The 57,671-nt window shown below is 71.4% G+C and carries 47 protein-coding genes (1 of these 47 running past the window's edge); 16 read left to right on the forward strand and 31 right to left on the reverse strand.

Going from position 1 to position 57,671, the window contains the following annotated elements; all coding sequences use genetic code 11:
- Nucleotides 1-370: 370 nt before the first annotated feature.
- A complete protein-coding gene (gene lepB, locus AB0H83_RS30320) occupies nt 371-934 on the forward strand; it encodes a signal peptidase I (protein WP_360100628.1) in 564 nt (187 codons plus the stop codon).
- Nucleotides 935-1,033: 99 nt separating this feature from the next.
- Here lepB and AB0H83_RS30325 read toward each other — a convergent pair whose 3' ends face one another.
- The 14 genes from AB0H83_RS30325 to AB0H83_RS30390 form a co-directional block, all read right to left on the reverse strand.
- On the reverse strand, nt 1,034-2,533 hold the full coding sequence (locus tag AB0H83_RS30325) for an FAD-binding protein (protein ID WP_360100903.1): 1,500 nt from the start codon (nt 2,531-2,533) through the stop codon (nt 1,034-1,036).
- Between the two features lie 121 nt (nt 2,534-2,654).
- Nucleotides 2,655-3,236, reverse strand: coding sequence for a hypothetical protein (locus tag AB0H83_RS30330; RefSeq protein ID WP_360100631.1), 582 nt, complete (start codon nt 3,234-3,236; stop codon nt 2,655-2,657).
- A 121-nt stretch (nt 3,237-3,357) separates the two neighbouring features.
- Complete coding sequence (locus AB0H83_RS30335; protein WP_360100634.1) at nt 3,358-5,052, reverse strand: carbon-nitrogen hydrolase family protein; 1,695 nt, start codon at nt 5,050-5,052, stop codon at nt 3,358-3,360.
- Nucleotides 5,053-5,134: 82 nt separating this feature from the next.
- Nucleotides 5,135-6,559 (reverse strand): FAD-dependent oxidoreductase, encoded by a 1,425-nt coding sequence (locus AB0H83_RS30340; protein WP_360100637.1) that lies wholly within the window; start codon nt 6,557-6,559, stop codon nt 5,135-5,137.
- A 209-nt stretch (nt 6,560-6,768) separates the two neighbouring features.
- Nucleotides 6,769-8,331: an ABC transporter substrate-binding protein gene (locus tag AB0H83_RS30345; RefSeq protein WP_360100640.1), complete on the reverse strand. Its 1,563-nt coding sequence runs from the start codon at nt 8,329-8,331 to the stop codon at nt 6,769-6,771.
- A gap of 236 nt (nt 8,332-8,567) precedes the next feature.
- Nucleotides 8,568-9,278 (reverse strand): SDR family oxidoreductase, encoded by a 711-nt coding sequence (locus AB0H83_RS30350; protein ID WP_360100643.1) that lies wholly within the window; start codon nt 9,276-9,278, stop codon nt 8,568-8,570.
- A gap of 28 nt (nt 9,279-9,306) precedes the next feature.
- Nucleotides 9,307-10,101, reverse strand: coding sequence for an SDR family oxidoreductase (locus AB0H83_RS30355; protein ID WP_360100646.1), 795 nt, complete (start codon nt 10,099-10,101; stop codon nt 9,307-9,309).
- A gap of 116 nt (nt 10,102-10,217) precedes the next feature.
- Complete coding sequence (locus tag AB0H83_RS30360; RefSeq protein ID WP_360100649.1) at nt 10,218-10,610, reverse strand: hypothetical protein; 393 nt, start codon at nt 10,608-10,610, stop codon at nt 10,218-10,220.
- A gap of 14 nt (nt 10,611-10,624) precedes the next feature.
- Nucleotides 10,625-11,683 carry a class I SAM-dependent methyltransferase gene (locus tag AB0H83_RS30365; RefSeq protein ID WP_360100652.1) on the reverse strand — a complete coding sequence of 353 codons (1,059 nt, stop codon included), beginning with the start codon at nt 11,681-11,683 and terminating at the stop codon, nt 10,625-10,627.
- A 125-nt stretch (nt 11,684-11,808) separates the two neighbouring features.
- On the reverse strand, nt 11,809-12,513 hold the full coding sequence (locus AB0H83_RS30370; protein ID WP_360100655.1) for an isochorismatase family protein: 705 nt from the start codon (nt 12,511-12,513) through the stop codon (nt 11,809-11,811).
- Nucleotides 12,510-13,925, reverse strand: a complete 1,416-nt coding sequence (locus AB0H83_RS30375; RefSeq protein ID WP_360100658.1) for an amidohydrolase family protein — start codon at nt 13,923-13,925, stop codon at nt 12,510-12,512. The genes AB0H83_RS30370 and AB0H83_RS30375 overlap by 4 nt, the downstream gene beginning before the upstream one ends.
- On the reverse strand, nt 13,922-14,797 hold the full coding sequence (locus tag AB0H83_RS30380; RefSeq protein ID WP_360100661.1) for an isocitrate lyase/phosphoenolpyruvate mutase family protein: 876 nt from the start codon (nt 14,795-14,797) through the stop codon (nt 13,922-13,924). The genes AB0H83_RS30375 and AB0H83_RS30380 overlap by 4 nt, the downstream gene beginning before the upstream one ends.
- Nucleotides 14,798-14,825: 28 nt before the next feature.
- Complete coding sequence (locus tag AB0H83_RS30385; protein ID WP_360100664.1) at nt 14,826-15,569, reverse strand: GntR family transcriptional regulator; 744 nt, start codon at nt 15,567-15,569, stop codon at nt 14,826-14,828.
- Nucleotides 15,570-15,716: 147 nt separating this feature from the next.
- Complete coding sequence (locus AB0H83_RS30390) at nt 15,717-16,628, reverse strand: isocitrate lyase/phosphoenolpyruvate mutase family protein (RefSeq protein WP_360100667.1); 912 nt, start codon at nt 16,626-16,628, stop codon at nt 15,717-15,719.
- A gap of 87 nt (nt 16,629-16,715) precedes the next feature.
- Between AB0H83_RS30390 and AB0H83_RS30395 the strand changes: the two genes are divergently transcribed.
- The gene (locus tag AB0H83_RS30395; RefSeq protein ID WP_360100670.1) at nt 16,716-17,462 is read left to right on the forward strand and encodes an IclR family transcriptional regulator C-terminal domain-containing protein; all 747 of its coding nucleotides are present in this window, start codon (nt 16,716-16,718) and stop codon (nt 17,460-17,462) included.
- Nucleotides 17,463-17,501: 39 nt separating this feature from the next.
- Here the strand turns inward: AB0H83_RS30395 and AB0H83_RS30400 are convergent, their stop codons facing one another.
- From AB0H83_RS30400 to AB0H83_RS30415, 4 genes are all read right to left on the reverse strand, one after another.
- Complete coding sequence (locus AB0H83_RS30400; RefSeq protein WP_360100673.1) at nt 17,502-18,131, reverse strand: isochorismatase family protein; 630 nt, start codon at nt 18,129-18,131, stop codon at nt 17,502-17,504.
- On the reverse strand, nt 18,128-18,439 hold the full coding sequence (locus tag AB0H83_RS30405; protein ID WP_360100676.1) for a Dabb family protein: 312 nt from the start codon (nt 18,437-18,439) through the stop codon (nt 18,128-18,130). Before AB0H83_RS30405 ends, AB0H83_RS30400 begins: the two co-directional genes overlap by 4 nt.
- An 11-nt stretch (nt 18,440-18,450) precedes the next feature.
- Complete coding sequence (locus tag AB0H83_RS30410) at nt 18,451-19,113, reverse strand: arylmalonate decarboxylase (RefSeq protein WP_360100678.1); 663 nt, start codon at nt 19,111-19,113, stop codon at nt 18,451-18,453.
- 80 nt (nt 19,114-19,193) lie between these two features.
- A complete protein-coding gene (locus AB0H83_RS30415; protein WP_360100681.1) occupies nt 19,194-21,080 on the reverse strand; it encodes an NAD(P)/FAD-dependent oxidoreductase in 1,887 nt (628 codons plus the stop codon).
- Between the two features lie 599 nt (nt 21,081-21,679).
- Here AB0H83_RS30415 and AB0H83_RS30420 point away from each other — a divergent pair.
- From AB0H83_RS30420 to AB0H83_RS30445, 6 genes are all read left to right on the forward strand, one after another.
- Nucleotides 21,680-22,642: an ABC transporter permease gene (locus tag AB0H83_RS30420; RefSeq protein WP_360100684.1), complete on the forward strand. Its 963-nt coding sequence runs from the start codon at nt 21,680-21,682 to the stop codon at nt 22,640-22,642.
- Nucleotides 22,639-23,607: an ABC transporter permease gene (locus tag AB0H83_RS30425; RefSeq protein WP_360100687.1), complete on the forward strand. Its 969-nt coding sequence runs from the start codon at nt 22,639-22,641 to the stop codon at nt 23,605-23,607. The genes AB0H83_RS30420 and AB0H83_RS30425 overlap by 4 nt, the downstream gene beginning before the upstream one ends.
- A 7-nt stretch (nt 23,608-23,614) precedes the next feature.
- A complete protein-coding gene (locus tag AB0H83_RS30430; RefSeq protein WP_360100690.1) occupies nt 23,615-24,433 on the forward strand; it encodes an ABC transporter ATP-binding protein in 819 nt (272 codons plus the stop codon).
- 65 nt (nt 24,434-24,498) lie between these two features.
- Nucleotides 24,499-25,389: an ATP-binding cassette domain-containing protein gene (locus AB0H83_RS30435; RefSeq protein WP_360100693.1), complete on the forward strand. Its 891-nt coding sequence runs from the start codon at nt 24,499-24,501 to the stop codon at nt 25,387-25,389.
- Entirely contained in the window at nt 25,383-26,879 is a 1,497-nt protein-coding gene (locus AB0H83_RS30440; RefSeq protein ID WP_360100696.1) for an aldehyde dehydrogenase family protein, read from the forward strand. Before AB0H83_RS30435 ends, AB0H83_RS30440 begins: the two co-directional genes overlap by 7 nt.
- A 170-nt stretch (nt 26,880-27,049) precedes the next feature.
- Complete coding sequence (locus tag AB0H83_RS30445) at nt 27,050-27,733, forward strand: GntR family transcriptional regulator (RefSeq protein WP_360100699.1); 684 nt, start codon at nt 27,050-27,052, stop codon at nt 27,731-27,733.
- A 26-nt stretch (nt 27,734-27,759) separates the two neighbouring features.
- Here the strand turns inward: AB0H83_RS30445 and AB0H83_RS30450 are convergent, their stop codons facing one another.
- From AB0H83_RS30450 to AB0H83_RS30460, 3 genes are read right to left on the reverse strand one after another with little or no spacing between them, the layout of a single operon-like run.
- Nucleotides 27,760-28,371: a hypothetical protein gene (locus tag AB0H83_RS30450; protein ID WP_360100702.1), complete on the reverse strand. Its 612-nt coding sequence runs from the start codon at nt 28,369-28,371 to the stop codon at nt 27,760-27,762.
- On the reverse strand, nt 28,368-29,132 hold the full coding sequence (locus tag AB0H83_RS30455; RefSeq protein ID WP_360100705.1) for a hypothetical protein: 765 nt from the start codon (nt 29,130-29,132) through the stop codon (nt 28,368-28,370). Before AB0H83_RS30455 ends, AB0H83_RS30450 begins: the two co-directional genes overlap by 4 nt.
- Entirely contained in the window at nt 29,126-29,839 is a 714-nt protein-coding gene (locus AB0H83_RS30460; RefSeq protein WP_360100708.1) for an ATP-binding cassette domain-containing protein, read from the reverse strand. The genes AB0H83_RS30455 and AB0H83_RS30460 overlap by 7 nt, the downstream gene beginning before the upstream one ends.
- A gap of 112 nt (nt 29,840-29,951) precedes the next feature.
- Between AB0H83_RS30460 and AB0H83_RS30465 the strand changes: the two genes are divergently transcribed.
- The 6 genes from AB0H83_RS30465 (at nt 29,952) to AB0H83_RS30490 (ending at nt 40,314) form a co-directional block, all read left to right on the forward strand.
- Nucleotides 29,952-30,800 carry a histidine kinase gene (locus AB0H83_RS30465; protein ID WP_360100711.1) on the forward strand — a complete coding sequence of 283 codons (849 nt, stop codon included), beginning with the start codon at nt 29,952-29,954 and terminating at the stop codon, nt 30,798-30,800.
- Nucleotides 30,801-30,817: 17 nt separating this feature from the next.
- A complete protein-coding gene (locus AB0H83_RS30470) occupies nt 30,818-31,474 on the forward strand; it encodes a response regulator transcription factor (RefSeq protein WP_360100906.1) in 657 nt (218 codons plus the stop codon).
- A 65-nt stretch (nt 31,475-31,539) separates the two neighbouring features.
- Nucleotides 31,540-32,766: a sugar efflux transporter gene (locus AB0H83_RS30475; RefSeq protein ID WP_360100714.1), complete on the forward strand. Its 1,227-nt coding sequence runs from the start codon at nt 31,540-31,542 to the stop codon at nt 32,764-32,766.
- Between the two features lie 264 nt (nt 32,767-33,030).
- Entirely contained in the window at nt 33,031-38,310 is a 5,280-nt protein-coding gene (locus AB0H83_RS30480) for a trypsin-like peptidase domain-containing protein (RefSeq protein ID WP_360100717.1), read from the forward strand.
- A gap of 68 nt (nt 38,311-38,378) precedes the next feature.
- Nucleotides 38,379-39,086 carry a GPP34 family phosphoprotein gene (locus tag AB0H83_RS30485; protein WP_360100720.1) on the forward strand — a complete coding sequence of 236 codons (708 nt, stop codon included), beginning with the start codon at nt 38,379-38,381 and terminating at the stop codon, nt 39,084-39,086.
- Nucleotides 39,087-39,141: 55 nt separating this feature from the next.
- Nucleotides 39,142-40,314 (forward strand): winged helix DNA-binding domain-containing protein, encoded by a 1,173-nt coding sequence (locus tag AB0H83_RS30490; protein ID WP_360100723.1) that lies wholly within the window; start codon nt 39,142-39,144, stop codon nt 40,312-40,314.
- 129 nt (nt 40,315-40,443) lie between these two features.
- On the opposite strand, the gene AB0H83_RS30495 is transcribed toward AB0H83_RS30490, so the two are convergent.
- The 5 genes from AB0H83_RS30495 to AB0H83_RS30515 all read right to left on the reverse strand — a co-directional run bounded on the left by AB0H83_RS30495 (nt 40,444) and on the right by AB0H83_RS30515 (nt 49,098).
- On the reverse strand, nt 40,444-41,334 hold the full coding sequence (locus AB0H83_RS30495; protein WP_360100726.1) for an alpha/beta hydrolase: 891 nt from the start codon (nt 41,332-41,334) through the stop codon (nt 40,444-40,446).
- A gap of 91 nt (nt 41,335-41,425) precedes the next feature.
- Complete coding sequence (gene fxsT / locus AB0H83_RS30500; protein ID WP_360100909.1) at nt 41,426-45,325, reverse strand: FxSxx-COOH system tetratricopeptide repeat protein; 3,900 nt, start codon at nt 45,323-45,325, stop codon at nt 41,426-41,428.
- Nucleotides 45,318-46,532, reverse strand: coding sequence for a TIR-like protein FxsC (locus AB0H83_RS30505; RefSeq protein ID WP_360100729.1), 1,215 nt, complete (start codon nt 46,530-46,532; stop codon nt 45,318-45,320). Before AB0H83_RS30505 ends, fxsT begins: the two co-directional genes overlap by 8 nt.
- A gap of 178 nt (nt 46,533-46,710) precedes the next feature.
- Nucleotides 46,711-47,727, reverse strand: coding sequence for a phytanoyl-CoA dioxygenase family protein (locus tag AB0H83_RS30510; protein ID WP_360100732.1), 1,017 nt, complete (start codon nt 47,725-47,727; stop codon nt 46,711-46,713).
- A gap of 90 nt (nt 47,728-47,817) precedes the next feature.
- Entirely contained in the window at nt 47,818-49,098 is a 1,281-nt protein-coding gene (locus tag AB0H83_RS30515) for an MFS transporter (protein ID WP_360100735.1), read from the reverse strand.
- Between the two features lie 189 nt (nt 49,099-49,287).
- Here AB0H83_RS30515 and AB0H83_RS30520 point away from each other — a divergent pair, with 189 nt between their 5' ends.
- Nucleotides 49,288-50,604 carry a hypothetical protein gene (locus AB0H83_RS30520; protein WP_360100738.1) on the forward strand — a complete coding sequence of 439 codons (1,317 nt, stop codon included), beginning with the start codon at nt 49,288-49,290 and terminating at the stop codon, nt 50,602-50,604.
- A gap of 20 nt (nt 50,605-50,624) precedes the next feature.
- Entirely contained in the window at nt 50,625-51,887 is a 1,263-nt protein-coding gene (locus AB0H83_RS30525; RefSeq protein WP_360100741.1) for an ATP-grasp domain-containing protein, read from the forward strand.
- On the opposite strand, the gene AB0H83_RS30530 is transcribed toward AB0H83_RS30525, so the two are convergent.
- From AB0H83_RS30530 to AB0H83_RS30550, 5 genes are all read right to left on the reverse strand, one after another.
- Nucleotides 51,871-53,286, reverse strand: coding sequence for an iron-containing redox enzyme family protein (locus AB0H83_RS30530; RefSeq protein ID WP_360100744.1), 1,416 nt, complete (start codon nt 53,284-53,286; stop codon nt 51,871-51,873). The two genes, AB0H83_RS30525 and AB0H83_RS30530, sit on opposite strands and share 17 nt — an antisense overlap.
- Complete coding sequence (locus tag AB0H83_RS30535) at nt 53,283-54,458, reverse strand: 50S ribosomal protein L11 methyltransferase (RefSeq protein WP_360100747.1); 1,176 nt, start codon at nt 54,456-54,458, stop codon at nt 53,283-53,285. Before AB0H83_RS30535 ends, AB0H83_RS30530 begins: the two co-directional genes overlap by 4 nt.
- A gap of 89 nt (nt 54,459-54,547) precedes the next feature.
- A complete protein-coding gene (locus tag AB0H83_RS30540; protein ID WP_360100750.1) occupies nt 54,548-54,931 on the reverse strand; it encodes a Rieske 2Fe-2S domain-containing protein in 384 nt (127 codons plus the stop codon).
- Complete coding sequence (locus AB0H83_RS30545; protein WP_360100753.1) at nt 54,928-56,355, reverse strand: iron-containing redox enzyme family protein; 1,428 nt, start codon at nt 56,353-56,355, stop codon at nt 54,928-54,930. Before AB0H83_RS30545 ends, AB0H83_RS30540 begins: the two co-directional genes overlap by 4 nt.
- A gap of 101 nt (nt 56,356-56,456) precedes the next feature.
- On the reverse strand, nt 56,457-57,671 hold the 3' portion of the coding sequence (locus tag AB0H83_RS30550) for a hypothetical protein (protein WP_360100756.1). It continues 387 nt past the right edge of the window; the window shows 1,215 of its 1,602 coding nt (coding positions 388-1,602); the start codon falls outside the window, past its right edge — the gene reads right to left on this strand; it ends in the stop codon at nt 56,457-56,459.

A 57,671-nucleotide genomic window follows, 5' to 3' on the forward strand; every position in this document is an offset into this window, starting at 1 on the left:
CTGCAGCCCGGCGTCGAGGGCGACGTAGACGGGCGCCTGCGGGTAGGCGGTGGTGACGGCGTGGGCGCGGGCCAGGCTGTGCACGGCGGCGTCGACCGACGTGGTTGATCGAAGTCGCGTTCCGGTCGCCTGGGCGACCACGACGCGACTTCGATCAACCATGCAAGATCACAAGCGAGGCGGTCGCGGCTGGCGACCCGCGGCGCGCCGTCCCGGCGCCGGGCGATGATCCACCGGCGAGCGGCCGGACGCCTTCGTGCCCGCGGGGCGAATTTCCGGCGCAGCACACTGGATGATCTTCTCGCATCGACGTTGTACGCTGCGACACGTGGCGGTGACGGGGAGCACGGGGCGCGGCAGGCCGCGCTGGATGGCCAATCTGGTTCTGTTCGCCGTGGTGGCGGTGGCGGCGCTCGTCGTGCGCACGTACGTGGTGCAGACGTTCTACATCCCGTCGGGGTCGATGGAGCAGACGCTGCTCATCGACGACCAGGTCATCGTCAACAAGGCGGTGTACCGGTTCCGCGACCCGGCCCGCGGCGAGATCGTAGTGTTCCGGCCGCCGGGCGCATGGTCGGCCGGCGACGAGGACTTCATCAAGCGGGTCATCGGCGTCGGCGGCGACCGGGTGCAGTGCTGCGACGACCGGCACCGGGTCACCGTCAACGGGGTCGCGCTGGACGAGGACTACCTGTACCCGGGTGACGTGCCGTCCGTGTCGCCGTTCGACGTGACCGTCCCGGCCGGGCGGCTGTTCATGATGGGCGACCACCGCAGCGCCTCCGCCGACTCCCGGGCGCACCTGAACGCCGCCGGCGGCACGGTGCCCGTGGACCGGGTCGTCGGCCGCGCGTTCGTCATGTCCTGGCCCGTGTCCCGCTGGCGGTCGTTCGGCGTCCCGGCGACGTTCGCCGCGGTTCCCGACGCGCACTGAGACGCCCGGACCGGCCACCTCCAGCGCGCCGGGACGGACACCTGGGGGCAGGAGGCCGGTGCTGTGCCCGGCCCCCTGCCGCCGACGTCGCCGCTTTGTCTACTGCGGGGTCTCGGCCACCGCGTTGCGACCTGCGATGCGACCGAAGGCGATGCACTCGCTGAGGAAGCCGCCGTTCTGGTAGATGTTGGCGAAGAGCGAGCCCATCTCGCCTGCCTCGTACAGGCGGGGGATCGGACGACCGTTGGTGTCCACGACCTGGGAGTGCACATCCCGGCGTGCTCCGCCGGTGTGCGCCACGACGCCCGGCACCAGCGCGATGGCGTAGAACGGCGCCTCGACGATGGGAGCCATCCGGTCCGGCGCGCGGCCGAACTCGGTGTCGTTGCCGGTGCGGGCCGCTTCGTTGTAGCGGTCGACGGTGTCCTGAAGCACGTCGGGGTCCTTGCCGATGATCTCCGCGAGCTCCTTGATGGAATCAGCCTTCTTGATCCATCCGGCGGCGATCTCCTTGCTGTTGTCCTCGCTCCACGCGTAGCCCTCGACGACGATGTTCCAGCTCTTCCACATCGCCGTCAGCGGCTGGGCGAGGCGGGTCGTCTCGTCGAAGATCATGTGCGCGGGCAGCACCTGGTGGGTCGGCACGTCCATCCACTTCCCGTGCCGGCGCATCCGGTAGTGGGTGAGCGCGTAGATCGGGCCCTCGTCGTAGTAGCGCTTGCCGTCGGCGGCGACGTCGATCCAGCTCATGCCCTCCATGAACTGCTGGCGGAAGAACGCGGCCTTGAACTCCGGAACCTTGATGGCCGGCTGGAGGCCACCGGTCTGGGTGAAGTTCCGCATGTGCCACATGTCGGCGCCGGCCTTCATCAGCATCTTGATGCCATCACCGGTGTTCTCGGGGTTCCCGAGCGCGTAGATCTCCTCAGCGCCCCAGTAGTCGCGCTGCATCTGGAGGTTGCCCTCGAAGCTGCCGGTGGTCATGACGACCGCGCGACGGGCCTTGATCGCCAACCGCTTCCCGTCGCGCTCCACGATGATCCCGAAGACCTCGCCGGAGTCGGGGTCCTGCACCAGGTCCACGGCGCGCGTGTCGAACGCGAGGCGGATGCGCGGACGCTTCTCGACGTTGATGCGGAAGGCGTTCCACACACCGGACGGGTTCGGCAGGATGGTGCTGTTGTAGCTCACAGCCTCCCGGGCACCGGGAAGCTCCTCGAACTCCACGGTGACGTGCTTGGGGTCGGCGCCCGGCCGGGCACTGTGCCGCGCGTAGGTCATCCCGGCCTCTTGGGCCTTGGCCTCGATCCAGGGCTCCTGCGTGCTCATGGCCTCGGCCCAGACGCGGAGCAGGTCCTCGGGCACCGGGTTCGGTTCATTGAGCGCCCGCTGGTACTTGATGGTCGCCTCGACGTCGTGGGGGCACCACAGCGTCTGGCCCGAAGCGCGGCTGCTGCCTCCGGCGTACCTCTCCGGGTTCTTCTCCAGGATGAGGATGTCGGCGTCGGGATCGACGTCGTGCGCCTCGATCGCCGTCACCGCGCCCGCCAAGCCGTAGCCGGCGATCAGGACGTCGGTTTCGTCGTCCCAAGCGGTCACACTGCTCAAACTTGCCACCGTAAGCCTCCTGCTGAATGTTGGTCTGCATGACCGGTGCTGATGTCGGTTTGTGGTGCGCGTGTGCTGGATGCTGGTTCCCTACGCAGACCCCGGGGCAGCCTCAACACGGGGAGGCCGCCTTGCCGGTGGGGAAGACCTCATGCAGGGAGTCGAGTTCGTACACGATGTCCCGGTCATGCTGGTGCCCTCTGACGTAGATCTTGTCCTCGGTGGCGCTCCACACGTCGATCACGCCGTCGACGCGCGTCGACCATCGGAAGTGGTCACAGTCGAACGTGCCCGCGGGGACGGTCACCGTCTGTCTGCCGAGGTGTTCCAAGGTGGTGTGGCTGACGTCGCCGAGTCCGACGGTGCCGCCGTTCCAGCTCAGCGAGTGGGTCAGAATCGGCAGTGGGGTGACGCCGGCCTCGCCTCCGTGCTGCCCGAACTTCCACGGGTTCGAGGCCACAGCGTGGAAGCCGAAGGTCATTCGCTCCGTGAGCTCCTGCTCGCCGTGGCTCACCCGGCCGCCGCCGTCGAAGAAGTAGGACTGGACCCGGGTGCCCTCGACCCGGCGGATCAGCGAGCCCAGCAGGACGTTGTCGCGGATCAGCCGCACGTACCCCTCGACCGGTGCCCAGGTCTCGTCAACGGTCTGGCTGACGTCCCGCACGAGTGACGCGTCCGGCGACTTGGTGATCACACGGAGGGTCCTCGTCCGGTCGGGGTTCACCGTGACGGTGAACCATTCGTACGGCTGAGGCTCCGCCGCGGAACCGGGTCCGCGCATGGACAGAGCACCTGTCAGTAGTCGAAACATCCGGCTACTTCGTGCCGGTCTCGGCAGGTGCGGCGGCGACCAGCGCGCCGTACAACCCAGGCTGTCGATCCGCGAGCAGATCGGTACGACGCATGAGCAGCTTGTCCCGGGAGGCACGCAGATCGATCGTCGCGACGACGCCGGCACCCGTACCCGGCGCATCGCGACGCTCCGGCATGTTGACCTCGCCGGTCACCGGAAAGCGGTAGTCGACCGGAACGGACAGAATCGTGCTCGGCTCGGCGCAGGCCGAGTCGGCGCGAGCCGCCGCCACGACAGCCACATGATTCTCGGCGGAGCGTTCGGGCGCCACCAGACGGCTCTCCCAGGCATGCCGCCACGAGGTCGGGCACGCGATCAGGTCGGCGCCCATCAGGGTCAGCACGCGGGCACTCTCCGGGAAGGCAAGGTCATAGCCGACCAGCAGCCCGACCCGCCCGAAAGGAAGATCGACGATGACGAAGCCGTCGCCCGGATCTGCCCATCCGCGGTCATCGGGATGCACGTGGACCTGGCGGTACCAGGTGGGCTCCTGGTCGGGACCGATCAGCACCGCGCAGTTGCCGAGCCGGCCCGTGTCGCCGTGGCCGGGAAGTCCAGCGACGACATGGCAACCGCGCGAGCGGGCGAGCGCGCTCAACTCGCCGACGACCTGCTCCGCGAAGGCCATGGCCGCGTCCGGTCGGGACTCCCGCAGGGCGGCGGGGTCCCAGGCGAACAACTCGGGGAGCACGACCAGGTCCGCGTCGGTTGTCTCACAGAACTCGAGCGCGGCCTGGAGCGCGTCCGCACCGCTGAGTCCGGATGCGATGCCGGCTGCCGCGACGACGACCTCCCCGGCCTGCGTCACGCGTCCCTTGAGCAATGGAGCCAGTGCGGAGTCGTCGGCGGTGAGCACCCCGTAGCACTCGGGACGCCGGTCGGCGAGCAAGCCGTCGGGCCGTGCTGCCGTCACGTCGATCGAGGTGATCACCATGTCGTCTTCAAACGGTTTGGCCCGGACCAGGCTGACGCCGTCGGGACCGACAATCTGGCTCTCTCCGCCGCCGATCAATTTGCTCTTGTCGATCCCGTTCTTGGCGGTGAGCGCATCGAGATCGCCGGGATCCACCAGCGGCCCGGATCGATTGGCCGAGACGATGTAGACCCCGTTCTCCGCGGCCCGCACCGGAATGTGGGTGTGGGCCTCGTCGATTCCGTTGGAGGACAGGGAGTTCAAGATGATGTCGGCGCCCTTCACGGCGAGCACTCGAGGAGTCTCGGGGATCAACCCCTCCATGCACGACATCAGGCCGATCCGGCCGAGCTCGGTGTCAACGACCTGAGTTTCGAGGCCGCCGGGCTCGAAGTAGTCCCGCTCCGAGCCCATCAGGATCTGCTTCTGGCTGGTCAGCGCCACCTCGCCGGCCGAGGAGAGCAGGATGTTCTGATCGACGACACGTGGCCACGGGCCGCGGATCGTGGCATTGAACGAGACGTAGACGCCGCGTTCCCGGGCCTTGGCCTTGAGCGCGCCGACGAATGGTCCGTCCTCGCTGACGGCGCTCTGCCAGACGTGGTCGGGCGAGGTGTACAGCGCAGGGTGGTTGCAGAACTCCTGGAACACCACCAGGTCGGCTCCCGCGGCGGCCGCGGTGTCGATCAGCTCCAGCATCCGGGCCAGGTTCGCGTCGGTATTGTTGCCGCTCGTGAACTGCACCGCTGCAATCGTTACCCGAGGCATCTCGGTACTACTCCTTCTTCAATGGGGCTGAGTGCGCGGAGGGACGACGGACCAACCGCTACCGGACAGCCGCGGCGATGGTGCGCCCGACCTCGCGCCCGAGGGAGATGCAGGGGGTCACCAGCATGCCGCTGCACACGACGCTTCCGGTCATGGCGGCGGCACCGATCGCCTCGCCCACGGCGTACAGGCCTCGGATCGGGCTCCCCGAACCTGAGATGACACGCAGGCGGCCGTCCACCTCGACTCCGGCGAACGTGTCCAGCGCGATGCCGTGGATCTCGAGGGCGTAGAACGGCGGCTCCGCGACGGGAGCGGGCAGGAACCGCCTGGCGAACGCCGGGTCGTGCGACTGCGCGACGGCTTCGTTGTACTCCTTGACCGTCGTGGCCAGGCCATTGGGGTCGATCCCCGCCAGCCGCGCGACCTCCGACAGGCTGGGGGCCGCGAAGACACCCGGCGCACGGTTCGCTGCGGCGCGCAGCCCCTCGGCGCCCCAATCCCTGATGATCGGCGGCGCCTCCCGCACCGCCCGCTCGTCGAAGACGACGAAGAACGTCAGGTCCTCCAGGGCGTGCACCGCCTTCTGGCGTGCGGTGAGACTCGGGTGATCCTCGGAGAAGAACCGCCGACCTTCCCGGTTGACGTGGATCTCCCAGGGGGATCGCACCGAGGAGTTGAGGATCGGACGGGGATCAGCCCACCGGGACCATGCCGTGTCGTCCGATCCCAGCAGGCCTCCGACGGTGGGCAGGTAGTGTTCGCCGCCCACGGGCCGCACCCCCATCGGCGCGGTCAGGGTCAGGGCGTCGCCCATCGAGGTGGGCATCCCCACGCTGGTCAACGGCCGGCCGTGCTGTTTGCGGAACATCTCGTGGTTGCCGACGTAACCGCCGCAGGCCAGCACCACGTGGCTGGCGCTCACGAACCTGTCTTCGCCGTTCTCGTGGTACTCCACCCCGACCACGGCGTCGTCGGCGAACCGCAGTCGCGTCGCCGTCGCGTTGAGCCGGACCGTCAGCCCGCCGGCCGCGACCTGGTCGTCGACCAGGTTCCGGAAGACCTCGATGATGCTGAGCCCGCCGTTCAACGGGTGACACGTACGTGCGGTGGTGTATGTCTCGTGCCCCATCATGATGAAGGGGCTGCGCTCGGTGAACTCGAGCCCGTTGTCCTCCAGCCAGTCGATGGTGCTGGCTGCCAGCTCGACCGATGCGAAGAGCAGATCGTGCCGTGCGGTGTCCCCGGTGATTCGGACAACGTCCTCGAAGTGGGCCTGCGGTGTGTCTCCCAGCACCCCTCTGCTGATCTGACGCCGCGACCCGGCGCCGGACAGGTCGGCACCGCTCACCTCGAGCGTGCCGCCGATCTTGTCTGATCGTTCCAGCAGCAGCACCGTGGCGCCCGCCTTGGCCGCCTCGAGCGCGCACGGCACCCCTGCGGTACCGGCGCCGATCACGACCAGGTCAACGGCGTTCTTCACGCTTTCTTCTCCCAACTGCTCTCTCGGTGTTCCGGGTCGGAGCCCTGCCTGCTGGGGGCCGGGCAGGCAGGGAAGCGGGCGATCAGCCGGCCGAGCCCGACGCGGAGCGGTGTGATCGCCGGGGCGAGCGTCGACCTTCCCCCGACCGCCGGCGATCGCACGAGGACCGGCCGGTTGAGGCAGAGGCCGCGGCCTCTGCCTCAACCGGGTCACTTCACGTAGGCGAGCTCGTAGTAGTCACCGAAGGCGTTGATCTTGAACCCGTCGAGGTTCTTGGAGAGTCCGGTGAGGTCGAGGCCGATCGCGATCGGCATGTCCGGGATGTATTCAAGCTGACGCTTGCGCATGCGCTCGAGGACGTTGTCCAGGTCGTTGGTCTGCACCGCCTCGGTCGCCAGCTGGTCCAGCTCCTTGTCCGCGACGCCGTTGAGGTTGATGGCGGCGCCGATCCGGTACAGACCGAAGGTCGCGTCGAGTCCCGATTCGCCGGTGGAGGCGGTGTTCGCGTTGGCGTACAGGTCATAGTTGCCGTTGAACAGCCGGTCGAGTGCGGCCGCCTGGGCCAGGTCCTCGCGTTCGATCTTGAAGCCGATCGCCTCGAGCTGCTGCTGCACGGAGTCGACGACCGCGGCAACGGTCGCGTTGGTCGTCGGCACCACGATGTGCAGCTTCTTGCCGGCGACGCCGGCCTCGGTGACGAGCTTCTTCGCCTCCTCGATCTGCGGCTCCTTGCCCCACGCCTGGGCGTCCGGGTTGAAGAAGACCGCGCCTTCGCGCGCCGAGGGAAGCGTGGAGATCGGGTAGCCGTAGCCGCGCAGGGAGGTCTCGACGACCCGTCCGCGGTCGATGGCGATGGTGATCGCCTTCCGGACCCGCTGGTCGGTCATCATGCCGCCCTTCTGGTTCGGCCAGAACCAGAAGCGCGAGGCCACGAGATCGGAGTCTGAGCGGTAGATGTTGGCGAACTTCTCCACGGTGCTGACCGCGGCCGGGCTCACCTGGGGAAGGACCTGAACCTGGTCGGTCTTGAGTGCCGTCAGCCGGGAGTTCGCGTCCGGGAACGCCTTGACCACGACCTGGGGGATGTTCGGGACCCCCTTCTCGCGGAACGTGTCGTTGGCCTCCAGCACGATCTCCTGGCCGCGGACGAGCTTCGCGATCTTGTACGGTCCCGTGCCGATGAGCGTCGTGGCGTAGGTGTCGTTGGCCTTGTAGGCGACGGTCGAGGTGACCATGGAGACCCGGGTCAGCTGGTACATGAACGGCGAGTACGGGTGGTTCAGCTCGACCTTGACCGTCTGCGGGTCGACCGCCGAGACAGCCTTGATCACGGTCAGGGAGCTCCGATGATAGGAGCCGTTGGTGGGGTTCAGGATGGTCTGGAAGGTGAAGGCCACGTCCTCGGCGTCGAATGCGTCACCGTTGGTGAAGGTGACGCCCTTCTTGAGGCGAATGGTGTAGGTCTTCTTGTCCGCGCTGATCTCCGGCATCCCATCGGCCAGCAGCGGGCTGATCTCGTTCGGACCGGTGTAGCGGTACAGCGACTCGTTGACGAGCTTGTAGACCATCTGCGTGGCGCTGTCGTTGTAGGTGATCGGATCCAGGCCGATCGGCAGGGTCGGCACACCGACCGTGATGCGGTCCTTGGTCGCGGTCTTGGCGTCGCCGGGGGTCGAGCCGCCACATGCCGACAGCGCGAGCGCCATGGTGGCGCCCAGCGCCAAGGCCACGCGGGCCTTGGCGCGGAGGGGACGAACCTTGCGAAGCTCCACTGAAAACCACTCCTGATCTCAAGGCTCCTGCGTGAATCCACCCGAAGTGAGCTTGACGCTAGGACTGCCAACTGCCAATTGTCAACAGTTCTCTGTAGTCCGGGTAGCCTGGTCGGTGACCCGGAAGTTGGACCCGCTACCGGTGAGCGGAGCGCGGCCATACCGGCCACGCCGTTCAAGCGGCGCGTGGCAAACGGTGTGGCATCGGCGTGCCCGCTCTTGCGGCACAGCGCCGGCTACTTCTTTCCTCCGTCGATGGAGACGACGGTCCCCGACATCATGTCGCTGCCGGGGCCGGCCAGGAACACGGCCAGAGGGCCGAGATCCTCCGGCACGGCGAGTCGCCCCACGGCGGTCGAACCCGCCAGCGCGGCGAGGTACTCGGGATCGTCGAGGACGTGCTGGTTGATCCTGGTCCGCACGGCGCCCGGCGCGATGGCGTTGACGGTGACGGTCGGTCCCCACTCAGCGGCGAGCGACTCGGTCATGCTGGTGACGGCGGCCTTGCTGGCGCAGTACGCCGTCCAGCGCGCGCTGCCGTGATTTCCCGCCTGGGAGGTGGTCAGGATCAACTTGCCGCCGCGACCGGCGAGCATGCGTCGGCCGAACGAGCGTGCGGTGGCGAAGGTCCCCAGCACGTTGATGTCGAAGACCCGAGCCATGTCAGCGTTGGTCAACTCGATGCTGGGCTTGACCAGGACGATGCCCGCGTTGGCGAACACCACGTGGATCTCGCCGAAACGTGCGTTGAGCCGTTCCGCAAGATCCTCGACCGCCGCTTCGTCGGTCAGGTCGGTCTGCTCGATCACCAGCTCGGTGCCAGCCGGCCTGTGCCGCTCGGTCTCGCGCAATGCCGTCGCGTCGATGTCGACCGCGATCAGGCGCGCGCCGGCCCGAGCCAATGCATAGCTCATCGCCCGGCCGAGTCCGCTGGCCGCGCCAGTCACGACGATCGTCCTACCGGACAGGACACCTTCAGTCATTCGACGCTCCCCGCCGTTCGCTCGAGTAGTCGCGAGGATCGGGGTAGCCCGCGATCTCGCAGCCACCGTCCACGACGAGACCCGTGCCGGTGATGTGGCGTGCCTGTCCGCTGCCTAAGAACAGACACGGGCCGGCGATGTCGTCGGGTTCGGCGATACGTCCGAGCGGGGACGCCCGCTCGAACGCTCGCAGACTGGGGGAGTCGGGCGCGGTCTTGTCCCTGGTCGCCGCGGTCCGCACGATCCCCGGAAGGACCGCGTTGACCCGCAGTCGCGGCCCCAGCTCGAGCGCCGAGCTCTTCGTGAACATCAGCACGGCGGCTTTCGCGCTCGCGTACGAGCTCGCGGCGTAGTGGGGCAACCGGGCATTGACAGAGGCGACATGGACGATCGCCCCGCCGTCGCGCACCCTTGGCGCCACATGCTTGGTGACCAGAAAACACGAACGCAGGGTGAGGGCGAGCGTGAAGTCCCAGTCCTCGACCCGCATGTCGACGATGGGGGCCATGCCCCGACCGCCCCCGACCGCGTGGTGCAGCTGGTCGATCGGCCCGAAGGCCGCTTCCGCCGCGACGGCGGCCGCTGCCACGTCGGGCTCCGCACTCATGTCACCCTGGACGGTGACCACGCGCCCGCCGTACTCGTCGTGCAGGCGGTCGATGCCCGTACGGCTGACATCCACGGCAGTGATCCTGGCCCCGGCGCGCAGCCCGGCCCGGGCGACGGCCGCGCCGATGCCCGATCCCGCCGCGGTGACGAACAGGTGTTTACCCTCAAGGTCGTTCATCGCAGCTCTCTCTTCGGTGGTCGCACCTGGTGCGAGGCACGCACCCCTTCGCACGGCGAAGCTCGCGACGCCCCGACCGGGAGCGCGGCGCCCTGGGAGCGCCGCGCTCCGCGCGATCAGTCGCGACTCACCTTCTCCGCGAAGTGGCCGTGCATGGGCGTGCGGATGTCCTCGGGCGACACGACGGAGAGCGGGTCATCGACGTCCTGCAGCAGCAGGTGCCGGAAGATGGTGTCGACGTACTCGGTGCGGCGTCGCCGGGCGGCCCCGGTGCAGGGAGTCACGTGGCTGAGCTCGATCGCGTCCTCGGCGATCACCCCGGCCTTGATCAGCTGCTGCTCGAGCATGCGTGACCTCTCCTTGGCCGCCCACAGCTCCGCCGCAAGCTCCAAGGTGATGCGCAGGACCGCGTCGAGGGTGCGCCCCTCGTTGGCGAGGAACGATCCTCGGTACTCCGCAAGGAACGGGGACGGGATCAGTGTCTCGTCGAACTGCTTCACGTCGGTCATGGCTCTCTCCTTGCTCACTTCTCGCCGACCCGCAGCCGGGCGCCGCGGAGCGCCTCGAAGGGCTTGTCGTCAATGGTCGTCTTGCTGAAGGTGCGGGTCAGGTACTCATTGAGGTCGGAGCGCACCATGCCGAACGAGTAGGGCTCGCCGTTCAGTCTGGCGTCGAACGCGCGCTCGTACTCACCCACCAGTCCCTCGGGCGTCGTGGCCGGCGGGTTGCCGGAGGGGAAGTCGACGATGACGAAGAGCCCGCCCGGGCGCAGCACCCGGTGTGCCTCATCGATCACCTGGCGACCCACCTCCACCGGCACCTCGTGGAACAGGATGTAGGACAGGATCAGGTCGAAGTGGTTGTCCGGGTAGTTCATCGACTCGGCGGCCTGCTGGGAGAAGTGGACCTCACTGCCCAGTGACGATGCGCGGCGGTGCGCGTAGCGAAGGGCCGCGGCCGACAGGTCGATGCCGTGCACCTCCGCGTCCTGGAACCGCTCGCGGAGGGAGACGGTCGTGCGGCCCAGCGTGCAACCGATGTCGAGGACCCGTTTGACGATGCCGTCGCCGGGTGCCGGGATGGTCTTCGCGATCTGGCTCTGCAGGTCGTCGCCGTAGTTCTCGCCCAGGTGGAAGACGTTGCTTCCATAGTGGTACACGAATCCGGCCAGGTCGTAGCGGTGGTAACTGCCGGGCTGGATGTGTACGTCCATCGAGTCGTAGTAGTGCGGCATCTTGAGGTCGGGGTTCAGGGTGAGCGTGCTCGATCCCCGGGTGTCGGCCTCGGCCAGCTCTTGGCGCAGCCGCGCTCCGTCCCGCTCGCGGGTGAGCACCGCCCGCCGCCACGCCATCTCCTGGACGTTGCGGTAGAGGTGATTGCGAACGCCGACGATCGGCATCGAGTCGAGGACGTTCTGCACTGCGGGCAGGTTGTCCACGTATGGGTCGGTCGAGCTGTCGCTGGCGAGGGTGGCCGCTGCCCGCTTCCGCATGACCGGCGCGAGCCTGGTCAATGCGAAGACACGCATGCCCTCGACGAAGTCCAGGTACGCCTCGTCGTCGAAGGAACTGGCGGCGTCCATCGTCCCGATTTTTCCGCGGTCCACGTCTGTTCCTCTCGTATGCTGGTTGGTCTGTCGTGCTCGCCGTGGAGCGTTGTTCGTCCGGCCGCGCCCGGCGGCGTCAGGGGACTGTCAGGGGACGCGGTTCAGGCGGCGTCGTCACTTCTCAATCGGCGAAGCGACGCCAGGACGTCGTCCGTGGTCGCGACCTCGGCGTACTTCTGACTCATGTCGAAGAGGTTCACCTCGTGGACGACGGGTGAGCGGTCGTACACCGCGTCGCTGGGCACCGAGACGGCGAAGTTGTACGAGAAGGCGTCGACCACGCTGGCCCGCACGCATCCGGAGGTCGTGCAGCCGGTGACCACCACCGAGTCGACTCCGAGGTCGACCAGATAGCTGACCAGCGAGGTGCCGAAGAAGGCGCTGGGCTGCCGCTTGGGGATGAGCACGTCCTGCGGTGCCGGAGCGACGTCCTCGACGAACTCGTAGCCCTTCTCGGGGATGGTCATGATGCCCGGCACCTTCACGCCGAGCTGTCCGGCGTCGTAGGACCGCTTCGGTGCGACGTAGGGGTACAGCACCGGCCACTGTGCGGCGCGGAACTCCGCCAGGAGCCGCGCGATGTTGCCGACCGCGTCCCAGGCGACGTCGCCACAGCTGGTGGTGAACTCCTTGACCGCTTCGTCGAAGGGCATCCGGCGCGTTCCGGTCGTGCGGTACTGGACGTCGATGATCAACAGGGCCGGGCGGCGCCCACGGCTGCCCGAGCCGCCGAAGCCGGCTGCTTTGTAGCGCGCGAGGGTCTGCGCGTCGATGACGCCGGTGGTGGTGTGCTCCTCCGTGGTCATGACTGCTCCTCGGGTTCGTAGGCGGCGGCAAGTGCGGCGGCACCGCTGCGCGGACGCGGAAGGAAGCGCCCAGCGCGCGCCTCGGTCAGCCGTCCGTCGCGGAGCGCGAAGGTGCCTCGGACCAGGGTGTGCACGATCCGCGGCGCGATCTGTTCGCCCTGCCACGGCGTGTACGCCGCGGCGGAGTACTGGGTCTGGGCGTCAATGACCGACCCGCCTTCGGGATCCAGCACGACCAGGTCGGCGTCGGATCCCACCCGGATCGTTCCCTTGCGGGGATAGAGGCCGAACAGCTTCGCCGCCCGGGTGCTGGTCGCGTCGACCAGCCGGGACAGTGGCACACCGCGTCGCATGCCTTCGGACAGGGTGAGCGGCAGCAGGACACCGGTGCCCGGGAAGCCGGCGGTGGCCGTCCAGATGTCCTTCTCCTTGAAACTCCTGTGCCGTGCGTTGTGGTCGGAGCCGACGGTGTCGACGGATCCGTCCGCCATGCCCTGCCACAGGGCCTCGACATCTTCCGGATCACGCAGCGGCGGATTGACCTTCCCGTACGTGCCGCAGGGCGACTCGGTACTCAAGGTCAAGTAGTGCGTGCAGGTCTCCACGAACAGGTTCGGGTAGCCAGCCCGCTGGCGCCGGACCACGTCCAGGGCCGCGGCGCTGGACGTGTGCACGGCGTAGACCGACGCGCCGGTGGCGGCGGCGAGATAGGCGACCCGCTGCTGGGCGTCGGCTTCGACGACCGGCGGGCGGGCGGCATTCCAGGACCTCAGGGGCTGGTCGGGATCTTTGAACGTGCGGCCCTGCAGCCGTCGCACCAGCTCGATGTTCTCCGGGTGGGGGTTGATCATCGCCTGGTGGTCCGCGGCCAAGCCGAGCAGGTCATACATGAAGCCGTCGTCGTTGCCCGGCATGCCCAGGTAGGCGCCTTCGTCGCCGCGGAAGTTCATGAAGAACTTGAAGGTGGAGACGCCGAGGTCGTGGACGTAGGCCGGAAGCTCCTTCAGGTGCTGATCGGTGCCCAACACGAAGTGGTAGCCGTAGTCGACCCGCGCGTGCTCGGCCATGACCCGGTCGGCCTTCTCGAGGACCTCGCCGTAGGGGTCGGCGCTCATCAGGTAGACGAGCATGGAGGTCACGCCACCCGCGGCCGCGGAAGCGGTCTCCAGGTCGGCGTCATCCGGGTCCTTCGGCACCCGGATGTCTTTGCCGAGGTGTACGTGTGGGTCGATGGCTCCGGGAAGCACGTACTGACCGGTGACGTCGACGTCCTCGGTGGCATCGACCGGGGTCCCCGGCTCGACGATCCCGGTGAGCACGCCGTCCTTGATCAGCAGGTCGGCCGCCACGAGGCCGGATCCGTGCAGGAAGACACGGCCGCCGCTGAGGCGCAGGTCGATGTGGGCGCTCATCGCTGCCCTGAGGTGTGCTCGCCGACGGAGTAGCGCCGGTCCAACTCGTCGTACACGTCCTTGCCCACCAGGGCCTGCCGGTCGTTCCAGCCGATCATCAGATCCTCCACGCCCTTGGTGTCGCCGTACTCGTTCAGATGGGCGAGCACGGCGCGCATCGCCTGGACGGAGGCCCGCATCGCTGAGTTCGCATAGAGCACGGCGGCATAGTTGAGGTCACGCAGCTGGTCGCGGCTCAGGATGGGCGTCAGCCCGCCTTCCACCATGTTCGCCAGGTGGAGACCCGGGACCTGTGAGGTGATGTAACGCATCTCCTCCAGCGATCGGGGCGCCTCGACGAACAGCACGTCCGCTCCCGCCTCGCGGTACTGCGCGGCCCGCTCGCATGCTTCGGAGAGGCCACGCACGGCGCGGGCGTCGGTCCTCGCGATGATGACCAGGTCGTCGTTCACGCGGGCGTCGACGGCCGCCTTGATCTTGGCGGTCATCTCGTCGGCGCTGATGACCTCCTTGCCTTCGAAGTGCCCGCACCGCTTCGGGGTGATCTGGTCCTCGATCTGGATAGCCGAGGCTCCGGCGCGCTCCAGCTGTCGCACCGTGCGCCGTACGTTGATCGGATTGCCGAATCCGGTGTCCGCGTCGACGACGATGGGGATGCTGACCGACTCGGCGATGGCTTCCACATGGGCCGTGAGCTCGGAGACGGTGAGCAGCCCGACGTCAGGCACGGCCAGGAAGGTGTTCGAGATGCCGGCGCCCGTGACGTAGACGGCCTGGAACCCCTGCTCCTCGACGACGCGGGCAGCCAAGGCGTTGGGGGCCCCCGCCAGCAGCAGCGGACCGGTGGCGGGATCCAGCAGGGCACGCAGCACACCTGGATTGAGGGTCCTCATGGTTCTCCTATGCAGAAAGCTCAGGATCGCGGGCCTTCAGGCCCAGGGCTGCCAGCGCGCTCTCCCTCGCGTGATCGAGGTGGCTCTCCATGACGTCCGTGGCAGCGTGAACGTCCTGCCTCTTCAGTGATTCGACGATCGCGTGGTGCTCGGCGATCGCCGTTTGGGCACGCACCGGGCTTCTGGCCGACATCGACCTCGCCAAGGAGAGCTGGTGATGGGTTTCCAGCGCGCGGGCGACCAGTGCCTGGTTGCCCGCCAGCGAGACGAGGCGCATGTGGAAGTCCATGTCCGGGGGGTAGACCCGGTCGCCGTCGGCCCGCATGGCCGTCTCCGTCTGCAGCAGCATCTCGTCGAGGTCGCTGAGGTCCTTCGCGGAGGCTCGGCGACACAGGAGCCGGATGGCGTGGAGCTCCAACGCGGCACGCAGCTCGTAGAGGTCGATGATCTCGTCGACCTCGAACGTGCGGACAAAGGCGCCGCGGTGGCTGATCACGGTGACCAGTCCCTCGCCACGCAGCCGCTGAACCGCTTCGCGCAGCGGCCCGCGACTGACGCCGAGCTCGGCGGAGAGCGTGACCTCGTTGATCCGAGCTCCCACCGGGATCTCACCAGTGAGGATCATGGCGCGGAGGACTGACTCGGCCTGGTGTCCGAGGGTCTCATCTCGAGTCAGCAATCGACTCTCGGGTGAATTCGTCATCGCACCCAATTTGTACCTAGCCCACTGGCAACTGTCAACAGTTAGCATTTGACGAGGTTGTAGGTCGGGCGTAGGCCCCGCCGCGGCAGCGCGGCGGCACGGTCGAGCGAGCCCCGGGTTCCGGCCGCCGGTACGGGCATTCGTGCTGGACAACCGCCCCGAGCCCCCCTGTGGCGGGGCCGGCGCCGTGCCGGGTCACCGGGCCTCGCCGGGCCCTGGACGTCCCTGGTACACCCGGTCGTCGAAGGCCAGGTACGACGCTTCGTCCAAGAGGTCGCGCAGTTCGTCTTTGGTCTGCATCTGGGACAGCAGGGCCTGCTGGGAGTCCCCGCCGAGGAGTTCGGCAAGCCCCCGCATCGCCGCACCCATGGCCATCCGCATCAGCGTCACGGGATAGACGGCCAGGTTGTAACCCAGCCTGCGGGCCTCCGACTGCGTCAACGGCGCGCCCCGGCCGAACTCGTTCAGGTTGATCATGAGGGGTACGTCCAGGGCGTCCCGGAACACCGCGTACTCCTCGGGACCGTGCAGCGCCTCAGGGAAGATGACGTCGGCGCCTTCGGCCACGAACGCCTTGGCTCGCCGGATCGAGTCCTCGAGGGTGCCGGTGGCGCGCGCGTCGGTGCGGGCGATCAGCACGAACGCGGGATCGCGCCTGGCCGCGACCGCGGCTCGAACGCGTCGTACCGCGACGTCCTGTTCGACCACCCGCACGCCCTCGGAGTGGCCGCAGCGCTTGGGGTTCTCCTGGTCTTCGATGTGACACCCCGCGAGGCCGGCTTCCTCCAGGGCCTGCACCGTGCGGGCGACGTTCATCGGCTCACCGAAGCCGGTGTCGGCGTCGATGATGGTCGGGACATCCACCATGCGGGCGATCTGCCGACCCCGCTCGGCCACTTCGGTGGCCGTGGTCAGGCCGAGGTCCGGCAGGCCGAGGTCCGCGGCGAGCATGTAGCCCGAGACGTAGACGCCGGCCGCGCCGGCCTTCGCGATCAGCCGCGCCGAGGCGGCATTGAAGGCCCCGGGCAGGACGTGCAGGTCACCGTCGCCGAGAGCACGGCGAAGCGCCAGGCGCTTGTCGGTGGCGCCGATATCGGAGTAGAACATCCTCTTCCCTCCTGCAATCTGAGCGGGCGATGGTCTAGCGTTCTGGTCATGGCACGACCGGTCGAAGGAGGTGCCGCCGGAGCCCGTGTGGCAGGAGCGGAGAGTGGGCGGCGGCTGCTGAGTGTGCTGCTGAGCTTCTCCGAGCGCCGCCCGCTGTGGACCGTCACGGAGCTGTCGGCCGAGCTCGGCATGGGGACCTCGATGATCTACCGCTACGTGGCGCTGCTGCGCGAGGTGGGACTGGTCGACAAGGCGGAGAACAACCAGTACCGGCTGACCGACCTCGCGGCAGCGCTCGCCGGCGCGGCCACTGCGGGTCGTACGCCGATCGGTGCCGTCGCGATGCCCGTGATCACTCGGATCCGGGACACGGTGGATGAAACGGTCCTCGTGGCCCGGCGCAGCGGCTGGCGGGTCTACACCGTCGACCGGGTCGAGTCGCGCCGTCCGGTTCGCCTCCAGTTCGAGCCGGGCCGGGCGATGGATCTCCACACCGGAGCGCTGTCCAGGGTGCTGTTGGCAGCGATGCCGGCCGAGGACCGGCTCAGCTTCCTGGCCCAGCTGTCCGCCGAAGAGCGGGCACGGTCCTCGCTCGAAGCGGGCGAGCTCGACCGGGTGCTCGCCGACGGCTACGCGGAGAGCTTCGAGGAGATTGACGAGGGGATCTGGGGGGTGGCCGCGCCGGTGCTGGCCGACGGCACGGTCCACGGCGCGCTGGGCGTGGCAGCTCCGCTGTTCCGCACCGACGAAGCCCGACGGCGTTCGATCCGTGAGCTCGTGCTGGCGGGCGCGGGCGAAGTCTCCGCCCTGCTCCAGCGCGGCACCCCAGGCTGAGGTCGTTCCTGGGACCGTTCGACCCTGCCTGCAGCGAGTTCATCGCCGGCGCCGCAGGAGCTGCCCGGCCCTGTCGGCGGAGACCACCTCTCCGATCTTGGCCTGGATGTCGAAGAGGTTGGCCTCGTGCGGACCCTCCAGGCGGTCGGCCACCGCGTCGCGCACGACGATCGGCACGAAGCCCGACTGCATCGCATCGGTGGCCGTGGCGCGGATGCACCCGCTCGTGGTCAGCCCGGTGATGAGGAGCGTGTCGACCCTCAGTGCCGTGAGTGTCGCTCCCAGCGAGGTGCCGGCGAACGCGCTCGGGTACTGCTTGACGATCTCGATGTCGCCGCCCGCCGGCGCCAAGCCGTCGATGTAACCGGCGTACGGGCTGTCGGCGCCGAACCACCGGGTCGCCGGCACCTTCCGGGCGAACAGCCCACCGGTGCGTCCCGACGGATCATGCTCCACCCGGGTGATCAGCGTCGGCACACCGGCGGCGCGTGCCTCGTGCAGCAGCGCTCGCATCACCTCGCAGGCTGCCTCGGCGCCGGCGTACAGCGGGCAGGACGGCTCGGTGTAGACGCGTGCCGGATCGACGATGATGAGCGCGGGGGAGGACCCCGGCGCCAAGCTGCCGGCCAGCCCGGCCCGTGCGTAGTCCTCCTCCGCGTCGACCGTCATCCGGGTGCCTCGTTGAGGGCCGACACCTGGATGGCGGCCTTGCCCACGAGCACCGGGGCGATGACCTCCGACACCAGTGAACGGTGCGCGGGATGCGCTCCGTAGGCCCGCCACGACGCCTCGGATTCGAACTCGAGCAGGGCGACCAGGTCGGCGTTGCCCGCCGCCAGCCCGAGGTCCTGCCCTGTCCTCACCGAGGCGAGGCCGGGGATCTGGCCGGCGAGGCCGTGGAGCCCTTCGACCACGGCGCGGACGGTCTCCGGGCCCGCTGCCGCGTCGAGGTGCAGCATGATGACGTGCGTGAACATCGCTTCCTCCTTCAGAACTCGGACAGCAGCGAGCCGAACCCGTCGATACGGTCGGTGATGCCGTTGATGCGGTAGGCATGCCAGACGGTGGCGGTGTTGATGGCGATCACGGGCTTGTGGAGCTCTCGTTCCACCTCCGCGGCCACCTTCGCGCAGGCCAGGTTGGTGCCGACCTGGAGCAGGGCGTCGACATCGGGACCGTTCACCTGCTCGAAGGCCGCGCGCAGCTCATCGGCGGTGACGTCGGCGATCGACGTCGCCGACGAACACTTCAGCCCGTGCATGGCGACCACGTCATACCCGGTCTGCTGCAGGAAGTCGCGGACCTGCCCGTCGCCGACGGGTTGATAGGGGGTGATGACGCCGATCCGTCGCGCACCGTACTTCTTGAGCGCCTCGTCCACCGCTACCGCCCCCGTGGTGACGCCAAGACCCCCGGAAAGTCCGGCCATTTCCGTGGCGAACTGTGCCGCTCCGTCCTTGCCGCCCCAGAACGTCTCCGCGCTCATGCCCATCACCAGGTAGTCCACGTTGGCGGTGACCACATCCCGGACGGCGCGACCGATCTCGGTACGCAGCCCTTCAAGGAATGCGACGAAGGACTCGTCGTCGTCGAGCTCTGGATTGGGGATGTAGATCCGGGCCGAGTGCCACGAGACGCCGTCGACCAGCATCCGGGCGAACTCGGCCTCGACCGAGGTGTTGGTGGAGGGCAGAATCAGCCCGAACTGCGCTCGTGTCGCGAGAACGCCCGTCATTGGTGGCCTCCTGGTCCTGCTGCCGTCATTGCTTTGCGGTTGGTGGTCGGTGATTCGTCGGGTCCCTGGTACGCCTTCCGCGGCGCGGCGAGCACCAGCTCCACTCCGGCGAGGCGGAGGTGCTCCGCCGGGGGCAGGTCCGCGTCATCGAGCAGGGCGAACGGCACCTGCGGCACGGCGCGGCGCAGGCGCTCGATCTGGCCCAGGTCGGACGCCGGCAGCAGCAGGAGATCCGCACCGGCCGCGGCGAGAGCTCTGCCGCCGGCGATCATCTCGGGCTCTGCTGCTGCCTCGATTGCGACGATGACAAGCAGGTCACGACGCGCCGCCACCGCAGCCGCGACGGCCGGCGCGGTGCGCGCTGTCGCATGCGGCACGACCAGCCCGGCGACGTCGCACAGTTCGAGCCGTCCGACCTCGTCGCCGGGTTCCGCGTGCGCGTCGAGCTCGACGATCACCGGCGTCGGCGTGCCCGAGGTCAGGGCGTGCAGTGCGGCGAGGTCGCCGGGTGCGTCGCCGGCGCCGACATACCGGACCTGGTCAGGACCCAGGAGCGGGCCGCGCAGGGAGTCGGACAGCCGCATCCCGGCGGGCACCGACGAGGAGACCGCGGTCGAGGTCAGGCCCCGGCGCATCCGGCGTCGGGAGACCTGTCGGGAGTCCAGCATCGTCGAGCGTCGCAGGTGGCCGCGGAGCCGCACGGGGTCCGCCGCGATCTTGGCCATCTCCTCGCGGGTTCCCCGGCGGGCCTCGGCGTCCTGCTCGCGCATCTCCTCGTAGTTCTTCTGGGCGTTGCGCTGCACGTCCAACGCCGCGGCATCCCGGCGGACCTTGGCGTACGTCGAGGCGGCCCGGTCGGGGTCGCCTCCCGCGATCGCATGGTCGATGGCGGAGACGGCGGCTTCGGCGTCGTGCAGGCCACTGTTCATGCCCATGCCGCCGAGTGGGTTGTTGATGTGGGCCGCGTCGCCGGCGAGGAGGACGCGCCCGACGGCGAACACCCGGGCCAGGCGTTGGTGCACGCGGTAGAGCGAGCTGTGCAGCACCGGGTAGGGCTGGTCCAGCGTCACGATGCCCTGCAGTCGCTGCTCGACCCGCTGCGGGTGCAGCGCCTGCTCGTCCGTCTCGTGGTCGAGGACCGGGAACAGCACGCGCCAGTGGTCCGGCGTACGGAGCAGGACACCCCAGTGCTCCGGGTCGTAGACGTAGTTGATGTCGGCGAGCCCGTCGAAGTCGGTGCGGAAGTCGTGGGTCGTCGAGGCGACGAGGAAACGCTCGGGGTAGGTGACTCCCTCGAACGCGATGCCCAGGGATCGACGCACCGCCGAGTTCGCCCCGTCGGCGGCGATCAGCCAATCCGCGTCGTAGGAGGGTTCGAGCCCGTCGCCGGGTAGGTAGACCAGAGCGCCGGCGGTGCCTACCTCGACCCGCTCCACCGGGGCGCCGAACCTCAGCGTCACCTTCGGATCGGCCTCCAGATGGCGGCGGATGATGCGAGTGAGCTTGCTCTGTTCGCACTGGACGCGGAACGGGAACTTCGTGTCGTCCGCAAGCGCCTTCATGTCGAGATTCGCGATCACCTCGCCGTCCGAGCCGCGGTACTGGAACCCGGGCGCGGCGAGCCCGACCGCCATGAGCTCCTCCGCAACACCGAGTTCGTCGAGGAGCTCCAGGCTCGAGGGGTGGAAGGTGGATGCGCGGGACTCGGTGGCGAGGTCCTCACCTGCTTCGAGAACCGTCACCTCGTGGCCGCGGCGGGCCAGGCTCAGCGCTGCCGTCATGCCAACGGGCCCCATGCCGACGACGACTATTCCCGAATGTTGCGTTGTCATACGTCGGGTCCTCCACCAGATTTTTACATAGTAGGAACAGCACTTTGACATGGTGAATATCTGGGTGGATCTTCTCCGCAGTGGGGCCCCGCGTCAACCCCCGCGCTCCCTGCCTCGCTGGCTCCGGCACATGGGCTCGCATGGAGCGTCGATGTGCGTGCGCGATGCGGGGTGCCTCGGCCCCGGCGGCGGCTATCGAGCGCCGTCCATCAGGGGATGCGCCCGCACCGCGACCGGTATCGGCCCAGCCAGGGTGCGTGATGACGAGAGGGCCGCGGGTAAGAGGAAACTGTTGACAATCGGCAGTCGGCAGCCCTAGCGTTCGGGTGATCGGCAGGGTGCCGCGACCACCAGGTGCGTTATCAGCACCCGCCCCCGATTGAGGAGTATCGGTTTCAGTGAAGCTTTGGTCCGCCGGTCCCGGGATTCGGCCGGCTGCGCCACTCAGTACCGCCGTCGCATTCGATGTGCCGATCGGTGACTAATCCGGTCCCGTCGCGCACCGCCACACATACCCGCGCGCTTACCGGGGGCCCGCTCTGTCGAGTCGCCGCGATCCGACGGAGATCGCGACGTACGACGGGGTGGGGGCACGCAACGTCAGCCCTCCCGGGTCCCGTGCTCCGTTCGCCTCACGAGAGGTTTGCCCCGTGCTGACCTACATCACGTCGAAACTGGTTCAGACGATCGGGACCTTTGCCCTCGTCGTCCTGGGTTCGTTCGTCATGCTCCGGCTCGCACCCGGCGATCCTGCGCTGGCCCAGGCCGGGGTGGCCGCCACCCCGGACCAGGTGGAACTGGTCCGCGAGCAGCTCGGACTGAATCGGCCCATCCTGACCCAACTGTGGGAATGGTTCAGCGGCGCGTTCACCGGAAACCTCGGGGTCTCCTACAACGACGGGACCCCGGTGACGGAGGTGATCGGCGCCCATGTCGGGCCGACCCTGCAACTCGTGGCCCTCACGACCATCCTGACCTTGGTGCTCTGCATCCCGCTGGGGATCTGGACCGGCGTCGGACGCTCCCGCACGGTCCGCTTGGTCGGCAGCGTCATTACGGTGCTCGGCCCGGCGATCCCGAACTTCGTGGTGGGCATCATGTGCGTGCTGATGTTCGGGTGGGCGCTCCCCGGCATCCTGCCGCACTACGGCTACGTCTCCTTCGCCGATGACCCGGCTCGGGCGTTCACCCACACCATTCTGCCGGCGCTGGCGCTGATGAGCAGCGGCGTCGCGATCATCTCCCGGGTGCTGCGCGCCAGCATCATCGAGACCATGAACGACGACTTCGTGTACGTCGGCACCGCGCTTGGCGTCCCGCACCGGCGGCTGCTGTGGACTGACGTGCTGCGCAACTCCCTCATCGCGGCCACGACAGTGTTCGGGATCTTCCTCGGCGTGGCCCTGTCGGGAAGCGTCGTGCTGGAGAACGCGTTCGGCATCCCCGGACTGGGGGCCCTCCTGGTCGACAGCTTCAACGCCCGTGACTATCCGGTCACCATCGGCACCACGCTCGTCATCGTCGCCGCGGTGCTGCTGGTCAACCTGGCCGTCGACCTCCTCTATCTCGTCCTTGCGCCGCGTGTCCGCTTCGAGTTGGGGGTGAGTTCGTGAAGACCGAACGCAGCATCGAGCCGACGGTGGCGCAGGCCGCGCCGGCCAGCGGTCGCCCGGGTCGGTGGACCAGGTGGAGCTCGGTCTCGCGCCTTCCCCGGCCGGTGCGCCGGTGGGGCCTCATGCTCGGCGTGCTGGTGGTGGTCTGCTTCGTCGGGCCGTTCTTCGCCCGGTACAACCCGAACGCCGGAGTCGCGATGCCGCTGGAGGCTCCATCCGGAGCGCATCTGCTGGGCACCGATGCCGACGGCCGCGACGTGCTGAGCCGGCTGCTGCTGGGCAGTCGTATCTCGCTGGTGATCGCATTGCTGTCGGTCGCGCTGGGGGCCTTGATCGGGACCACCATGGGGCTCCTGGCCGCGGTCACTGAAGGCCGGTTCGTCAGCGTGCTGCTCGTCCGCTTCATGGACGCGATCCTCGCCTTCCCGTTCGTGGTGCTGGCCGCCGTCACCGCGGGTGTGACCTTCGGTCAGACGGTCGGCCTGGGACCCGTGCAGTTCGGGGAGAAGACGATCCTGGCCGGCGTCCTCGCGCTCATCCAGGTGCCGATCTTCGGCCGGCTGACCCGAGCCACGGCGATGGATGAGAACAGCAAGGACTACGTGGTGGCCGCGCGGGCCTGTGGGCTGCGGCCCGTGCGCATCCTGCGTACCGAGCTCTTCCCGAACGTGCTGCCCGCGCTGGTCGTGCAGACGTCGTTCTCGATCGTCATCGCGATCTCGGCCGAGGCCGCGATCTCCTACCTCGGACTCGGTATCCAAAAGCCCAGTCCGAGCTGGGGGAACATGATTCGCGACGGCTTGGACTCCATCGTCCTCGGCGCGTGGTGGATCCCTGCCTTTCCGACGCTGATCGTCCTCGTGGTTTCGGTCGTGCTGACCGGCCTCGGCGAAGCACTGCGCCACGCGCTGGATCCGCGAGCTCAGCAGCGCCGCGTCAGCGCAATTGCGAAGAAGGAGGCCTGAGCAAGAGATGCTTGACAGCGAATCCCCGGCCCTGGAGATCGACCGGTTATCCATTCGTTACGACGGACAGGAGCACCCGACGGTCTCCGACTTCTCGATGACCGTGCCGCGCGGCGCCGCTGTCGCGCTGGTCGGCGAGAGCGGGTCGGGCAAGTCCACTGTGCTTCGATCGGTGATCGGGCTGCTGCCCAAGAACGCCCGGATCGAATCGGGATCGATCTCCTTCTTCGGCCAGGAACTGGTCGGCCTGAACGACACCGGATTCGCCAAACTCCGCGGCTCGAGCATCGGATTCGTCTACCAGGACCCTGGCCGCTCATTCAACTTGAACCGGCGGATCGGCCCGCAGGTCGCTCGGGTGTTGCGGTACGTGCGGCCCGATCTGCCGCGCGCCGATCGGCGGGGGGAGGTCGTGCGGATGCTGGGACGTGTGGGGCTCGACGGTGCCGTGATCGCCGACCGCTATCCGTTCCAGCTCAGTGGTGGCGAGCTGCAGCGGGTGCTCATCGCGACCGCGACCCTCGCCGGGCGCCCGCAACTGCTGGTCGCCGACGAGCCCACCACCAGCCTGGACGTCACCATCGAGGCCGAGATCCTGAAGTTGCTCCAGGAGATCCGCCGGGAGCTGGATCTCACGCTGCTGCTGGTCACGCACGATCTCGGGGTGGTCAACGAACTCTGTGACCAGGCCGTGATCCTCAACCTGGGTGCGGTGGTCGAAAGGGGCGCCGTCGCCGACGTGCTGGGCGACCCGCAGCACGATTACACGAAGGCCCTGATCAGCAGCATTCCCAAGCTGCCCGAGCCGGCAGGCAGGTTGGTATGAGCACCGAGGCTACGCGGACCGACCGGCAGTCCGGTGCGGTACAGCCCTTGGTCACGGCCCAGGACGTGACCAAGTACTACGGATCGAGCAGCCGCGGACTGTTCTCCCGCCGTTCCGCAGGCGCAGCGGCCCTCAAAGGGGTGAGTCTCGCGGTGGGGGCGGGGGAAACCCTCGCAGTCATCGGCGAGAGCGGCTCAGGCAAGTCGACGCTGGGACGTATCCTGCTGCGGCTCACCCCATGCACTGCCGGCAAGGTCTTCTTCGACGGTCAGGACGTGCTGGCGCTCAGCGAGACGGACCTGCGGGCGCTGCGCCGGCGCATGAACTACATCTTTCAGAACCCTTTCGGCGCGGTGAACCGCCGGCACACCATCGAACGTGTCCTCGCCTCGCCGCTGAAGGCCTACGGCCTCTACCCCGACGGGGCGAGGCGGGAGCGATGCGAGGAACTCCTGGAGATGGTGCATCTGTCGCCGGCGCTCCTGGACCGCTTCCCGCACGAGCTCTCCGGAGGCCAGTTGCAGCGGGTGGTGATCGCTCGCGCACTCGCGACGGGACCGGACTTCGTGGTCGCTGACGAACCGACGACGGGACTGGATGTCATCACCAGCGCCAAGCTCGTCGAGCTGCTCAAGAGCCTGAAGGCGAAGCTCGGACTCTCGCTGATGTTCATCAGCCACGACCTGCGAACGGTCGCGCAGATCGCGGACCGGATCGTGGTCATGCGCAAAGGCGAGATCGTGGAGACGGGCACCTGCTCGGACATCCTCGCCAACCCGCAGCACCCCTACACGCAGAAGCTGATCGACTCCGTCCCGCGTCTGCCCGAGTCGACCCGAGCCGTTGGTTCCCCGGCCCAGGTCTTCGCGACAGAGGAGCGCCGGGAAGAGGCGGGGGCTGCCATCGACGTTGCGATGTCGGCGCGCGGCGAACGGACGGGAGAACCGACGTGGTAGCACCGCCGCAGACCATCTACTCATCGATCGGCGGGCAGCCGCACGACTCGGGCGAATGGCTGGAGCGGGAGAACCCGGCGTACCCTGCGCGGATCGTCGGACGGGTCAGTGTCGCGTCGGTCGATGCGGTCGGCGAGGCGATCGTGGCCGCAGACCACGCGTTTGAGCGCTGGCGCCAGGTGCCGCTGAGCTCACGCGTGGAGCAGGTGCTCCGGGCGTGTGAAACCGTGGCACAGCAGGAGTCAGCCCTCGCCGAGCTGCTCGTTCTCGAACTGGGCAAGGTTCGTGCGGGCGCAGTGGGGGAGTTGCGATTCGCGCACACCTATGCCCAGTACTGCGCTCGCACCGTCGTCGATGTGCTCAAACCAAGGACCACCACCGACCGCCAGGGCCGGCTGGAGGTCGAGCACGAGCCGTTCGGGGTGGTCGCGGCGATCACCCCGTGGAACGCTCCGGTGATCCTGGCCTTCCTCAAAGTGATACCGGCGTTGCTGACAGGCAACACGGTGGTGCTGAAGCCGTCACCCCTGGCGCCCTTGACGATCACGAAGGCGCTGCAGAGCATGGGAGATCACCTCCCCGCGGGCGTCCTGAGCGTCATCAATGGTGACGGCCCCGTCGGAGACGCGCTCGTCAGCCATCCCCTTACCCGCAAGGTGGCGTTCACTGGCGGCTCCACCGTGGGCCGCAAGATCATGGCCACGGCCGCGAGGAACCTGATCCCGTCGGTGATGGAACTCGGGGGCAACGATGCGGCGATCTTCCTCTCCGATGCCGACCTGTCGGCTCCGAACATGACGCGCGCGGTTCTCGGCTCGTTCCTGTCCGGCGGCCAGGTGTGCATGGCCGCCAAACGTCTGTATGTGCATTCCTCGCGGATGGAGGAGTTCGTCGACTCCTACCTGCGTATCGCCCGGGACGCACTGGTGGTGGGGGATCCGGCCGAGGAGGGGGTCACCCTCGGACCGCTGGTCAGCCGCGCCCAGGTGGATCGGACTCGTGCGCTGAGCGACGCCGCCGTGGCGGATGGCGCCCACGCCCACGTTCTGGGGACCGTGCGTTCGGCAACGGTCGTCGAGCAGGGCTACTTCATGCTGCCGACGTTGCTGACGGGCGTCGGTGACGGTGATCGAGTGGTCACCGAGGAGCAGTTCGGACCCGTCGTACCGGTCATGGCGTTCGATGACGAGGATGAAGCCGTACGCCGGGCGAACGACGATCCGCTCGGGCTGGGGTCGTCGGTGTGGAGCGCGGACGTCGACCACGCGTTCGAGGTCGGCAGGCGGCTGCAGACCGGCTACACGTTCATCAACTCCCACAACCGCTTCGGTATGACGCTGCAGGCGCCGTTCGGAGGCGTCAAGGGCAGCGGCTTCGGGAGGGAGTACGGCCCCGACGGCGTGCTGGAGTACGTCCAGACCCACTCGCTCTACGCGCCCTCGCTGAACGACGAAGCGGTTGGGGGCTATCCTGAGCCGGGCGACGACTGAGCCGCACGCACCCTGTGCCTGCCGAGAATACCGTCCGAGCAGCCCTGATCCCGAGCGTGAGCAGTGCCCCACGGGCTCTCCGCTGAGCCACTGCCGCAGCTCGTCTGGCACGTTCATCGAGCTCATCGAGATGGCTGACTGTCATCTGTCAACCGTGGTACCGTTTCGCGGTGGGTGAGCCCGAAATCGTTCGCAAGTCACGCCGGATCGGCTCCGAGCGGGCGACCGTTGCGACGCTGGCCGAGCGGGAGCTCCGCGAGATGGTGCTCGGTGGCGAAATACGCCCGGGCGAGCGCCTCAACGAGGTGGTGATCGCTGAGTCGCTGGGCATCAGCCGTGGCCCGTTGCGCGAGGCGATCCAGCGGCTTGCCTCCGAAGGCATTCTCACTATCGTCACCCACAAGGGCGCTTACGTGCATTCGGTCACCGAGGCCGACCTGCGTGATTTGTACGAACTGCGCATCGCTATCGAGTCCTACGCTTTGCGGCTCGGCGCCGACCGGGCATCCGAAGAGCAGATCGCGCAACTTCGCGCCGAACTCGACCGTACGCGGGACATCCTCGAAGAGTCGGATGCGCCCTACCCGTCCAAGATCGATATTCACGAGCAGTTCGTCGCACTCGCTCACAACCAGGCACTACGCACGCAGACTCAGGAAATACACGGCCGACTGCGACTGGCCCGGGCCCGCTCAGGAAACGACCCCGACCGGGCCCGCGCGGCTTACAAGGAGCACGTCGCCATCCTGGAACGCATCACCGAGCGCGACGGCCGTGGCGCGGCCGACCTCATGGAGCAGCACCTGAAGTCCGGGCTGGACAACGCGCTGCAGGTGATGCGGGCAAGGACGTAGCTCAGCCCTTTCGAGTCAAGGGCGGCTCAAGCGTCGCGCCGGTGGAACACGGCGCCGGCGGCCAGCAGCGCGCACGCCGTCCAGGCCAGGCTCGCCGCCGTGCCGCGGGACGGGTCCAGGGCGGCGGTGTCCGGCAGGGCGGCGCCCCACCGGTCGCGCAGCAGCGGGAAGGCGACGAAGTACCCGGCCAGCAGCAGCACCACGGCCGCCTCGGCGCGGCGCAGCAGGGTCCCGGCCGCGGCGGCGAGCAGCGTCGTGAGCGTCAGGTACGCCGTCGCGGCCGGGGCCCGCCCCGCCTCGCCGGCCGGCACGGTGCTCGTCGCGGCCACGGCAGCGGCGAACGGTGCCGCCACCGCCGCCAGGGTGAGGGTCTTGGCGCCGTACAGGGGCAGCCGGCGGGGCATCGAGAGCAGCGTCGCGCGGACCTGCTCGCCGCCCTGGTGCTCCGAGGCCGCGGCCAGGGCGCCGAACACGAGGAACCCGGCCTGCGTGTAGCCGAGCGGCCCGAGCCCTGAGCGCTGCCCGGCCGCCGCGGAGGCGTACGCGAGCAGGGCGGTCGCGGCGAGCGTCAGCAGCGCGGTCAGCCGCAGCGACGGCAGCGTCACCAGCTTGCGCAGCTCGGCGTGCAGCGCCGTCACGCGTCGCGCCGGTGGAACAGGGCGGCGCCGACCGCCAGCAGCACCGCGACCCAGCCGGTCATCACCAGCCCGGCGGTCACCGGCGCGACCCGCACCGGGAAGTCGGCCGTGCGGATGAACATCTGCGCGCCGACGATGTCCGGCAGGTACACGGCGAGGTCGGTGACCTTCGTCAGCAGGTACGACACCGACACCACCGTGCTGTTGACGATCAGGAACGTGAGCGGGACGACGCCGTTGCGGGTGATCAGCGTGACGGCGTAGGCGAGCAGCGCGGTCAGCACCCAGTACAGGACGGCGGCGGCGATGCGGGCCGGTGCCGGGACCGGCACGTGCCCGCCGAGCAGGACCTGGGTCAGGGTGAGCACGGCGGTGGCGACGAGCGCCGCCTGCGCCGCCGCGACGAGGATCAGCGCGGCGGCCTTCGCGGCGAGCAGCCGCAGCCGGCCGGGCATCGCGGTGAGGGTCGCGGTCAGCTGGCGGGCGCGCGGCGCGTCCGGGCCGGTCGACGTGTACTCGCTGCTGACGATGACGACCCCGAGCACCATCGGTCCGATGAGCCCGATCCCCAGGTCCTGCAACCCGAGGTCGGACGGGTCGGCGATGGTGCCGTCGGCGATGGCGCGGCGGGTGTACGGCGCGTTGAGCAGCACGATCGCGGGCGCCAGCAGCGTGCCGGCGGCCAGCCCGAGCCACGCGGTCGGCAGCCCGAGCAGCTTGCGGACCTCGGCGCGGACCGCGTGCCGGAACGCGGTCACCACGCGCCGCCGGTCTCGGTGGCGGTGAGCGCGAAGAACGCGTCCTCGAGCGTCGCGTGCGCGCCGGTGACCTCGGCGAGCCCGCCCTGCGCGAGGATCCGGCCGCGGTGGATGACGACCACGTCGTCGGCGATCTCGGCGAGCTCGCCCATCAGGTGGCTGGACAGCAGCACGGTGCGGCCCTGCGCCGCCTGCGCCCGCAGGAACCCGCGCATCCACCGGATCCCGGCCGGGTCCAGGCCGTTGACCGGCTCGTCCAGGACCAGCACCGCAGGGTCGCCGAGCAGCGCCGCGGCGAGCCCGAGCCGGCGGCTCATGCCGAGGGAGTAGCGGCCGGCCCGTTTGCCGGCGTCGCCGGTGAGGCCGACGACGTCGAGGACCTCCTCGACGCGGCCGGCGGGCAGCCCGTTGCTGGCCGCGACCCAGCGCAGGTGGGCGCGGGCGGTGCGGGCCCGGTGCGCGCCGCTGCCGTCCAGCAGCGCACCGACGACGGTGATCGGGCGGCGCAGGTCGCGGTACCGGTGGCCGCAGACGAGCGCGGTGCCCCGCTGCGGGCGGTCCAGGCCGAGCAGGACGCGCAGCGTCGAGGTCTTGCCGGCGCCGTTCTGCCCGAGGAACCCGGTGACCCGCCCGGGCCTCGCCTCGAGGGTCACGTCGTGCAGGACCTGCGTCCTGCCTCTGCGTTTGCTGACGCGATCGATGGTGATCATAGGGCGAGTCAACCGGGGCGGGCGCCGCGGTGCATCGGCCCGCGCTCGCAACACGGCGCCCGCCTCGGACCGTGGGCTCTCAGACCCTGGTCTGAGCACTACAGTCGGCGTGGTGAACGCCCACCCGCGCCCGTCGGGGCGCTTCAGCGTCCTGCCGGTGCTCGTCATCGCGGCGCTGGTGCTGCTGATGGCCCTGTGCACCGTCGGCGGGGAGGGCCCGGCCGCCACGGTGGTGCCGTGGGCGATGGTCGCCGGGGCGGCCACGGCCGCCGGGTGGGCGGTGCGGCGGGCCCGCGCCGACCGCCGGGCCTACGAGTCGCGGCTGACCGCGTGGGCGGCGTCGGAGGCGGTGCTCGCCGAGCGGCTGCGCATCGCCGGAGACCTGCACGACATCGTCTCCCACGGCCTGGGGCTCATCACCGTCCGCGCGGCGGCGACCCGGCACCTGCCGAAGCCGCCCGAGGTGGCGGCTGCGCTCACCGACATCGAGGACGCGAGCCGGCACGCGACCGCGGAGCTGCGCCGGATGCTCACCGTGCTGCGTGAGCCGGAGACCGCCGGGCTGCGCGCGCCGCTGGACGGCCTGGACGACCTGCCCCGCATCGTGGACGGCGCGGCGGTCGCCGGGCTGCGCACCCGCCTCACCGTCGAGCCGCTCGGGGAGGTGTCGCAGGGGGTGCAGGTCGCCGTGTGCAAGACGGTCCGCGAGGCGCTGAACAACGCCGCCCGGTACGCCGGCCCGACCGACGTGCGGGTCGAGGTGCACCGTGACGGGCGGCACGTGGTGGTCGCGGTGTCCGACGCGGGTCCGGGGCACGACGGCTGGCACGCCTCGCCGGGCGCCGGGCATGGCCTCGCCGCCCTGCGCGAGCGGGTCGGCAGCCTCGGCGGCATCCTGACCGCGCAGCGCGTCGACGCCGGCTTCCGCGTCACCGCCCGCATCCCGGACGGGCCGGCGTGACGGAAGCAACGGGTGGCATCCGTGTCCTGCTGGTGGACGACCAGCCGCTGCTGCGCCACAGCCTCGCGATGATCATCAACAACGAGCCGGATCTGGCCGTCGTCGGTGAGGCGGGCGACGGGGCCGACGCGGTCGCCCGCGCCCGCGCGACCCGGCCCGACGTGATCCTCATGGATGTGCGGATGCCGCACCTGGACGGCCTGCAGGCCACCCGCCGCATCTGCGCCGACGCGTCGCTGTCCGCCGCCCGGGTGCTGGTGCTGAGCATGTTCGAGCTGGACGAGTACGTGTACGAGGCGCTGCACGCCGGTGCGTCCGGGTTCCTGCTCAAGGACGCCCGCCCGGAGGAACTCATCGAGGCGATCCGCCGCACGCATCGCGGCGAGTCGCTGTTCGCGCCGTCGATCCTCACCCGGCTGGTCGCGCACTACGTGGCGGCGCCCCGCCCGGACCGCCCGACGCCGGCGCTGCGCCGGCTCACCGGCCGCGAGGTCGAGGTGCTGACGCTGATCGGCGGCGGGCTGTCCAACGACGAGATCGCCACCGCCCTGACGATCTCCGTGAAGACGGTGAAGACGCACATCACGCACCTCATGGCGAAGCTCGCGGCGCGCGACCGGGCGCAGCTGGTGATCGCCGCCTTCGATGCCGGTCTGGTCCGGCCCCGCCCGTGACCACCTGCGGAACCAGGGCCGGAAACCGCCTCGCGCGCCCCGGACTGTAGCGGTACAGTCTGCGCATGACGTTGGCCGCCGCGCCGCGCAAGCGGCCACTCAGTCGTGCGCTGCTCCCGCTCGGCCTGATGTTCCTCGCCGTCGGCATCTCCGTCGCCGTCGTGTTCCCGTTCCTGGCGCTGTTCCTCAGCACCGACGTGCACGCCGGGCCGGCGCGGGTCACGGTCTTCCTGATCGTCTCCCCGCTCAGCGGCGTGCTCATCTCCTCCCTCGTCGCCCGCGCGTCGGACCGCTGGCCGATCCGCCGGCGGATCCTCATCGCCGCGGCCGCGGCCGGCCTCGTCGGCAGCCTCGTGACGGTGTTCGTGCGCGACTACTGGGTGCTGCTCGCGCTGGCCGTCACCGCGACCGCGTTCGCCGGTGCGCTGTTCCCGCAGTCGTTCGCGTACGCCCGCCAGATCCTCGAACGCGACAACCCCGGCCGCGCGGCGATGGGCATCAGCACGATGCGCACCGTGTTCTCCCTCGCCTGGGTCGGCGGCCCGGCCCTCGCCGCGGTGCTGCTGGAGGTCGGCGGGTTCGGTCTCGTGTACGGGCTGGCGGCCGCCATGTACGCCCTTGCCATCCTCGTCGCCGTGGTCTGGCTCGACGAGGTCGGCCGCCCCGAGCCCGGCGCACCCGAGCCCGAGACCGGCCCCGTCACCGCCGCCGGCCCGCCGGCCCGGTGGGTGCTGCCGGTCACCGTCGTGGCGTTCGTGCTGATGCAGGTACCGATGACACTCGTCGTGCAGGCGCTGCCGCTGTTCATCCGGGAGGACCTGCACGGCGACCCTTCGCGGGCCGGGCTCATCCTCGGCCTGTGCGCCGCCCTGGAGATCCCGCTGATGCTCGCCCTCGGCGCGCTGACGACCCGGTTCAGCCTGCGCCTGCTGATCGTGCTGGGCAGCGCGTGCGGGGTCGCCTACTACGCGATCGGCCTGGTGGCGCCGGACCTGTGGGTCCTCGCGGCCGCCCAGGTGGTCAACGCGCTGTTCATCTCCGCGGTCTCCGGCGTCGGCATCTCCTACATGCAGGACATGCTGCCCAGCGAGCCCGGCCGGGCCACCACCCTGTTCACCAACACGTTCCCGATCGGCGCCATCGTCGCCGGCCCGCTGCTCGGCCTGGCCGCCCACCTCGGGTACCGCTCCGCGTTCGGCATGGCGACCGCCCTGTGCGCGGCCGGCTTCCTGCTGCTGCTCGCCACCGCGGTCCGCCGCCGCCCCGCCACCGCCGGGTACGCGGTGCGGTGACCGTCCGGCCGGACCGTCGTGTTCCCACGGACACCCGACACGGCGCGGTCGGTCCTTCACCGCGCGTGCCGGCCCTGCGATGATCTGCAACGACATTTCCCGCTGTCGATCGTGATCGCATGAGCAGCCCGGAGCGCAGCGGAGGTGGCGGCATGAGCGGTCCGGAGCGCAGCGGAGGGTTGCGAATCATGGGCTCAGGGTGGGGGCTCAGGGCGGCGCCGGAGCGCAGCGGAGGTGGCGGCATGAGCAGGCGGGAGACGGTTGGTGGATGCCCGGCGGGTCGTCTCGATCGTCGCCACGCGGCGGGACGGCCACCGATACCACGGCTCCGGCTACCAGGTGACGCCGACCACCGTGCTGACGGCGGCACACGTACTTGCCGACGCCACCTCGGTCGAGGTGCGGTTCGACGCCGGGGGCGCCTCGGCGCGCACGGTGCCGGGCACGGTACGGTTCGCCGACGACGACGCCGACCTCGCCGTGCTGAGCGTGCCCGCCGGAGCTGACGGCGGGCGGCAGCAGGTCGGCCGGCTGGCCGACGAGCCGGCCATTCTCGACGTCGCGATCTTCGGCTATCCCCGGTGGAAGGTCCGCGAACCGGGCGCCTCGACGCCGGCGCGGTTCCGGGTGCTGGCCCACGAACCGGGCAGCGTCGCCGTCCTCGCCAACGGGCGCGAGTCGACCCTGCAGGTGACGGTGGCGCCGCCGGCCGCCGACCCGGCCGGCGTCTCGCCCTGGGAGGGCATGTCCGGTGCGCCGGTGTTCGTCGGGGACCGGTTGATCGGCGTGGTGACCCACCATCACCCGCGGGAGGGCCTCAACCGGCTGACCGCCGCCCGGATCGACCGCTGCCTGGACGCACTCGACACCTCCGCGGCCACGGCGTTCGCGGCCGCGCTCGGTCTCGCCACGCCGGACGACCTCGCCGACGTGGTCCCGCCGTCGCGTGCGGCCACGGTGGCCTCCGCGTACCAGGCGCAGGTCCGCGACATCGCGCCCCGCCACGGGCTCGTCGACCGGGAACGCGAGCGGGACGAGCTGACGGCCTTCTGCGCGGGCGACGAGCCCTACCTGTGGTGGCAGGCCGGCCCGTGGGCGGGCAAGACGGCGCTGCTGTCCACCTTCGTGCTCGACCCGCCGGCCAACGTCGTGGTGGTGTCCTTCTTCATCACCGCCCGGCTGGCGAGCCAGACGGACAGTACCGCCTTCACCGAGGCGCTGCTGGAGCAGCTGTCCGCGTACCTCGGCCAGCCCCTGCCGGCGCTGCACGTGCCGGCCAGCCGCGACGCGCACCGGCGGCGCCTGCTGCTGGAGGCCGCCGACCACGCGGCCCGCAAGGGGCAGCGCCTCGTGCTGGTCGTCGACGGCATCGACGAGGACACCGGCGCCGATGTCCGGCCGGCCCTGCCGAGCATCGCCTCGCTGCTGCCGAAACACCCCGCCGCAGGGCTGCGGGTGCTGCTGGCGGGCCGGCCACACCCGCCGATACCGCACGACGTGCCCGCCGACCACCCCATCCGCACCTGCCGGGTCCGCAGGCTGGACCCGTCACCCTGGGCCGGCGAGATCGCCAGGGAGGCACGGCTCGAGCTCAGCCGGCTGCTGTCCGCCGGCGGCCTGCGCCGCGACATCGTCGGGTGCATCACCGCGAGCGGTGGCGGTCTCACCATCGACGACCTCGAACACCTCACCGGCGGTGCCCGCGACGAGATCGAAGACCTGCTCGGCGGCGTCTTCGGCCGCACCGTCCAGGGCCGCACCGACCCCGCCGCCGCGGCGCCGCAGCACGTCTACCTCTTCGCGCACGAGACCCTGCGCACGGAGGCCATCGCGAAGCTCGGCCGCATCCAGCTGCAGCGGTACCTGACCAGGATCCACGCCTGGGCCGACGAGCACCGCGACCGCGGATGGCCCGACGACACGCCGACGTACCTGCTGCGCGCATACACCCGCACGCTCACCGCGGACCAGGACCACCGGCGCCTCGCCGCACTCGCCCTCGACGGCCGGCGCCGCGGCTGGCTGCAGCGGACCACGAACGCCGACGCGGCGGCCCTGAGCGAGATCACCACCGCACAACAGCTGATCCTGCGGCAGCCGGAGCCCGATCTGACCGCGACGGCGCGGCTGGCGTACCGGCGCGACGAGCTGCTGGACGGCACCGCACACATCCCGGCCCGCCTGCCGGCACTGTGGGCCACGCTCGGGCACGCCGGACGCGCCGAAGCACTCGCCATGAGCATCAGCCGCCCTGACCCGAAGCGCGAGGCACTGACCGGCGTGATCGAGGTGCTCGTCGCGAACGGCGACGACCGCCACGCGGAGCGGCTCCTCGATGCACTGTCCGATCCCGACCACCGCGCGGTGGAGCTGTGGCGGGTGGCGAGCGCGGCCGCCGACCGGGGCGAGCACGACCGGGCCGAGCGGCTCGCCCGGTCGGTGACCGAACCGCAGCGCTCGGTGCTGCTCGCCCGGCTGGCGACGGCGGCGGCCGCGGCGGCCGGCGACGACGACCGGGCCGACCGGCTGGCCCGGGCCGTCACCAACGCCGGTGAACGCGCGCTGGTGTACGTCCGGCTGGCGGAAGAGGCCGCGGCCGCCGGCCGGCACGACCGGACCCGGCGCCTCGCCGGGCACGCCGAGCGGGCCCTCGCCGGCCTGCGGAACGAGGCACAGCTGACCGAGGCGCTGACCTCGCTCGCCGAGGCCGTCGCGGGCTGCGACCCCGGCGGGGCGGCCGCCCTCATCGACCGCGTCGAGCGGCTGGCGCAGGCCGCCGGAGACCCGGAGGTGGCGTGCCGGAGCCTGATCCGCCTGCTGCCCGTCGCCGCTGCCGGCGACCGCGGGCATGCCGAGCGGATTGCGCAGACCGTCGGCCGCCGCTGCGGACGTTCGCGGCTGCTGCCGCAGCTGGTGGAGCAGGCAGTCGCGGGCGGCCACCGCGACCTCGCCGAGCGGATCGTCCAGGCCGGCGCGCCACCCGGCCGGGACGCGCAGGCGATGGCGGACTTCATGGATGCCATGATGCTGCGCGAGCGCTTCGACGTCGCCGAGCGGCTCGCCGACGCCATGGCGGATCCGCGCCAGCGGTGCCAGGCGTTGCTGGGCCTGAGCGTCGCGGTGGCCGCGGCGGACGTGGTCCTGCCCGGGCAGCCGGTCCTCGACCGCGTGATGGACCTTGCCGCCGCGATCAGAGACCGGGAACTGATGCAGCAGGCGGCAGACCTGTCGATCGGCGGACCCGACGCGTTCGACCGCTCCGACGCGCCCGCCACCGCCGGCGGCCACCGGCAGCTGACGCTGATCGAGCTGGCCGCCGCGTGCCTCGCCGCCGGTGACGACGAGCGGGCCGAGCGCCTCATGGTGGCGAGCGGCAGGTATGTGCGCGTCCAGGCGCTGATCGGGGCGGCCGCGGCGCGCACGGCCGACGGTGATCCGGCGGGCGCCGACCGGCTGGCCGGCCGCGCGCAGCGGCTGATCGTGGCGGCCGACGCGGCGTATCCGCAGGCGCTGCTGCTGATCGAGCTGGCGGAGGCGGTCGCCGATGGCGGCGACCATGACCGCGTCCGCCGGCTGGTCGACGCCGCAGAGCGGGCCTTGCAGGCCACCGGGCGCCGGCCCCTGCCGCTGGCCGACCTGCTGGCCCGGCTCGCGCACCTGGCGGTGACGACGGGCGACCGCGGCCGCGCGGAACAGCTCGCCGAGCAGGTCTGGCACGTGGATCTGCGCGGGGCCGTCCTCGCCAGGATCGTGGACCTGGCCCTCGCCGACGGTGACCTCGACGAAGCAGAGCGGGTCGCCGCGACGGTGGACGGTATGCTCGAGGCGGACGTCGTGACCCTGGTGTCGGAGGCCGCCCTGGCGGCCGGCGACCTGGACCAGGTCGACCGGCTCATCTCGACGATCTTCAGCCCGTATGACCAGTGGACGGTGCAGGCGCGACTGATGCACGCGGCCGCCGGCCGCGGTGACTTCGACACCGCGGAGCGTTTCCTGCGGCCGATCGAGGACTCCCGCGAGCGGGAGCACGCCCTGGCCCGGCTGGTCGGCATGGTCGCCGCCGCCGGTGATGACGCGCGCGCCGAGCGCCTGGCCGCGGCGATCGGCAGCCCGGCACGGCTGGCGGAAGTGTGGGCCGAAGCCGCGGAGGCGGCCGCGGCCGGCGGGACGTACGACCGCGCCGAAGCGATGGCCGGCCGGATCGCCGACCCGGTCCGGCAGGCGGCGGTGCTGACCGGAGTGGCGGTCGCCGCCGCGGCAGGCGGCGACCAGGAACGGGCCCGGCGGCTCGGGGAACGCATCGAGCGGCTGGCCCGGGCCGCGGCCGATCCCTACGAGCGGGTGCACGACCTCAGCCGGCTGGTCGACGCCGTGGCCGCCCTCGGCGACCACGGCCGTGCCGGGCGGCTGGCCGGGCGCGCCGCCGAACTGGTCCCTGCCGTGACCAGACCGGACCGGCAGCTGGAGGTGCTGGCCCGGCTGCTGCGGGCGGTCGCCGGCGACGGCGAGCAGGTGGGGCGGCTCCTCGACCGGTCCGGGCGCCTCGTGGACGCCGCCGTCGCGGCCGGCTGCCGCGCGCAGGCGCTGGCCGGGCTGGCAGTGGCCGCCGCCGGGCACGCCGCGGCGGTGGCGCTGACCGAGCGTGCCGGGCAGGCCGCCCGCGCCGCCACCGACCCGCAGGACCGGGCGCAGGCGACGGGCCTGCTGGCCCAGGCGATCGCGGCTGGCGGTGACCACAGCGCGGCCGAACGCGCCGCGACGGCCATCGCGGACGCGCACGTGCGGGCCACCGCGGTCATCCGGCTGGTGGCCGCGGCCGTCGCGGACGGCGAGCCCGGCCGCGCCCGCCGCCTGGCCGGCGAGGCCGAACGCTGCGTCGAGGCCATCGCCGACCCGTACCGGCAGGCGGACGCGTCGCTGCACCTGCTGAAGGCGACGGGGACCGACCCGCACGAGCGCCTGCGCGCCGAGCGCCTGGCCGAGCACGTCGAGCGACTGGTCCCGTCCATCTCCAGCATGTTCCCGCAGGTGGAGGTGCTGACCCGGCTGGTCGCGGCGGTCGCGGCCCGCGGCGACCACGCCCGCGCCGCCCGGCTCGCCGACCGGGTCGAGGAGCTCAGCCGGGCGTTCGCGGGCGCGGACCGCAGAGCCGAGGCGTTGGCCGGGCTGGCGGAGGTGGCACTGGCCGGCGGCGACCACGAGCGGGCCAGGCGCCTGGTCGGCCTCGTCGAGCAGGACGTCCAGGACATCCACAACCCCAACCTGCAGGGCCAGGCGATTGCCCGGCTGGTGCAGGCGGCCGCCACGCTCGGCGACCACGAGCGGGCCGAGGACCTCGCCCGGGCGACGACCGACCTCAACCACCGGGCGCGCAACCTCAGCCTCCTGGCGCAGGTGCTGCAGGCGCGCGACGAGCCGGTCCGCGCCCGCCAACTGCTGGCACAGGCATGGACCATCGGCCGGTGGAGCGTCCCGGTCGGCATCGCCGGTCCGCTGGGGACGGCGGCGGTCAAACGCCTCGCCGATGAGGTCCTCACCGGTTGACGGCGGAGCCATACATGTAGCGGACACGGTAGTGCGGGACGAGCGGGGGCGCGCTACCGTTCCGAGCCATGAGTTCCGTTGCACTGGCGGAGGAGTTGCTCCTGCTCGCCTACGATGACGAGTCCGGCAAGGCCACCGGCTCCCACATCGGCCTTGACCTGGGCATGGCCGCCGGGGTCCTGGTCGATCTGGCGCTCGCCGGCCGGCTGGCGTACGCCGGCGGGATGATCGTGGTCGTCAACGCGGCACCGACGGGCGAGCCGATCGCCGACGAGGTCCTCGCCCGGGTCGCCGCCGACACCCCGCACACGCCGGCGTCCTGGCTGCAACGGCTGCGGCACGGGCTGCGCGACCGGGTCCTCGCCGACCTGTGCGGCCGCGGCATCCTGCGCGACGTCGACGAGACCCAGCTCGGCTTCATCCACGTGCACCGGTACCCGACCGCCGACCCGACCGTCGAGGACGAGCTGCGCGCCCGGCTGGGCCGCGCCCTCACCGGCGACGACGTGCCGGACGAGCGCACCGCCGCCCTCGCCGCGCTGGTGGCCGCGGCCCGGATGGAGCCCGCGCTGTATCTCAGCGGCGACGAGATCGTGGCGGCGCGCCAGCGGCTGCAGGAGATCAGCGACCACGCCGGCTTCACCGGCACGGTCAGCATGGAGGAGTCCTCGATCCGCCCGTCGGTGGCGCTCGTGGTGAGCGTCCTGGTCAAGGCGATCCAGACCGCGCTCGGCACCGCCCGCCCCGCCGCGCCCACACCCGACGCCGTCAACTGACCGACGTCCGCGGCGGGCGTCCGGGCCCGCCGCGACGATCAGTAGCATGGCCCGGATGCGCCACGTGAGCGACCAGCAGCGCCGCGCCCGGCTCGCGGTCCGGCACGCCCTCGCACCGGCGCACCGTGCCGGCACCCCGGAGGCGGCCACCCGGGCGATGACCGTGCTGCACGCCACCGAGCCGGCCACCGTGCACCTGGCGTGCCGGGCCCGCGTCGCCGACCTGCACCCCGCCGACGTGGACCGCGCCCTGTACCAGGACCGCATCCTGGTCAAGCAGCTCGCGATGCGGCGCACGCTGTTCGTGTTCCCGCGCGACCTGCTGCCGGCGGTGTGGCCCAGCGCGTCGGCACGGGTCGCCGCCACCGAACGGGCCCGCCTCGCGAAGGACGTCGTGCAGTCCGGTCTCGCCTCGGCCGGCGGCGACTGGGTCGACCAGGCCCGCGCCGCCGTCCTCGACGCGCTCGCCGGCGCCGCCGACGGCCGGCCGGCCGCCGACATCCGCCGGGCCGTACCGATGATCGACGTGACGCTCGCGGTCACCAACGCCGACCCGAAGGCCGCGACGCGGGTCCTGACCTACCTCAGCGCCGCCGCCGACGTGGTGCGCGGCGTCAACGCCGGCGGCTGGCACGTGTCCCGCCCCCGCTGGACCCCGATGTCGCAGTGGCTGCCCGACGCGCAGTCGTGGTGGACCGCCGCCGACGGCTACCGCGAGCTGGTGCGCCGCTGGCTGTACACCTTCGGCCCGGGCACCGAGGACGACCTGGTCTGGTGGTTCGGCGCCACCAAGGGCATCGTGCGGTCCGCGCTCGCCGCCCTGGACGCCGTCGCGGTCTCCCTCGACGGCGGCGGCACCGGCTGGCTCCTGCCCGACGACCTCGACGACGTCGCCGACCCGGGCCCGTGGGCGGCGCTGCTGCCGGTGCTCGACCCGACCGTCATGGGCTGGCAGCAGCGCGACTTCTACCTCGGCGGACCCGCCGCGCCGCACCGCGACCTGCTTTTCGACCGCCGCGGCAACGCCGGCACCACCGCGTGGGTCGACGGCCGTGTCGTCGGCTGCTGGGTCCAGGACCCGGCGGGCGTGGTGGAGGTGCGGCTGCTCGAGGACGTCCCCGCCGCCGCCCGCCGCGCCCTGGACGCCGAGGCCGCCCGCCTCACCGAGTGGTGCGCCGGGTTCCGCGTCCCCAGCGTGTACCGCTCCCCGGCGATGCAGGGTCACTGACCGTCGTGCGCACCGTCCGTCACGCCGCCGCTGGCGCGGCGGGCTGCGAGCCGGCCCGCCGGGCAACGGGGCGTCGCAGGAGCTGCGGTACACCTGGAACGGCGAGTACTTCCAGCGATGACAGCGGCGTCAGGCCGGGGCGGTGCGGGACTTCAGCCAGTCGAGCATCTGCGGCAGGATCTCCATGGCACCGAAGTGCGCCGCGCCCGGCTGGACCTGCACCTCGCAGCGCGCCAGCTGCCGCGCCAGCCACCGGGTGTGGCTCACCGGGGAGAAGTTGTCGTCCTCGCCGTGCCACAGCCGCACCGGCGCGGTGATGTCACCCAGGTCGAAGCCCCAGTTGCCGCGCAGCGCGAGCGCGTCGTCGATCCAGCCGTCGGCGCCGAGCCGCAGCGCCTCCGCGTAGGTCTCGGCGAGCAGGCGCCGGATGGACGTGTCGTCGACGATGCGCCGGTCCGGGTCGCGCAGCTCGTCGCGCAGCACCTCGATGAGGCTCTCCGGGTCGCGGCGGATCCGTTCGGCCCGCAGCCGGATCCGCTCGGCGAGCGTGGTCGGGCTGGCATCGGCGATCGTGTACGCCTCCACGTTGGAGTCGGCCATCCCGCCGAACCAGTCGAGGTCCGGCGCGTCTGCCGGGGCCACGCTGACCAGCACGGCGGCGGCGATGACCTCGTCGGGTCGCTGGGCGGCGACGGCGAGCGCGTGCGGCCCGCCGCCGGAGCGGCCGACGACCCCGTACCGGTGCAGGCCCAGGTGCTTGACCAGGATCCCGACGTCGTCGGCGGCGTCGGCGACCCGCCGGTCGGGCAGCCGGGTCGAGCCGTTGTAGCCGGGACGGTCGTAGGAGATCAGGCGGATGCCGAGCCGGTGCAGCACGATGTTGCGCGGCCGCGGGCCGCTGCTGCTGCCGGGGGTGCCGTGCAGGAGGAACACCGGCAGGCCGTCGTCGGGGCCGGCGACCTGATACGTCAGCACCCGGGTGCCCGTGCGGACCTCCAGTCTCGACCGTTGTTCGGGCACCGCAGTCCTCCTGTGTGCTCGCCGCGTGTCCGAAAAAGATACACAACGTGGATCCGCGATCGTCACCGGTTGGTGGCAGTCGGTGACGGTATCAGTACGGGTGCGGATCGAGGACCCGGTAGAGGTACCGCCGCTCCTCGAACGCGGCCACGACCGGGTGCGCGGCGCCGAGCCGGGCCCGCAACCGGGTCAGCACCTGCACCGCGTCGACGTCGACGGGCTCGTCCCCGGACGGCCGGTGCCGCAGCAGCAGCGCGACGTTCGCCGCGCACCGCAGCGTGTCCGGATGGTCGGGGCCGATCCGCCGGCGCAGCCGGTCCAGCAGCAGCCGCAGGTCCTGCAGGACGGTTGCGTCCGGCTCCAGCTCGGCCGCGCACACCGCGACGTTCATCCTGGCGGCCAGCACGTACGGGTGGTCCAGCGGCAGGGCCGCGGCGAAGCCGTCCGCGGCGTCCCCGGCGCAGTGCAGCGCCTCCGCGAGGACCCCGGCGCCGCGGTCGACGGCCGCCAGGTTGTTGAGGCACGCGATCGTGTGCGGGTGCCGGTCGCCGAGCCGGTGCCGGTACGCCTCGTGCACACCGGTCATCTCGCGCCGGGCCGCCTCGAGGTCGCCGAGCGCGTAGATGTTCACGGCGCGGCTCAACCGGCAGGCGAGGGTGTCGGGGTGCTCCGCGCCGAACCCGTCCAGCAGCCGCTCGTACGCGGACTCCAGCAGGTCCTCCGCCTCCTGCGGGCGGCCCGCGCCGCGCAGCGACACCCCGAGGTTCGCGCGGGTGTTGAGCGTGATCCGGGCATCGTCGCCGTGCACGCGGATCGCGGTCTGCAGCACCTCCCGCAGCAGCTCCACGGAGCGTTCGTGGTCGCCGGCGTCGCGCAGGTCGCGGGCCAGCATCGAGGCGGAGTGCAGGGTCGCGCCGTGCTCCGGGCCGAGCACGACCCGGCGGCGCTGGTACACGTCCTCGTCGTGGCGGCGGGCCGCGCGGAAGTCGCCGAGCAGCCGGTGCGAGGCCGCGAGGTCGCTGTGCGCGGCGAGCGTGCGCGGGTAGTCGTCGCCGTAGTCGCCGGACCACGCCGCGCAGGTGCGCTGGTCCAGGTGCAGCGCCTCGGTGTACCGGCCGAGCGCCCGCAGGTCACCGGCCAGGCCGCCCGCCGTCATCAGCGTGTACGGGCTCGCCTCGCCCAACAGGGTGCGCTGCTCGGCGAGGACCGCCTCGTCGGTGGCCAGCGCGTCGGTGAACCTGCCCCGGTCGCGCAGCAGGTTGGCGAGGTTGGCGCGCAGGCTGAGCAGCTGCCGGCGCAGCACGTCGCGCGCCACCGGGTCGCTCTCCCGCTCCGGCAGCAGCTCCTGCCAGCGCGCCGCGATCCACGCCGCGGCCTGCTCGCCCTGCGCGTAGGCGGTGCTCAGCCACAGCGCGCGGACCCAGTCGACGAGCAGCTCCCGGACCGCCTCGTCGGCGCAGTCCACGGCGCCGCAGATCGCCAGGTGCGGCCACAGCATCCGGAACCCGGCGGCGTGCCGCAGGTCGTCGACGTCGCCGCTGGGCCGCACCGCGGCGAGGATGAGGTGCACGTCGTGGCGGGCGGCGGCGATCTCCTCGGCCGACATCCGCTCGCGCACGACATGCTGCAGCAGGCGGTGGACGTGGATACCCGCGCGCACGTCCAGCTTCAGCAGCGCCAGCCGGTTGATCTGCTGCACCAGCCGGGCCCGTTCCATGCGGTCGGCGGCGCGCGGGTCGTACGGGCGCAGCGCCTCACCCATCGCGTCGCTGTAGATCAGGTCCGGCGCGATCTGCGGCGCGAGCACCGAGCACAGCTGCAGCAGCCGGTACGCGCCGGGCGAGCGCTGCTGCAGCACGCTCAGCGACAGGTCCCAGGTCTTGCCGATCTGCCACGAGCTGGGGTCGTCGTCCGGCAGCGCCTGCGCGTCCTGCTGGAAGATCTGCCGCAGGTAGCGCTCGACGGGCATGCCCGTGTCGGCCAGCCAGGCACCGGCGGCGGCGACCGCGACCGGCAGGTCGCCCAGCGCGTCGGCGACCCGGTGCGCGTCCTCGGTGGAGATCGTGCCGAGCCGGCGGCGCAGCAGCGTGATGCTGTCCCGACGGGCGAACACCTCGACCGGCATCGTGTCGACGGTGTCGCGCCACTGCAGGTTGCGCGAGGTCAGCAGCACGTGCCCGGCGCCCTGCGGCAGGAAGGGGCCCAGCGCGCCGATCTCCTCGGCGTTGTCGAACACGATGAGCCAGCGCAGGCGCGGGAAGTCGGCGCGGGCCAGCGCCGCCAGCACCGCCTGCGGGGTCTGCACCGCCCGGCCGTGCAGCCGGCCGCCCAGGTCCAGCAGCTGCGTGTCGACGAACTGCGGCGGGTCCGCGTCGATCCACCACACGATGTCGTACGCGGTGCGGTACCGGTAGGCGTACTCCATCGCCAGCTGGGTCTTGCCGACGCCACCCATGCCCTGCAGCACGACCGGGTAGGAGCCGGGCAGCATCGCGGTGCCGTCGAACTCCAGCAGCCGCTGCCGCAGCTCCCGCAGCTGCTCCTCGCGGCCGGTGAAGCGCAGGTTGCGGGCCGGCCCGTGGAAGATCGCCGGCGGCGTGCCCGGGTACCGGCCCACCTGCACCGCCACCCGGGCGACGACCTCCTCGTCGCGGCGGCCGACGAGCCGCAGGACCGCCTCGACCGCGTCGTGGTGCTGCTGGCCGTGCAGGTGCGCCGACAGGTTGGACGGGTAGCGGGGCAGCGGCGCCAGGTCGGTCAGGTAGACCGCCAGCGGCAGGCGGACGCCCGGGTCGTCGCGGGGCAGCACGCTGCTGTCGGCGCCGCTGTACGAGCGCGACAGCAGCACCATCGTGCGGGCCCGGACGGTGCCCTGCTCGCCGGGGCGCCGCCACGGGTCGTTGACCCGCACGTCGACGCGCTGCAGCACCCGCTCCGCCCACTCGGCCCAGACCTGGTCGGCCGGGGCGTACCGCAGCGTGATCTCGTCGTCCTGGGTCACCACCTGCCGGCGGAACCGGTCCAGGCCCCGCGTCCGGTCGGCCTCCGGCAGCTCCGCCAGGGCGGTCACCCGCTGGTCGGTCAGGTAGCCGGTGAGCCGTTCGTACGCGGCCAGCAGCGTGTTGCGCGTGCCCGGCGGGTCACCGAACGCGGCGAGGGTCTCCTCGAAGGCGTAGAACGCGCTGTAGGGCACCTCGACGTCGGACCAGTACCTCGCCCGCTCCGGCTCGGCGAGGTGCTCGGGGAACTGCGCGAAGCGGTGCATCGCCAACGCCCGGCCCGCGTCCAGCTTCGGCTGCTCCGCGAGATGGTCCACGCGCACCGGCACCGGCAGCACCCGGATGTTGCGCGAGCGGTACGTGCGCGCCACCCGCCGGGCGATCATCGCCGCACCCTCGATACCGTGGTCGCTGAGGGTGAAGCAGTCGACCAGCGTGTCCGGCAGGTGCAGGGTGCAGATGTCGGCGAAGTCGCTGAGCCCGGCGCGGGCGTCGATGAGCGTGTAGTCGTAGTCGCGTTTCATACTGGCCCGCAGCGCCTCGAAGAACAGCGCGCCCTCGCGGGCCTCGAAGAACGCGTCCCAGTCCAGGCCGCCGACGCTGACGCGGTAGTCCTGATTCTGCCGGCCCGCGGACAGGAAGTGCAGCTCGCCGCCGGAGCGGAATCCGGTGTTCAGCGGGAACGCCAGCCGCCTGGCCCGCGCCTGCTCCTCGTGCCAGTCCGACGGCCGGCGCGGGTCCTGGCGGGCGCTGATGTCCTCGTACTCGCGGATCAGGTCGATGACGCCGCCCTGGTTGTCGAACACGCCGGCGTCCATGAACGGGTGGAAGAAGCGGTGCAGGCCCGGCGACTCCAGGTCCCAGTCGGCGGCGAGCACCTTGTGCCCGGCGGCGGCGAGGATCCACGCGACGTTGGCCAGGGCCATCGTCCGGTCCCCGCCGCCGGTGAACGAGTAGAACGTGATGACGTGCCCGCGCCGGTCGTCAACCATCGCCACGCTTCCACGGCCGCGGCGCTGTGTGCTGCGGCTCCAGGATGAACACCGGCGCCTGCCGCAGATGCCGCCGGCGGGCCTCGGTCACCAGCACCGGCACCGCCTCCAGGAAGTGCCGCAGGTCGCGGGCCTCGACCACGCACGGCGCCACCGTCTCACCGGCCAGCCCCGCGATCCGCCCGGCCAGCTCGGCGCCGACCTGGAACTGCGGGTCGCGCCGGTCGACCACGACCACCGGCAGCACCCACGACGGCAGCGCCGACAGCGCCGCCCGCACCCGCGCGGCACCGCCGTCGCCGGCGGCCACCCACGGGTCGACGAGCAGCACCGCCGCGCTGTCCGAGCCCGCCGCAGTCTGGGTGGCGGTGGTCGTGGCGGGCTGGGTCACGGTGATCGGTGCCGTACGGGCCGGCAGCCCGAGCCGCTCGGCGGTGATCGCGACGTAGTCGGCCAGCGGCCGGGCCTGCGGCTCCGCGAACGGCCGCCACTGCCCGGCGTCGGCGCCGTAGACGTGCCCGGCGCGCCCGTCCGGCGCGTCGTCGGCGGTGCGGGCCAGGACCGCGACGACGAGCTGGGCCGGCGCCCCGGACGGGTCCTCGACGTCCTGCGGCGCGGGCGCCCACGACGGCCCGATCGGGTGGTGCTCGGCGACATCGACGATCCGCGCGGCGATCCGGCGCACGATCTCGCGGTACTCGTCACCGTACGAGCGCAGCATGCACAGCGCCCGCAGGCCGTTGTCGGCGTACCCCGGCACCCCCTCACCGATGACGAGCGCGTCGCGGATCTCGGTGCGCCGCTCCCACGTCAGCAGCGGCGACCACAGCACCGGCAGCAGGTGCCGCTGCCGGTCGGCGCCCTCACGCAGGTGCCGCAGCCGCCGCTGGAACGAGGTCCGCTCGCGCAGCGGCCACGCCTTCTTGAAGTACCCCGGCGAGTACAACGCGACGAACACCTCGGCGGACCCGAGCGCGCCGGCGAGCGCGGCTCCCCAGTCGCCGCCGGGCCGCAGCAGGTCCTCGACCAGCCCGGCGCCCGCGACGGCGTCGGGCCGCGCGAGCTCGCGCACGGCGGCGGTCAGGTCGTCGTGGAACACCCGCACCCAGTGGTCGGTGTCCACCGGCACCTCGTCGACGGCCGGCGCCGAATGGGCGTAGCTCAGGAAGAAGTAGGAGCCACGCCGCGCCGGGGACCCTGCGTCCACGGACCACCTCGATTCGCCGTGCTCGCCCCCCGTCCAGCATAACCACCGAAATCGATGTAAGGCGATTCCCCGACGGAGCGACGGCACGCCGCCCGCCGGTGTCTCGCGCGAAGGTCAGGTCCGCGGCGCAGGAACCCGGCCGGCCTGGGTGGGGCCGGCCGGGTCGTGGTGGCGCGGGTCAGCCCCGGATGACGTTGCGGGGCTCGAGGGAGCGGCCGGTGACGAGCAGGCTCTCGTGCTTGCTGATGTCGAGGTTGGAGCCGTCGATGAGGGCGCCCTGCAGGCGGCCCGGGTAGACGAGGGTGTCGGCGCGGGTCAGGCGGCAGTTCACGGCCATGCGGCGGTGGTCGGAGTTGTTCGGCGGTGAGCCGTGCATGGTGCGCTCGCTGAAGATGACGAAGCTGCCGCGGGGCATCACCATCGTGGCGACGGTGCCCGGGGCCGGCTCGAAGTCGGTGAACTTGGCCAGCAGCGCGTCGAAGCGGCCGTGCAGGTACCCGGTGAGCTCCTCGAGGCTGGCCGCGGCGACGTCGTACCCGTCGAGCCAGTTCGCGGTGTCGATGTCCAGGACCAGCTCGCTGCGCCGGGTCCGGTCGGCGACCTGCTCCTTGGTGAGCCCGACGAACGGCTCCTCGTAGAAGGCCGACTGCGTCATCGGTACCTTTACCCACGGCACCTTCGTGGTGTTGGTGCCGGCGGCGAACTGCAGCGGGCCGTTCTCCGGGGTGACGTCGTCGAGGGCGACCCACACCGTGAGGTCCCAGACGTCGTCGCCGTCGCCGGCGGGCTGCAGGGAGGGGGTTGAGTTGCCGATCTCCTCGCCGTCGAACTTGCCCCACTCCTGGTGCCAGCCGATGGCGTCGGCGCCCGGCGGCTTGTAGAAGATCTTCGAGCGCCACAGCAGCAGGTCGGGGCCGAGCAGCTCGACGACCCGCCCGACGATGGCCTCCTGGGTGAACACGCGCTCCAGGTCGGGGTCGACGAGGTGCCAGTCGCGCAGCGCGTACCGGCCGTACAGCGGCTGGGTGTGCCGCTCCTCGACGATGCGCTCGCACCGGTCGGCGAGCTCGGCCAGCTCCTGGTCGGGCAGGCCGAGCGGGAACGGCCCGGCGAATCCGTCGCGCCAGAACCGTGCCACGCCGTCGGGGCCGAGTGTGCCCGGCCCTTCGGTTGTCAACGTGTTGGTGCTAGTCACCTAGCTCCTCCTGATCGTCATTGATCGGCAGAGGTGTGCCCCCGTGCGGTCGCCAGGGGCTTCGAACCTCCCAACGTGCCTCGCCGCAGACTACGGCACCGGCCCATCGACGGCTGCCCCTTCGCGGCGTGATTGCGCGTCGTCGGCGATCAATGCGTCTGGTGTTTCGGGTTTGCCCGGCGCCGATACTTCAGCTTCGGCGCGGACGGTGTCGACGGTCTTGATGCCGGCCAGCACGGCGAGCACCGCCGCGGCGGCGAGGGCGCCGCAGATCCAGAACACGGCGCCGCCGACGCCGGCGAACAGGGCGGTGCCGATGACGGGCCCGACCGAGTAGCCGACCTGGTTCGCCACGGTGGTCGCCGCGATGTACCGGGCCCGCAGGTGCGCCGGCGCGACCACGCCCGGGTAGGCGAACATCGACGGGCTCGCGACGACCTCGCCCATCGTCCACACCAGGGTGGCGACGACGAGGCCGGCGATGCCCAGCTCCACGCCCCACAGGGCCAGGCCGGCCCCGGTCAGCGCCATGCCGGTCGCGACCGCGGTCCGCGGCTGCCAGCGCTGGGTGACCTTGGTGACCGGCACCTCGAGGCAGATGACGGTGAGGGCGTTGAGGGAGACCAGCGCGCCGAACACCTCGGGCCGGTAGCCCAGCTCGTCCAGGTGCAGCGACAGCGTGGCCGGGCCCTGGATGTACACGATGCCGTTGACCAGCAGGGCGAACAGGAACAGCACGAAGGCCCCGTCGCGCAGGACGCGGCCGTAGCTGGCCGGCAACGGCGCGGCCTCCCCGGCGGTCGCCGGCTTCCCCGCGGGCGCGGACACCGACGGCAGCGCGGTGAGCACCAGCACGCCGAACAGCGCCGAGGAGCCCGCCTCGACCCAGAACAGCAGGTCCCACGACACCCGCGACAGCAGCGCACCGAGCACCGGCGCGACCAGCACCCCGACGTTGAACGCGAGCCGCCAGAACGCCATCACCATGACCAGCTGCCCCGGCGGCGTCGCCTCGGTGATCATCGCCTGCGCGGGCGGGCGCCAGATGCCGTTGAGCGACGCGGCGGCGAGCGCGGCCAGCACGACCAGCCACGGGTTGCCGGCGTTCGCGGCGCCGATCAGGGCGGTGATCAGTGCGGCGGTCGAGAACATCGACAGCGCCATCGCGAAGCGGTACCCCATCCGGTCGGCGATCGCGCCGCCGATGAACGCGCCGGCGATGCGGCCCGCACCCCACGCGCCGAGCGCCAGCCCGGCGTGGAACGGCTCGAACCCCTTCTGGGTCAGGTACAGCGTCAGGAACAGCATCAGGAAACTGCCGACCGTGTTGACGAGCGTCCCGATGAGCAGCACCCAGACCGGCAGTGTCATGGCGCGCACGGTCCGCATGACCGTCGGTGGAGCCTCGGGGGTCATGGCGCAGAACTCCATTCGACGGGGAGATTCACGGGGGTCACCTCGTGAAGATGATCGGCGTAGTCTGTGGACCGTCTCGCATTGTGGAGGATGATCGATGCGTATTCCACCCCGTGCCAATAGCGCCCGTCGATCGGTGCAGGCATGAACCGGGTCACCGAGGCGTACCTGGCCGCGTTCCGGGGCGCGTCGCCGCCGGTACCGGCGCACGGCCGGAGCCTGCCGCTGGAGCCCGCCTACGCCGGCGCGCACGGCACCAGGCTGCTGTCCCGCCCGCTGTTCCTGCCGGAGTCCGCGCTGCGCCAGGTGGCGGCCGACCTGGGCACCGTCATCGACCTGGTGACGTCGCTGCCGGACCGGCTCTACGGCGGCGACCGGCGGCGGCTGTGCGAGGAGCTGGGCATGGACGCGCGGGCCACGGACCTGGCCTGCGCCGTGCCACCCGGTGCGGGCACACCGCGCTACGCCCGGCCCGACCTGTACTTCGACGGCACCGGCTTCCGGCTGCTGGAGCTCAACGCGGGCAGCGAGCTCGGCGGCGTCGACTGGGCCGCCATCAACGAGGGGTACCTGCGGCTGCCGCAGTTCCGCCGCTTCGCCGAGGAGCACGGGCTCGGCCACGTCGACACCGGCCGGGAGATCGCCACCTACCTGCGGCGGCTGGCCGCACCGGTCACCGGCGGCGCCGACCCGGTCGTCGCCCTCACCGACATCTCCAAGAACATCGCCCGGTACCGCGCCTGGTACGAGTCGTTCGTGCACCACATGGCGGGCCGGGGCATCGACATCCGCATCACGCACATCGCCGACCTCGTCGAGCGCGACGGCCGGCTGCACGTGGACGGCACCCCGGTCGACGTGGTCATGCGGTACTTCACGCTCGAGGAGTTCTGCGCCGAGCCGCAGGCCGAGGAGTGGCTCGCGCCGGTCCTGCGCGCCCAGGACAAGGGCACCGTGGTGTTCTTCGCGTCGTTCGACCACGGCATCACCGCCAACAAGGGCAACCTCGCGCTCGTGTCGCAGCTGCGCGACGACGGCCGGCTCACCGCCGCGGAGGCCGCCGCCGTCGACCGGGTCCTGCCGTGGACCCGGCGGCTGACACCCGAGCTGCTGCCGCACTGCCGGCAGGAGCAACAGCACCTGGTGGTCAAGCCCGGCTCCGGCTCCAGCGGCGACGGCGTCACCATCGGCTCGGAGGTCACCGGCGAGCAGTGGGAAGCCGCGCTCACCGCCGCCCTGGACGGCCGCCACGTCGTGCAGGAGCGCGTCGACGGCGCCCTCGAGGTCGTCCCCGACGGCGACGGGACCTCGCAGTGGCTGCCCGTGTGGGGCGTGTTCGTCTTCGAGCAGGGCTACGCCGGCACGTTCCTGCGCGCGTCGCGGGCCGGCGCCGGCTCCGTCATCAACGAGGCCACCGGCGCCGTGTTCACCTGCTCGTTCACGTACCCGGACCCGCAGTGACGCGGGTGGGAAGGGAAACCATGAACCGACCCGTCGTCGTGCTCGCCGAGCCGTTCTCCTCGGCGAGCCTGATCCCCGCCGCGCTGCGCGAGGCCGGCATCGCCCCGGTCGCGCTCATCGACCCGTCCGTCGCCGGGATCGGGGTGCTCACCGCGTTCCGCGACGACGAGTACGTGGCGGTCGTCGAGCACCACGGCGACGACGCGGCCACCGCCGAGCGGCTCCGGGCGCTGGGAAACGTCGTGGGCGTGGTGCCGGGCACCGACCGCATCGAAGGGCTGTGCGGGCGGCTCGGGCAGATCCTCACCCCCGACCGGGTCAACGTGCCGGAGCTGGCCGCGGCGCGGCGCAACAAGTACCTGTCGCACCAGGCGGTCGCCGGGCACGGCCTGGACATCATCAAGCAGACCTACGCCGCCGACCACGCCGAGATCGCCGCGTGGATCGAGCGGGAGGGGCTGGCCGGCCGCGACCTGGTGGTGAAGCCGGCCACCAGCGCCGGCACCGACGGCGTCGGCTTCGCCCTCGGCGGCAAGGGCTGGCAGGACCTCGTCGACGGGCTCCTCGGCACCGTCAACCGCTACGGCGCGGTCAACGACAAGGTGCTGGTGCAGGAGTACATCACCGGCATGGAGTACGCGATCGACACCGTCAGCTACGACGGGCGGCACTCGCTGACCGACATCACCCGCTACCGCAAGGTGCAGAACGCCAACGGCTGGGCCATCTACGACAACGTGGAGTGGCTGCCCTACGACCTCGACGAGTTCGGCCACGTCCTGGACTACACGTTCGGCTGCCTGGACGCGGTCGGCTTCCGCTACTGGGCCGCGCACACCGAGGTCATGGACACCGAGCACGGGATGCGCCTGGTGGAGATCAACCCGCGCCCGGCGGGGGCGATGAAGCCGCTGTGCAGCGAGGTGGCCACGGCGGGGGAGAGCAGCCAGGTGTCGCGCATCGTCGACATCTGCGCGGGGCGCGGCCCGAGCCTGCCGGCCGGGTTCACCCTGCACCAGCGGGTGATGGCGGTGTTCCTCATCGCCGAGACGTCCGGGGTGGTGCGCAACGCGGAGATCTTCGAGCGGGCCCGGGACCTGCCCAGCTACAACCGGCCGGTGTTCCTGGTGCGCACCGGTGACCGGGTCGAGGCCACCACCGACCTCGTGTCGAGCATGACGATGGGGTACATCCTGCTCGCCCACGACGACGTCGAGCAGGTGTACGCGGACCGCGAGGCGATCCGCGCCCTGGAGAAGGAGCTGGTCATCGAGCCGGACTGACCGCCGGCTGCGCGGTCACGGTCGCGCTCGCGGAGGCCGCCTTCAGCCCGTGCAGGCGGCCCCGCGGCACGAGCAGCGCGTCGCCGCGGCCCAGCCGGTGCGGGCGGTGCGTGGCCCACCCGTACACGTCGACGTCGCCGTCGTGCACGGACAACAGCGTGTCCTCGTCGTACACCCGCGTCACGAACGGCGAGCCGGGCCGCAGGATCCTCGGGGTGCCCCCTCCGGTCGCGCCGCCGGGCGTGGTGTGGGCGTCGAGGTTGTCCGCCCAGCGGATCTGGGCGAGGAAGTCCTCGTCGCCGAGGCGCATCAGCACCTTGGTCTCCTCCACGCCGCGCACCAGGTCGGGGATGACCGCGTCGCCGTGGGTGCGGGCGAAGCCGAGCAGCAGGTGCTCGAACGTCATCCTGCCGTGGTGCACGTCGATGTGGGCGTGCTCGTCGCAGTAGCGGGTGTCGACCCGGTCGCCGAAGACGGTGCGCAGCATGGCGCCCATGTCGGCGAAGCCCTGCGCGAACAGCCACTCCAGGTAGGTGACGGCGCCCATGTACCGGAACATGCCGGCGTGGTTCTCGCTCACGTGGTTGAAGTAGCTGGTCCCGGCCAGGGAGCTGGTGAGGTAGAAGTTCCAGTAGGCGTGCACGTCGGGGTGCAGGCCGATGCTGCGCAGCAGCCCGCGGAAGATGGTGCTGTGCTTGGCGGAGTGCACGCCGTAGCCGAACTCGTCCACGAAGATCTTGAACAGCGCCGACTGTTCCGGCCCGTACGAGCCGCCGAGGTTGCGGGCCATCGCGGATGCCTCGGTGAGCGCGTCGAGGCCGAGCTGGAACAGGTACAGGGCGGCCGCCTCCTCGGCGTGCCGGCACTGGGTGATGGCGAGCATCGTGCCGCGCAGCGGGGCGGCCGTGACCTCCGGGTTGTTGCCGCTGCCGTCGGCGGGGGAGCCGACCGCGTCGACCTCGGCCATGAACCAGGCCCGTAACTGCTCGACGGTGCGCACGTCGGGCGCCGCGGCCGCCTCGCGCAGGAACCCGAACGAGCACCGCTCCAGGTCCGGCCAGATCGCGTCGCGCAGCCGCCGCGCGTTTTCGCCGTAGAACGCGTCGAAGTCCGGCTTCACCGGGCCGAGGCCGCCCTCTGGCAGCAGGATCATGCTGCTTTCGTACGCGTTGCACAGGATCCGGCTCACCACGAGGTGCCGCTGCTCCAGGAAGCCGGCCTCGGTGACCGGCCGGGCGAAGTCGCGGTCGGCGAGGTCCTCCAGGCCGATGGTGCGCCGGTACGGGTTGCCCACGATGAGCACCTCGGGCCCGGCCTGGAACAGCCGCTGGGCGCAGTACCGCTCGACGGCCGCGGTGAGCCCCGGGAGCCCGGTCGTTGGTTGGATCGTCGCGGTCATGCCTCGTGCTCCTTCGTGAAGCCGGTCTCGTGCTGGTTCGCGATGCCGGTGAAGCAGATGCGCAGCCCGTCGTGGCGCACGTCCACGGCGAGCGGGCGGCGCGGGTCGACCGGGACCGGGTGCGGCAGGCACTGCACCGCCTGCTTCCAGTGCGTCGTGGGATGGTCGGGCGCGTTCGTCACGACGATGCCTGGCACCAGCTCCAGCTCGAACCAGAACACCACCGCGTGGCAGGTCCCGGCGGCCGCCGGCACCACCGGCAGCGTCGCGTGCTGCGGCGCCGGGCCGTCGCGGTGGAAGTCGAAGCGGAACACTTCGAACGGCGCGGACAGCACACGGTGCTCGTGCCGGCGCAGCCGGGTGTCGAAGTACTCCAGCGACGCCAGCTCGTTGAAGCCCGACAGGTCGAAGCCGTACAGCTCGCCGACGGTGTTCTTCTGGTGCAGCGCCCGGCTCTCCACCAGCTGCGCCAGCACCCTCGCCCGGCCGGGCACGATGATCGCCTGGTCGGTCAGCAGGTGCTCCCGCGCGTGGCTGAGCGAGGCGAGGATGCCCTCGCCGAGCAGCCCGCAGTCGACCGTCTCGGTGATGAGCACGTCCGCGCGGCGCGGCAGGTCGCCGGGCACGACGAGGTCGGTGGACATCTTCGGCACGACGTCGACCTGGGTGGCGTACCCGGCACCGTCGACGATCCGCGACGCGGTCTCCGCCACCACCCGCTGGCCCTCGCACGCCACCACCCGCTCGGCGCCGACGCGGGCCGCCATCAGCGCCAGCATGCCGGAGCCGGTGCCGACGTCGAGCACGAGGTGGTCGGCGGTGACGACCTGCTTGATGGCCGCCTCGTACTGCAGTGCCCGCTCGTGGTCGTGCATCATCTCGAAGTGCCAGCGCGGGACGATGCGGCGGATCGCGCGGTTGTACCCGGTGACCGCCCGCCAGTCCTGCGGGTCGCGTTCGCGGGCGGAGCGGTAGTGCTGGGCCGCCTCCTCGTAGCGCCCGTCGTGCAGCAGCGCGTCGGCGCGGGCGAGCGGGTCGTCGCTCGTACGGTGCCCGGGCGGGTGTTCGCTCGCGCGGTGCCCGGGCGGGTGTTCGCTCGTACGGTGCCCGGGCGGGTGTTCGTTGGTGCGGTGCCCGGGCGGGTGTTCGCTCGTGCGGTGCGCGGGCGGCACGGCTGTGGGTTGTGCGCGGCGCTTCATCGTCCCCCGAATCTGTGCCGGCGGGCGCTGTGGCTGGTGGCCGTCGCCCCCGCGAGCCTCGTCTACGCTGTTGCGTCGGTGGTGCCCTCGCCGGCCTCCGGTGGGAGGTTGGCCAGGATGTGGCGGTGGATCACGGTGACCGGCACCGGGGCCTGGCCGGTCTCGCCGGTCTCGCCGGCCGGTGGGCCGGGCAGCACGGCGATGGCGGTGTCGCCGGTGCGGACCATCGGCAGCGCGGTGCGGCACAGCGCCGCCACGCCGACTCTGGTGCCGTGCCAGGGACAGGCGAGCCGCCGCCCGTCCGCGGTGCGGCGGCCGAGGCTCAGCGGGCCGCCCCGGTGCGGGCAGTGGTCGGGCACCAGCCGCGCCCGCCCGTCGTCGAGGAACACGAAGTACCGGTCGTCCCCGGCCAGCACGGTGTTGTGCCGGCGCAGGTCGATGGTCACGATGCCGATGGGGTCACCGCCGTGGTGCCGGGCCCGGCGAGGCGGACCGAGTAGGTGCAGTCGGGGCCTGCGGGTCGGATGCCGTACAGGCGGCCGGCGGGCACGAGCACCGCGTCGCCGCGGGCCAGCCGCGCCGACGGCCCGGTCGGCGCCGTGACCAGCTCGGCGGCGCCGTCCTCGGCGGTGACCACCACCGCCCGGTCGTGGCTGCGGGTGCCGAACGGGCTGCCGGCCGTGACCCGCACGCGGCGGGTGCCCTCCGCCGGTGCGTGGGTGCCTGCCGGCGTCTGGGTGCCGCCGGGCAGCCGGTGCGCGTCCAGGTCGTCGCTCCAGCGGATCTGCGCCGCGGTGTCCTGCTCGAACCAGCCGCCGAGCAGCCGCGCCTCGGCGATGCCGCGCACCAGCTCGGGGATGACGCCGGCGCCGTGCCGCTCCGCGAGGGCCAGCAGGATCTCGTCCCGCGTGATCCGGCCGTGATGGGCGTCGATGTGCGCGTGTTCCTCGCAGTAGTGCAGATCGACGTCGTCGCCGAAGACGCCGCGGTACGTCCTGATCATATTGACGAAGCTCGGTGCGAAGACCCGTTCGGCGTAGGTCACGGCGCCGATGTACCGGAAGAAGCTCGCGTGGTCGCGGGAGACGAAGTAGTAATAGTTGTTCGTCGCCAGCGGCCCGGCCAGATAGAAGTTCCAGTAGGCGTGCACGTGGGTCTGCAGCCCGCGGCTGCGCAGCATCTTGCGGAAGATAGTGGTGTGCTTCGCGTCGTGCACGCCGTAGCCGAACTCGTCGATGAACACCTTGAACAACGCGGACTGTTCGGGGCCGAACGCCCCGCCGAGGTTCTTCGACATCGCCGACGCCTCGGTGAGCCCGTCCAGCGCCAGCTGCACCAGGTACGTGTCGGCGGCCACCTCCGGCCGGCGGGCCGCGGCGATCGCCGTCAGCGACTCCGCCTCGCCGGCGTCCGCCTCGGCGGCCGCGTGCTCGAAGTATGCGGCCAGGTCCTCGACGCTCCACGCCCCGGTCACGTCGACCTCGTCGTCGAGCAGGGCGAACGCGAAGCGCTCCAGGTCCGACAGGGACGCCTCGCGCAGCCGGCGCAGCCCGTCGCCGTAGAAGCGGTCGAAGTCGCCGCGCAGCGCGCCCAGGCCCTGCTCCGGCAGCAGGACCGTGTCGGCCTCGTAGAACGTGCCGAGCAGCCGGTGCGCGACCAGTGCCCGGTGCCCGGTCGCCTCGGCCGGGCTCAGCGGGCGGGTGAAGTCGACCTCGGCGACCGCGTCGGGCACCAGCATCCGCCGATACGGATTGGGTGGATGCAACAGTTGCGGAACGCCGGTGAAGAGGTTGTCGTTGGTGAATGCGGCGACGTGCCGGCCGAGATCGTCCGCCGGCCCGGGACGAACAATGTCCGTATCGATCGCCATATGTACCCAACTTCCCCGTCGAAGTTGCCGCAAGGCCGAGCACGAGGAGTGTACATATGTATCGCGTCCGCTGTGATCCCAAGGCGTGGACCGCGGCGCGGTCAGGCCTCGGCGACGAACGTCAGGTCCTGCCAGTTCTGGCGGCTGCGGGCGACGTAGGCCGGGTACGCGCCGTGCACCGTCTCGGCCCGCGGATCCGCGCCCTCGGCGAGCAGCCGCCGCATCAGCTGCGGCGGGCCGCCGTTCATCACCGCCAGATACAGCGGCGTGCGGCCGATGCGGTCCCGGGCGTCGACCGGCACGCCCGCGGCGAGCAGCAACGGCAGGACCCGCTCGAAGTCGACCCACATCACCAGGTGCAGCAGCGACCAGCCGTTCGCGTCGCGCATGTGCGGGTCGATGACGCCGCGCCGCAGGCCGTCGAGCAGCCAGTCGGTGTCGCCGTGCTGCATGCGGTGCTTGATCTCGCGGCGCCGCCCGGCCAGCGCGCGGGGCAGCCGCCCGACGCCGGTGGTCCACGCCGCCTGCGTGGCGTAGCAGCCGGTACTGGTACCGCCAAGGGTCCGCAGCACCCGCTCCCGCAGCTGCTCCTCCTCGGTGTGGTCCAGCAGCCGCAGCGTCCCGCCGGCCACCTGCAGCCGGTGCCACGCGCCCTGGCAGCGCACCCGCACCACATCCGCATCGGCAACCGCCACGGTGCGGGGCGGCACGCCGTGGTCGGCGACGGACCCCGGGAACAGTGCCTGCCGCACGAGCGGGTGCAGGTCGGCGGGGCGCTGCAGCCCGGCGGCCAGCAGCGCCAGGTCCGGCGGCACCGACCCGGTCAGGATCCGGGTGGGCACCTCGAGGTACTCGCTCACGTCGAGGGCCTCGGCGGTCATGCCGTCGACGGTCAGCGTCAGCGAGGCGCCGTACAGGGTGCTGACCTGCGGCACGCCGAACGCGGCCGCGGCGGCCCGGGCCTCGGCGGCGACCCCGACCGGCAGCGTCGGCGGGGCCGAGGGGCGTTGCAGCGACTCGGCGTCGACCCCGGTGACGTCGATGCCGCAGGCCGCCCACGCCCAGACCAGGTCCCCGACCAGGTCCCCGACCAGGTCACCGGTCGGGTCACCGGCCACGAGCCGCTGCCAGATCCGCTCCGTCTCGGCGGCGGCGTCGGTGCCGGCACCGACGACCTCCGGCGGCAGCGGTGAACCGTCCGGCGCGAGGAACGGCACGCGGTGCCCGGAGCCGCCCCAGGCTTCTCGCACGCCGGCGGCCTCCCGCACGTCCCAGGTGTGGCGGGGCGCGACGTACCAGCGCTCGTGCTCCAGGTC

Source organism: Dactylosporangium sp. NPDC050688 (genome assembly GCF_040654515.1).
GTDB lineage: Bacteria > Actinomycetota > Actinomycetes > Mycobacteriales > Micromonosporaceae > Dactylosporangium.

Bases quoted from the DNA above. Each gene is read 5' to 3' on its own strand.
- lepB (WP_360100628.1), top strand. From the start codon at position 371: ATGGCCAATCTGGTTCTGTTCGCCGTGGTGGCGGTGGCGGCGCTCGTC.
- AB0H83_RS30400 (WP_360100673.1), bottom strand. From the start codon at position 18,131: ATGACGGTCGACGCGGAGGAGGACTACGCACGGGCCGGGCTGGCCGGC.
- AB0H83_RS30515 (WP_360100735.1), bottom strand. From the start codon at position 49,098: ATGACACTGCCGGTCTGGGTGCTGCTCATCGGGACGCTCGTCAACACG.
- AB0H83_RS30460 (WP_360100708.1), bottom strand. From the start codon at position 29,839: ATGATCACCATCGATCGCGTCAGCAAACGCAGAGGCAGGACGCAGGTC.
- AB0H83_RS30525 (WP_360100741.1), top strand. From the start codon at position 50,625: ATGAACCGACCCGTCGTCGTGCTCGCCGAGCCGTTCTCCTCGGCGAGC.
- AB0H83_RS30370 (WP_360100655.1), bottom strand. From the start codon at position 12,513: ATGACCACGGAGGAGCACACCACCACCGGCGTCATCGACGCGCAGACC.
- AB0H83_RS30545 (WP_360100753.1), bottom strand. From the start codon at position 56,355: ATGGCGATCGATACGGACATTGTTCGTCCCGGGCCGGCGGACGATCTC.
- fxsT (WP_360100909.1), bottom strand. From the start codon at position 45,325: ATGGTTGACGACCGGCGCGGGCACGTCATCACGTTCTACTCGTTCACC.
- AB0H83_RS30360 (WP_360100649.1), bottom strand. From the start codon at position 10,610: ATGACCGACGTGAAGCAGTTCGACGAGACACTGATCCCGTCCCCGTTC.
- AB0H83_RS30410 (WP_360100678.1), bottom strand. From the start codon at position 19,113: ATGCTGGTCGACGGCGTCTCGTGGCACTCGGCCCGGATCTACATCCCC.
- AB0H83_RS30530 (WP_360100744.1), bottom strand. From the start codon at position 53,286: ATGACCGCGACGATCCAACCAACGACCGGGCTCCCGGGGCTCACCGCG.
- AB0H83_RS30355 (WP_360100646.1), bottom strand. From the start codon at position 10,101: ATGAACGACCTTGAGGGTAAACACCTGTTCGTCACCGCGGCGGGATCG.
- AB0H83_RS30430 (WP_360100690.1), top strand. From the start codon at position 23,615: ATGCTTGACAGCGAATCCCCGGCCCTGGAGATCGACCGGTTATCCATT.
- AB0H83_RS30375 (WP_360100658.1), bottom strand. From the start codon at position 13,925: ATGAGCGCCCACATCGACCTGCGCCTCAGCGGCGGCCGTGTCTTCCTG.
- AB0H83_RS30390 (WP_360100667.1), bottom strand. From the start codon at position 16,628: ATGTTCTACTCCGATATCGGCGCCACCGACAAGCGCCTGGCGCTTCGC.
- AB0H83_RS30365 (WP_360100652.1), bottom strand. From the start codon at position 11,683: ATGGACGCCGCCAGTTCCTTCGACGACGAGGCGTACCTGGACTTCGTC.
- AB0H83_RS30415 (WP_360100681.1), bottom strand. From the start codon at position 21,080: ATGTCAAAGTGCTGTTCCTACTATGTAAAAATCTGGTGGAGGACCCGA.
- AB0H83_RS30490 (WP_360100723.1), top strand. From the start codon at position 39,142: ATGCGCCACGTGAGCGACCAGCAGCGCCGCGCCCGGCTCGCGGTCCGG.
- AB0H83_RS30385 (WP_360100664.1), bottom strand. From the start codon at position 15,569: ATGCTAACTGTTGACAGTTGCCAGTGGGCTAGGTACAAATTGGGTGCG.
- AB0H83_RS30520 (WP_360100738.1), top strand. From the start codon at position 49,288: ATGAACCGGGTCACCGAGGCGTACCTGGCCGCGTTCCGGGGCGCGTCG.
- AB0H83_RS30405 (WP_360100676.1), bottom strand. From the start codon at position 18,439: ATGTTCACGCACGTCATCATGCTGCACCTCGACGCGGCAGCGGGCCCG.
- AB0H83_RS30475 (WP_360100714.1), top strand. From the start codon at position 31,540: ATGACGTTGGCCGCCGCGCCGCGCAAGCGGCCACTCAGTCGTGCGCTG.
- AB0H83_RS30485 (WP_360100720.1), top strand. From the start codon at position 38,379: ATGAGTTCCGTTGCACTGGCGGAGGAGTTGCTCCTGCTCGCCTACGAT.